This is a genomic window from Nocardia concava NBRC 100430, assembly GCF_000308815.1.
Classification (GTDB): domain Bacteria; phylum Actinomycetota; class Actinomycetes; order Mycobacteriales; family Mycobacteriaceae; genus Nocardia; species Nocardia concava.
In genome coordinates this window covers 1-54,937 of the sequence record NZ_BAFX01000047.1, presented here as the reverse complement: position 1 = coordinate 54,937, position 54,937 = coordinate 1, and the positions used below count along the sequence as shown (strand labels likewise).

62 protein-coding genes, 1 tRNA gene and 2 pseudogenes (1 of these 65 cut by a window edge) are annotated in these 54,937 nt (G+C 67.6%); 33 read left to right on the top strand and 32 right to left on the bottom strand.

The window, feature by feature from the left end; all coding sequences use genetic code 11:
* Positions 1-3: the 5' end (the start) of a helicase HerA-like domain-containing protein gene (locus tag ON43_RS09330; protein ID WP_040805814.1), read on the bottom strand. 1,713 nt of this gene lie to the left of the window's left edge; 3 of the gene's 1,716 nt are visible here — the first part of the coding sequence; its start codon is at positions 1-3; the stop codon falls past the left edge of the window.
* 188 nt (positions 4-191) lie between these two features.
* On the opposite strand from ON43_RS09330, the gene orn reads away from it, so the two are divergent.
* From orn to ON43_RS09310, 4 genes are all read left to right on the top strand, one after another.
* On the top strand, positions 192-818 hold the full coding sequence (gene orn, locus ON43_RS09325) for an oligoribonuclease (protein WP_040805812.1): 627 nt from the start codon (positions 192-194) through the stop codon (positions 816-818).
* A 77-nt stretch (positions 819-895) separates the two neighbouring features.
* Positions 896-968, top strand: a tRNA-His gene (locus ON43_RS09320).
* Positions 969-1,113: 145 nt separating this feature from the next.
* Positions 1,114-1,353, top strand: a complete 240-nt coding sequence (locus tag ON43_RS09315; RefSeq protein ID WP_040805854.1) for a YlcI/YnfO family protein — start codon at positions 1,114-1,116, stop codon at positions 1,351-1,353.
* Positions 1,350-1,652 carry a type II toxin-antitoxin system PemK/MazF family toxin gene (locus ON43_RS09310; protein WP_040805810.1) on the top strand — a complete coding sequence of 101 codons (303 nt, stop codon included), beginning with the start codon at positions 1,350-1,352 and terminating at the stop codon, positions 1,650-1,652. The genes ON43_RS09315 and ON43_RS09310 overlap by 4 nt, the downstream gene beginning before the upstream one ends.
* Positions 1,653-1,692: 40 nt before the next feature.
* Here ON43_RS09310 and ON43_RS09305 read toward each other — a convergent pair whose 3' ends face one another.
* Positions 1,693-3,420, bottom strand: coding sequence for a hypothetical protein (locus tag ON43_RS09305; protein ID WP_157513970.1), 1,728 nt, complete (start codon positions 3,418-3,420; stop codon positions 1,693-1,695).
* Positions 3,421-3,545: 125 nt separating this feature from the next.
* Here ON43_RS09305 and ON43_RS09300 point away from each other — a divergent pair, with 125 nt between their 5' ends.
* Positions 3,546-4,808 carry an FG-GAP repeat domain-containing protein gene (locus ON43_RS09300; RefSeq protein WP_040805807.1) on the top strand — a complete coding sequence of 421 codons (1,263 nt, stop codon included), beginning with the start codon at positions 3,546-3,548 and terminating at the stop codon, positions 4,806-4,808.
* 73 nt (positions 4,809-4,881) lie between these two features.
* On the opposite strand, the gene ON43_RS09295 is transcribed toward ON43_RS09300, so the two are convergent.
* The 5 genes from ON43_RS09295 to ON43_RS09275 all read right to left on the bottom strand — a co-directional run bounded on the left by ON43_RS09295 (position 4,882) and on the right by ON43_RS09275 (position 8,726).
* Positions 4,882-5,415 carry an epoxide hydrolase N-terminal domain-containing protein gene (locus tag ON43_RS09295; RefSeq protein WP_218003228.1) on the bottom strand — a complete coding sequence of 178 codons (534 nt, stop codon included), beginning with the start codon at positions 5,413-5,415 and terminating at the stop codon, positions 4,882-4,884.
* Between the two features lie 150 nt (positions 5,416-5,565).
* Positions 5,566-6,075 carry a hypothetical protein gene (locus ON43_RS09290; protein WP_051178196.1) on the bottom strand — a complete coding sequence of 170 codons (510 nt, stop codon included), beginning with the start codon at positions 6,073-6,075 and terminating at the stop codon, positions 5,566-5,568.
* Between the two features lie 152 nt (positions 6,076-6,227).
* Positions 6,228-6,941: a response regulator gene (locus ON43_RS09285; protein WP_245568523.1), complete on the bottom strand. Its 714-nt coding sequence runs from the start codon at positions 6,939-6,941 to the stop codon at positions 6,228-6,230.
* A gap of 49 nt (positions 6,942-6,990) precedes the next feature.
* Positions 6,991-8,187 (bottom strand): sensor histidine kinase, encoded by a 1,197-nt coding sequence (locus ON43_RS09280; protein WP_063712515.1) that lies wholly within the window; start codon positions 8,185-8,187, stop codon positions 6,991-6,993.
* Positions 8,188-8,195: 8 nt separating this feature from the next.
* Positions 8,196-8,726 carry a hypothetical protein gene (locus ON43_RS09275; RefSeq protein ID WP_157513969.1) on the bottom strand — a complete coding sequence of 177 codons (531 nt, stop codon included), beginning with the start codon at positions 8,724-8,726 and terminating at the stop codon, positions 8,196-8,198.
* 18 nt (positions 8,727-8,744) lie between these two features.
* Between ON43_RS09275 and ON43_RS46105 the strand changes: the two genes are divergently transcribed.
* The 4 genes and pseudogenes from ON43_RS46105 to ON43_RS47135 form a co-directional block, all read left to right on the top strand.
* Positions 8,745-9,077, top strand: a complete 333-nt coding sequence (locus tag ON43_RS46105) for a hypothetical protein (protein ID WP_245568522.1) — start codon at positions 8,745-8,747, stop codon at positions 9,075-9,077.
* A complete protein-coding gene (locus ON43_RS09270; RefSeq protein ID WP_306304959.1) occupies positions 8,960-9,688 on the top strand; it encodes an epoxide hydrolase N-terminal domain-containing protein in 729 nt (242 codons plus the stop codon). The genes ON43_RS46105 and ON43_RS09270 overlap by 118 nt, the downstream gene beginning before the upstream one ends.
* Positions 9,689-9,742: 54 nt before the next feature.
* A complete protein-coding gene (locus ON43_RS46745) occupies positions 9,743-9,871 on the top strand; it encodes a hypothetical protein (protein ID WP_281033309.1) in 129 nt (42 codons plus the stop codon).
* A gap of 262 nt (positions 9,872-10,133) precedes the next feature.
* A pseudogene (locus ON43_RS47135) lies at positions 10,134-10,472 on the top strand (hypothetical protein); the annotation flags it as partial.
* Between the two features lie 42 nt (positions 10,473-10,514).
* Here ON43_RS47135 and ON43_RS09260 read toward each other — a convergent pair.
* Both ON43_RS09260 and ON43_RS09255 read right to left on the bottom strand, forming a co-directional pair.
* Entirely contained in the window at positions 10,515-10,721 is a 207-nt protein-coding gene (locus ON43_RS09260) for a DUF397 domain-containing protein (protein WP_040805802.1), read from the bottom strand.
* On the bottom strand, positions 10,718-11,746 hold the full coding sequence (locus tag ON43_RS09255) for a helix-turn-helix domain-containing protein (protein ID WP_245568521.1): 1,029 nt from the start codon (positions 11,744-11,746) through the stop codon (positions 10,718-10,720). The genes ON43_RS09260 and ON43_RS09255 overlap by 4 nt, the downstream gene beginning before the upstream one ends.
* A 41-nt stretch (positions 11,747-11,787) precedes the next feature.
* On the opposite strand from ON43_RS09255, the gene ON43_RS09250 reads away from it, so the two are divergent.
* Positions 11,788-12,000, top strand: a complete 213-nt coding sequence (locus ON43_RS09250) for a hypothetical protein (protein WP_157513968.1) — start codon at positions 11,788-11,790, stop codon at positions 11,998-12,000.
* Positions 11,987-12,289 (top strand): hypothetical protein, encoded by a 303-nt coding sequence (locus tag ON43_RS09245; RefSeq protein WP_040805798.1) that lies wholly within the window; start codon positions 11,987-11,989, stop codon positions 12,287-12,289. The genes ON43_RS09250 and ON43_RS09245 overlap by 14 nt, the downstream gene beginning before the upstream one ends.
* 38 nt (positions 12,290-12,327) lie before the next feature.
* Here the strand turns inward: ON43_RS09245 and ON43_RS09240 are convergent.
* Positions 12,328-12,501, bottom strand: a pseudogene (locus tag ON43_RS09240) (DUF779 domain-containing protein); the annotation flags it as partial.
* Positions 12,502-12,640: 139 nt separating this feature from the next.
* On the opposite strand from ON43_RS09240, the gene ON43_RS09235 reads away from it, so the two are divergent.
* Positions 12,641-13,384, top strand: a complete 744-nt coding sequence (locus ON43_RS09235) for an AAA family ATPase (RefSeq protein ID WP_040805794.1) — start codon at positions 12,641-12,643, stop codon at positions 13,382-13,384.
* Between the two features lie 68 nt (positions 13,385-13,452).
* Here the strand turns inward: ON43_RS09235 and ON43_RS46740 are convergent, their stop codons facing one another.
* The 4 genes from ON43_RS46740 to ON43_RS09220 all read right to left on the bottom strand — a co-directional run bounded on the left by ON43_RS46740 (position 13,453) and on the right by ON43_RS09220 (position 15,730).
* Positions 13,453-13,581: an ANTAR domain-containing protein gene (locus tag ON43_RS46740; RefSeq protein ID WP_174416460.1), complete on the bottom strand. Its 129-nt coding sequence runs from the start codon at positions 13,579-13,581 to the stop codon at positions 13,453-13,455.
* Positions 13,582-13,593: 12 nt separating this feature from the next.
* Entirely contained in the window at positions 13,594-14,319 is a 726-nt protein-coding gene (locus ON43_RS09230) for a GAF and ANTAR domain-containing protein (protein ID WP_051178194.1), read from the bottom strand.
* A gap of 144 nt (positions 14,320-14,463) precedes the next feature.
* Positions 14,464-14,886, bottom strand: a complete 423-nt coding sequence (locus tag ON43_RS09225; protein ID WP_157513967.1) for a DUF5994 family protein — start codon at positions 14,884-14,886, stop codon at positions 14,464-14,466.
* Between the two features lie 115 nt (positions 14,887-15,001).
* Positions 15,002-15,730, bottom strand: coding sequence for a TetR/AcrR family transcriptional regulator C-terminal domain-containing protein (locus ON43_RS09220; protein ID WP_040805792.1), 729 nt, complete (start codon positions 15,728-15,730; stop codon positions 15,002-15,004).
* 218 nt (positions 15,731-15,948) lie between these two features.
* On the opposite strand from ON43_RS09220, the gene ON43_RS09215 reads away from it, so the two are divergent.
* Positions 15,949-16,488 carry a DUF5994 family protein gene (locus ON43_RS09215; RefSeq protein WP_157513966.1) on the top strand — a complete coding sequence of 180 codons (540 nt, stop codon included), beginning with the start codon at positions 15,949-15,951 and terminating at the stop codon, positions 16,486-16,488.
* Between the two features lies 1 nt (position 16,489).
* Here ON43_RS09215 and ON43_RS09210 read toward each other — a convergent pair whose 3' ends face one another.
* The gene (locus ON43_RS09210; RefSeq protein WP_245568520.1) at positions 16,490-16,876 is read right to left on the bottom strand and encodes a DUF5994 family protein; all 387 of its coding nucleotides are present in this window, start codon (positions 16,874-16,876) and stop codon (positions 16,490-16,492) included.
* Positions 16,877-16,943: 67 nt separating this feature from the next.
* On the opposite strand from ON43_RS09210, the gene ON43_RS09205 reads away from it, so the two are divergent.
* Positions 16,944-17,747 carry a transglutaminase-like domain-containing protein gene (locus ON43_RS09205; protein ID WP_040805790.1) on the top strand — a complete coding sequence of 268 codons (804 nt, stop codon included), beginning with the start codon at positions 16,944-16,946 and terminating at the stop codon, positions 17,745-17,747.
* Positions 17,748-17,794: 47 nt separating this feature from the next.
* Positions 17,795-18,190: a hypothetical protein gene (locus ON43_RS09200; protein ID WP_040805788.1), complete on the top strand. Its 396-nt coding sequence runs from the start codon at positions 17,795-17,797 to the stop codon at positions 18,188-18,190.
* A 25-nt stretch (positions 18,191-18,215) separates the two neighbouring features.
* On the opposite strand, the gene ON43_RS09195 is transcribed toward ON43_RS09200, so the two are convergent.
* Positions 18,216-18,923, bottom strand: a complete 708-nt coding sequence (locus ON43_RS09195) for a GNAT family N-acetyltransferase (RefSeq protein WP_040805787.1) — start codon at positions 18,921-18,923, stop codon at positions 18,216-18,218.
* A 423-nt stretch (positions 18,924-19,346) separates the two neighbouring features.
* On the opposite strand from ON43_RS09195, the gene ON43_RS44705 reads away from it, so the two are divergent.
* Complete coding sequence (locus ON43_RS44705) at positions 19,347-19,640, top strand: hypothetical protein (RefSeq protein WP_157513965.1); 294 nt, start codon at positions 19,347-19,349, stop codon at positions 19,638-19,640.
* 260 nt (positions 19,641-19,900) lie between these two features.
* Here the strand turns inward: ON43_RS44705 and ON43_RS09185 are convergent, their stop codons facing one another.
* The 4 genes from ON43_RS09185 to ON43_RS09170 form a co-directional block, all read right to left on the bottom strand.
* Positions 19,901-20,134 carry a hypothetical protein gene (locus ON43_RS09185; RefSeq protein ID WP_040805784.1) on the bottom strand — a complete coding sequence of 78 codons (234 nt, stop codon included), beginning with the start codon at positions 20,132-20,134 and terminating at the stop codon, positions 19,901-19,903.
* 128 nt (positions 20,135-20,262) lie between these two features.
* Positions 20,263-21,960 (bottom strand): hypothetical protein, encoded by a 1,698-nt coding sequence (locus ON43_RS09180; RefSeq protein WP_040805783.1) that lies wholly within the window; start codon positions 21,958-21,960, stop codon positions 20,263-20,265.
* 16 nt (positions 21,961-21,976) lie between these two features.
* Positions 21,977-23,716 (bottom strand): hypothetical protein, encoded by a 1,740-nt coding sequence (locus ON43_RS09175; RefSeq protein ID WP_040805782.1) that lies wholly within the window; start codon positions 23,714-23,716, stop codon positions 21,977-21,979.
* Positions 23,717-23,733: 17 nt separating this feature from the next.
* Positions 23,734-25,578 carry a hypothetical protein gene (locus tag ON43_RS09170; protein WP_157513964.1) on the bottom strand — a complete coding sequence of 615 codons (1,845 nt, stop codon included), beginning with the start codon at positions 25,576-25,578 and terminating at the stop codon, positions 23,734-23,736.
* A 217-nt stretch (positions 25,579-25,795) separates the two neighbouring features.
* Between ON43_RS09170 and ON43_RS09165 the strand changes: the two genes are divergently transcribed.
* Positions 25,796-27,034, top strand: a complete 1,239-nt coding sequence (locus ON43_RS09165; protein WP_040805779.1) for a thiolase family protein — start codon at positions 25,796-25,798, stop codon at positions 27,032-27,034.
* 207 nt (positions 27,035-27,241) lie between these two features.
* Entirely contained in the window at positions 27,242-28,153 is a 912-nt protein-coding gene (locus ON43_RS09160) for a helix-turn-helix domain-containing protein (protein ID WP_218003227.1), read from the top strand.
* A gap of 83 nt (positions 28,154-28,236) precedes the next feature.
* Here the strand turns inward: ON43_RS09160 and ON43_RS09155 are convergent, their stop codons facing one another.
* Both ON43_RS09155 and ON43_RS09150 read right to left on the bottom strand, forming a co-directional pair.
* Positions 28,237-28,458: a DUF397 domain-containing protein gene (locus tag ON43_RS09155; RefSeq protein WP_245568518.1), complete on the bottom strand. Its 222-nt coding sequence runs from the start codon at positions 28,456-28,458 to the stop codon at positions 28,237-28,239.
* 222 nt (positions 28,459-28,680) lie between these two features.
* Positions 28,681-29,703 (bottom strand): hypothetical protein, encoded by a 1,023-nt coding sequence (locus ON43_RS09150; protein WP_040805778.1) that lies wholly within the window; start codon positions 29,701-29,703, stop codon positions 28,681-28,683.
* 245 nt (positions 29,704-29,948) lie between these two features.
* On the opposite strand from ON43_RS09150, the gene ON43_RS09145 reads away from it, so the two are divergent.
* The 3 genes from ON43_RS09145 to ON43_RS09135 are packed head-to-tail and all read left to right on the top strand — an operon-like array spanning position 29,949 to position 33,576.
* On the top strand, positions 29,949-30,944 hold the full coding sequence (locus ON43_RS09145) for an SGNH/GDSL hydrolase family protein (protein WP_051178191.1): 996 nt from the start codon (positions 29,949-29,951) through the stop codon (positions 30,942-30,944).
* 41 nt (positions 30,945-30,985) lie between these two features.
* Positions 30,986-32,539: an ArnT family glycosyltransferase gene (locus tag ON43_RS09140; protein ID WP_051178190.1), complete on the top strand. Its 1,554-nt coding sequence runs from the start codon at positions 30,986-30,988 to the stop codon at positions 32,537-32,539.
* Between the two features lie 29 nt (positions 32,540-32,568).
* A complete protein-coding gene (locus tag ON43_RS09135; protein WP_040805777.1) occupies positions 32,569-33,576 on the top strand; it encodes an SGNH/GDSL hydrolase family protein in 1,008 nt (335 codons plus the stop codon).
* Here the strand turns inward: ON43_RS09135 and ON43_RS09130 are convergent.
* The 3 genes from ON43_RS09130 to ON43_RS09120 all read right to left on the bottom strand — a co-directional run bounded on the left by ON43_RS09130 (position 33,549) and on the right by ON43_RS09120 (position 35,593).
* Complete coding sequence (locus ON43_RS09130; protein WP_040805775.1) at positions 33,549-34,004, bottom strand: ABA4-like family protein; 456 nt, start codon at positions 34,002-34,004, stop codon at positions 33,549-33,551. The genes ON43_RS09135 and ON43_RS09130 overlap by 28 nt on opposite strands.
* The gene (locus tag ON43_RS09125; RefSeq protein ID WP_051178189.1) at positions 34,001-34,927 is read right to left on the bottom strand and encodes a hypothetical protein; all 927 of its coding nucleotides are present in this window, start codon (positions 34,925-34,927) and stop codon (positions 34,001-34,003) included. The genes ON43_RS09130 and ON43_RS09125 overlap by 4 nt, the downstream gene beginning before the upstream one ends.
* Before the next feature lie 93 nt (positions 34,928-35,020).
* Positions 35,021-35,593 (bottom strand): LppP/LprE family lipoprotein, encoded by a 573-nt coding sequence (locus ON43_RS09120; RefSeq protein ID WP_157513963.1) that lies wholly within the window; start codon positions 35,591-35,593, stop codon positions 35,021-35,023.
* 68 nt (positions 35,594-35,661) lie between these two features.
* On the opposite strand from ON43_RS09120, the gene ON43_RS09115 reads away from it, so the two are divergent.
* The 5 genes from ON43_RS09115 (at position 35,662) to ON43_RS09095 (ending at position 43,489) form a co-directional block, all read left to right on the top strand.
* Positions 35,662-36,138, top strand: coding sequence for an Lrp/AsnC family transcriptional regulator (locus ON43_RS09115; protein WP_040805771.1), 477 nt, complete (start codon positions 35,662-35,664; stop codon positions 36,136-36,138).
* Positions 36,139-36,299: 161 nt separating this feature from the next.
* Positions 36,300-39,785: an indolepyruvate ferredoxin oxidoreductase family protein gene (locus ON43_RS09110; RefSeq protein WP_040805770.1), complete on the top strand. Its 3,486-nt coding sequence runs from the start codon at positions 36,300-36,302 to the stop codon at positions 39,783-39,785.
* 185 nt (positions 39,786-39,970) lie between these two features.
* Entirely contained in the window at positions 39,971-41,041 is a 1,071-nt protein-coding gene (locus ON43_RS09105) for a Glu/Leu/Phe/Val family dehydrogenase (protein ID WP_086007911.1), read from the top strand.
* Positions 41,042-41,071: 30 nt separating this feature from the next.
* The gene (locus tag ON43_RS09100) at positions 41,072-42,586 is read left to right on the top strand and encodes an amino acid permease (protein ID WP_040805768.1); all 1,515 of its coding nucleotides are present in this window, start codon (positions 41,072-41,074) and stop codon (positions 42,584-42,586) included.
* Positions 42,587-42,646: 60 nt separating this feature from the next.
* The gene (locus tag ON43_RS09095; protein WP_040805766.1) at positions 42,647-43,489 is read left to right on the top strand and encodes a formate/nitrite transporter family protein; all 843 of its coding nucleotides are present in this window, start codon (positions 42,647-42,649) and stop codon (positions 43,487-43,489) included.
* Here ON43_RS09095 and ON43_RS09090 read toward each other — a convergent pair.
* Entirely contained in the window at positions 43,453-43,836 is a 384-nt protein-coding gene (locus ON43_RS09090; RefSeq protein ID WP_040805764.1) for an Rv0313 family protein, read from the bottom strand. The two genes, ON43_RS09095 and ON43_RS09090, sit on opposite strands and share 37 nt — an antisense overlap.
* A 438-nt stretch (positions 43,837-44,274) precedes the next feature.
* Here ON43_RS09090 and ON43_RS44700 point away from each other — a divergent pair, with 438 nt between their 5' ends.
* A complete protein-coding gene (locus tag ON43_RS44700; RefSeq protein WP_157513962.1) occupies positions 44,275-44,415 on the top strand; it encodes a hypothetical protein in 141 nt (46 codons plus the stop codon).
* An 83-nt stretch (positions 44,416-44,498) separates the two neighbouring features.
* Here the strand turns inward: ON43_RS44700 and ON43_RS09085 are convergent, their stop codons facing one another.
* Positions 44,499-44,726 (bottom strand): hypothetical protein, encoded by a 228-nt coding sequence (locus ON43_RS09085; RefSeq protein ID WP_040805762.1) that lies wholly within the window; start codon positions 44,724-44,726, stop codon positions 44,499-44,501.
* A gap of 294 nt (positions 44,727-45,020) precedes the next feature.
* Here ON43_RS09085 and ON43_RS09080 point away from each other — a divergent pair, with 294 nt between their 5' ends.
* Positions 45,021-45,860, top strand: coding sequence for a thioesterase family protein (locus tag ON43_RS09080; RefSeq protein ID WP_051178199.1), 840 nt, complete (start codon positions 45,021-45,023; stop codon positions 45,858-45,860).
* A 42-nt stretch (positions 45,861-45,902) separates the two neighbouring features.
* Entirely contained in the window at positions 45,903-46,856 is a 954-nt protein-coding gene (locus ON43_RS09075; protein ID WP_040805760.1) for a LysR family transcriptional regulator, read from the top strand.
* Here the strand turns inward: ON43_RS09075 and ON43_RS09070 are convergent.
* Positions 46,805-47,710, bottom strand: a complete 906-nt coding sequence (locus ON43_RS09070) for a serine hydrolase (protein ID WP_040805756.1) — start codon at positions 47,708-47,710, stop codon at positions 46,805-46,807. The two genes, ON43_RS09075 and ON43_RS09070, sit on opposite strands and share 52 nt — an antisense overlap.
* Positions 47,711-47,794: 84 nt before the next feature.
* On the opposite strand from ON43_RS09070, the gene ON43_RS09065 reads away from it, so the two are divergent.
* Complete coding sequence (locus ON43_RS09065; protein ID WP_040805754.1) at positions 47,795-49,573, top strand: penicillin-binding transpeptidase domain-containing protein; 1,779 nt, start codon at positions 47,795-47,797, stop codon at positions 49,571-49,573.
* Positions 49,574-49,631: 58 nt separating this feature from the next.
* Positions 49,632-50,543 carry a class A beta-lactamase gene (bla, locus tag ON43_RS09060; protein WP_063712514.1) on the top strand — a complete coding sequence of 304 codons (912 nt, stop codon included), beginning with the start codon at positions 49,632-49,634 and terminating at the stop codon, positions 50,541-50,543.
* Between the two features lie 83 nt (positions 50,544-50,626).
* Here bla and ON43_RS09055 read toward each other — a convergent pair whose 3' ends face one another.
* Together ON43_RS09055 and ON43_RS09050 are read right to left on the bottom strand one after the other, a co-directional pair.
* A complete protein-coding gene (locus ON43_RS09055; RefSeq protein ID WP_040805750.1) occupies positions 50,627-51,391 on the bottom strand; it encodes an SDR family NAD(P)-dependent oxidoreductase in 765 nt (254 codons plus the stop codon).
* A 33-nt stretch (positions 51,392-51,424) separates the two neighbouring features.
* Positions 51,425-52,048 (bottom strand): hypothetical protein, encoded by a 624-nt coding sequence (locus ON43_RS09050; RefSeq protein ID WP_040805748.1) that lies wholly within the window; start codon positions 52,046-52,048, stop codon positions 51,425-51,427.
* 104 nt (positions 52,049-52,152) lie between these two features.
* On the opposite strand from ON43_RS09050, the gene ON43_RS09045 reads away from it, so the two are divergent.
* Complete coding sequence (locus ON43_RS09045) at positions 52,153-52,635, top strand: MarR family winged helix-turn-helix transcriptional regulator (protein ID WP_051178186.1); 483 nt, start codon at positions 52,153-52,155, stop codon at positions 52,633-52,635.
* 43 nt (positions 52,636-52,678) lie between these two features.
* Here ON43_RS09045 and ON43_RS09040 read toward each other — a convergent pair whose 3' ends face one another.
* Entirely contained in the window at positions 52,679-53,101 is a 423-nt protein-coding gene (locus ON43_RS09040) for a helix-turn-helix domain-containing protein (protein ID WP_040805746.1), read from the bottom strand.
* 87 nt (positions 53,102-53,188) lie between these two features.
* On the opposite strand from ON43_RS09040, the gene ON43_RS09035 reads away from it, so the two are divergent.
* A complete protein-coding gene (locus ON43_RS09035; RefSeq protein ID WP_040805744.1) occupies positions 53,189-54,031 on the top strand; it encodes a class I SAM-dependent methyltransferase in 843 nt (280 codons plus the stop codon).
* Between the two features lie 24 nt (positions 54,032-54,055).
* On the opposite strand, the gene ON43_RS09030 is transcribed toward ON43_RS09035, so the two are convergent.
* A partial coding sequence (locus tag ON43_RS09030; protein ID WP_051178185.1) for a glycosyltransferase occupies positions 54,056-54,937 on the bottom strand: 882 nt, incomplete at its 5' end.

Sequence of the window (54,937 nt, the reverse complement as noted above, 5' to 3'; positions counted from 1 at the left end):
CATCGCGCTTCCTCCGTCTGCTCTGCCAACTGCGACTGCCCTGCGAACTGCTCGGAACTGCCCAACCAACATGCCGACCGCTCGTTATGCGCGGATCTGGAGAGAACGATACTGCCCGGTCGCGCAGGTGAGCGCCCTCGACGCGGCCGGGTACCGGGGGCGAAACACGCGAAAGGTCTAAGGTTTGGCGAGTGTCCGACAAATACGTGGTGTGGATGGATTGCGAGATGACGGGCCTACGGCTCGACAGCGACAAGCTGATCGAGGTGGCCGCGCTCGTGACCGACAGTGACCTCAATATCCTCGGCGAGGGCGTGGACATCGTGATCCACGCCGACGACGCCGCGCTGGCCGCCATGCCGCCGGTGGTGACCGAGATGCACGCCCGCTCCGGGCTCACCGATGAGGTCCGCCGCTCCACCGTGTCGGTCGAGGAAGCCGAGCAGCAGATCCTGGACTACATCAAGCAGTACGTCCCCACCCCGCGCACGGTCCCCCTCGCCGGCAACTCCATCGCCACCGACCGCGGCTTCATCGCCCGCGACATGCCCACCCTCGACGGGCACCTGCACTACCGCATGATCGACGTCAGCTCCATCAAGGAACTGGCCCGCCGCTGGTACCCCCGCATCTACTTCGGCCAGCCGGAAAAGGGCCTCGCCCACCGCGCCCTCGCCGACATCCAAGAATCCATCCGCGAACTCCAGTACTACCGCCGCACCGCCTTCGTCGCTCCCCCCGGCCCCTCCACCGCCGAAATCGCCGCGGTAGCCGCCGACCTCTCCACCCCCGCCGCAACCCCGCCCGAGGCGGGCTAAACCCCACCTGAACAGCCGATTAGGTACTCGACCGGGGAACAAGTTAAGCTCTACCGCGCCGGAAGTTACCGGCAATGGTGGCTGTAGTTCAGCTGGTAGAGCACCAGGTTGTGATCCTGGGTGTCGCGGGTTCGAGTCCCGTCAGCCACCCCGACACGAGGCCCTGATTCCTATGAATCGGGGCCTCGACGCATTCCACCCAAAGGTGCGCTGTCAACGAATCCCCAGTCGTTCCGGCGCCGGGCAAATCCAAATGAATCCCGACGATAATACCAAACTCGGTATGCTTGTCGGTATGAGTAAGCAGATCACCATCCGCCTGCCCGACGAGCTAGTCGACTTCGTCGACGCCGAGGTAGCCGCCCAACACTGCGCCAGCCGCGCCGCCCTGGTCGCCGCCGCCCTCGAGCACTACCGCGAACGCGCCATCGGAGAAGCCATCGTCGCCGGGTACACCGCCATCCCCGACGGCAAAGACGAGGACCTGGACGAATTCCTGGGCGCGGCGAACAAGGCCGTATGGGGTGATGAGTGAGACCGATTCACATAGCCGAACTGGGCACCAAACCGCGGCCCGTTCTGGTGCTGACCCGTGAGATCGCCCGGCCGGTGCTGAACACGGTCACCGTCGCCCCGATCACGAGCACCATCCGCGATATACCCACCGAGGTCCGGCTCGGCGCTGGCAACGGGCTCGATCACGACTGTGTGGCGCTGTTGGACAAAGTCACCACCATCCCCGCCGACGCGCTCGGCCGCCGCGTCGGTTACCTGCAGCCCGGGCAAGAGCAGAGCCTGACCGACGCCATTCATGCAGCCTTCGAACTGAAGTAGCGAGTAAAGCCCGGGGGCCGTGCGCGGATCGTGTGCAGCGCTATGACGGTTCGAGCACTCCTTCGACGAAGGTGGCGATGGTGGTGCCGACCAGTTCGGGGCGGCCGTTGTTCTGCCGTTCGGCGGCGGCGAGCATGTCGAGGTGGCTGTAGTGCTCGGCGTAGTGGGCCGAGGCCGGCTGGCCGAATTCGATCCAGGGCAGGCCGAGGTTGGGGCCCAGCATTTGATAGGGCCGCCAGATGTCGCCGATGATCACCGTTGTCGGGGTGTGGGCTTGATAGTCGGGGTAGCGCAGGAGCGCGAGATCGCCTCCGCGGTAGCCGGTTTCGGCGAAGCCGAGATCGGCGAGCTGGCGGTTGGAGTCGAAGGCGGTGGTGTAGCCGAGGGCGCCCGCGCCGACATCGGTGGCCACGTCGGCCAGTGCCGCGACCTGTTCGGCCGGGGTGGTGAACGGCGCACCCCCGTCCTGCGCCCGGTCGAGTTGGTCGTAGTCGAGCCATCCGGTGAGTCGCCCGGTCGGGTCGGCGGGGCGCATCAGTCGTTCGGCGGAGACCACCTTGAACATGCCGCCGATGACCGGCAGCTGGGTCAGTTCGGGCGGGACGATGACGTGCTTCTCGACCACCGGCCCCTCGAAAACGCCGAAGCCGGACTGCAATCCGACCGAGGGCATCGAGTTCTTTCCGATCAACGCGCCCAGTACCGCGGCATTGGTCAGTCGCCACTGCCGGAAATCCGGTGCGCCGGGAAACAAGGTGCCGAGCACGATATCCCAGAACGGGGTGTGCGGAATCGACTGCGGGATCTCACTTTCGACGTCGGGCATGAACCGTGCCGCGATTCCGGCGATATTGATCAGGTTGAACAGGTCGCCGGTATTGGCGAAGCCGAGTTGGGTTGCCTGCGGCAGGATTCCGGTGCCGAGCAGGGCGGTGGACAGTGGCAGTCCGATCATGCCGTACACGTCGGCCACTGGCTGCAAGGCAAGCTGCCGCAGCAGGAACGGATCCGACCGGATCGGGCCGTCGATGCCGATGACTCCCGCGACCTGTGTGAAGCCGGGTCCGTCGGGGAAGTCGAACTGCGCGTAGAACGAGGACAGCGGGCCGCCCAGCGAGTGCCCGCCGATGAACATCTTCGCCTTGCGCACAACCGGATCGGGGAGTTCGAGCGCATTGATCAGATGCCAGTCCGCCATCGTCTGCCGCAGCCCGTAGTCGGCGAGCCAGCGCTGCTCGGTGTCGCTGGCCCAGCCCGGCCAGGTGTGGCCATCGACCGCAGCGCCCCGGAAGTAATAGTTCAGCGCGGTGCGATAGTCCCGGTCGCGCACCGCCGCGATCATTCCGGCGCGGTCCTCCAAACAGACGGGACGGCGCGCCATCGCCCAGTACTCGGCGGTCTTTCCGGTCGCCCGCAGCTGATGCAGCGTCGAAACCGCCAGTGTCCCCAGCGAACTGGGACCGCCGATATTGCCCGCCTGCACGCTGATCACCGCATCGGCCTCGTTCGGATCCGCGGGCCCGTCGGCGAACCGGTAGCGCAGGAACGACAATCGGTCGCACTCGGGCGCGTGCGGGGCCGAGCCCGCGGGCAGCGGCGCGTCCCAGGTGACCTGGCTGACCAGGATGTCGCCGCGGGTTTCTATCGGTGTCTCGCTACGACCCGGCTGCTCCGCGTGCGCCACCGGCACGGGGTACCAGCTCACGCCGATCGCCATGAGCACCACCGCGATCGCGTAGCGTGCCCCGTTCAACCCGCCCTGCCGCATGCGCGGAACGCTATTCGCGCTGTCCAGGTTCGTGATTGACGGTGTGCGCCACACCATTGACCGTGCTCGACATCTGAACGGATGCGGCGGCCGCCACTCGATCCCCACCGCAAAGTATGGGGTCTGTGTCGTCCAATCCAGACTCGTACCGACGCGTCGCCGCGCTGGCGGTGTTCATCACCGCCCTTACCGTCTCCGCCTCCCTCACCCCCACGGCCGCGGAGCAACCGGCCATATCCTTCCTGCCACAAGGCCGCGTCCCGGGTGGGCTCTTCGCGCCGGACTCGGTGTACGGCGGCAATCCCGTTGCCGCTGCGGACTTCTCGGGAACCGGACGCCGAGATCTGGTGCTCGCCAACTGCCTCGGGTCCGGCCCGTTGATCGCACACGGCAACGGGGACGGCACCTTCGGGCCGCCCACGCTGATCGACATCGGACGCGACGCCTGCACGGTGACCGCCGCCGACGTCAACGGCGATGGGATACCCGATATCCTCACCGGCAGCTGGGCCACCGATCAGGTCAGCGTAATATTGAGCCGACCGGACGGAACCTTCACGCCACCAAGCAATTTCACCATCAACGGGTATCCGCCGATGAAGATCTCGGTCGCCGATTTCGACTGCGACGGCCGCGCCGACTTCGCCGTCCACGGCAACTTGCCCGGCACGGTCACCATCTTCCGCGGCACCGGGGACGGCGCGTTCGCACCCGCCGGAGCACCGCTTTACGCGGTCGGCTTCGGTATCGCGATGTCGATGGCCGTGGCGGATCTCAACCACGACGGCTTCCCCGATCTGGTGGTGGGCGAGGCGCATCCGCTCGGCCCGATCCAGGGTGACTACCTCAGAGTGTTCCTCAACAACGGCGACGCCACCTTCCGCTTCGCCGATGCCTACCGCGTCGGCTGGTCACCGGAACAGATCCAGATCACCGACCTGGACGGCAACGGTCGTCCGGACATCATCGTGGGCGACGCCAACAGCAATGACGTCACCATCCTCTACGGCACCGGCGACGGCGCCTTCTCCGCCGCGACCACCAAGATCCACGGCCCCGGCCTGATCGACGGCAACCCCGCCGTCCAGGTCGCGGACTTCGACAACGACGGCCGACCCGACCTCGCCATCGTGGAAACAGTCACCAGCCGCGTACTCCTGTACCACAACGAGGGCAACCGCAATTTCGTTGCGGCGGGCGAAGTTCCGATCGGAGACCCGGTCCCCCTGCTCAACCTGCCGCTGACCCTGCCCCAGGAATTCCTCGCCACCGACCTCACCGGCGACGGCTACCCCGACCTGGCCGTCCCCACCTGGCTCCCCTCCGGCTCCCCCACCAACATCGCCATCCATATCTTCCGCAACACCGCCCCGGGATCCCGGCCCTGACACGTTCACAGCCGTCGATCGCGTCAACGCGCTCGGCATCGGCACGACGCCCCTCAGCTGAGGTGCTTTGGTGTCAGCTCCGGAGTTGGCGGAAGAAGGCGCGGATGTCGTCGGCGAACAGATCGGGGACCTCGAAAGCGGGGAAATGGCCGCCCTCGGCGTGTTGGCTCGAGAAGACGAACCCGGGTAGTGACGGGATGACCAGATGAAACGCATCGGCCGGGTCGCCGCCGTGGGCGCGCGGATCGGTCAAAGGCCCACTCGCAGCGAGGAACTCGACGAACGAAGTCGGATAGCTGTGGTTGAGCAACAGCGGAGTCGCGTTCGGCTCGGGCGAGCGCAAATGCAGAAAATGAATCCGCTGCCCATCGATCTCGGTGACGAACTGCGGGTAGCGATTCAGCTCGGCTTCCTGAGCGCGCCAATCGAAACCGTCGGCCCAATAGGCAGCCAGCTCACGCAGGTAGTCCGGGGAAATGCCACGCTCCCAATCCGAACCGGCCCCGGAAACCGGGAACGGTGCTCGGGTGCGGGCCAAGCGCTCACGCAGATCATCGAGCTCGACCTGCGGAATTTCGATCCGGAAGGGAATGATGTCAGCGTTCATATCGACCAATCTACGAACCCTGCAGGACAGAATCTGTCCTATTTCACCAGCGCACGATCGTGTCGCCCACCACACCCCCGACTCGGGATAACAGGGCGGAGGGTCCGCCCGCTGTGCGGACGGACCCTCCTACCATTCGAGGTCGCGGATTCAGGGGACGAGGTTGGGCACCGCGCTCGGGTCGATCGCTCCTGCCGCCGCCCCGCCGACTGCGCCGAGGGCGGCGCCCATACCGGCTCCGGTGGCGATCGGGAGGGTCTCACACGCGGCTACGCCGAGTCCCGCACCGGCCAGGCCGCCGAGGACGGCTCCGGCCGGAAGGGTGACGGGCAGGGCCAGTCCGGCGGTGGCCAGGCCCACGGCGGTACCCGCGGCCGCTCCGGCCGCCGCACCCGCCAGCCCACCGGCCGCGCCGGCGGCCACGCTGCACGGCAACCCGGCGAGCGCACCGCTGGCCGCTCCCGTCGCAGCACCGATACCCGCTCCTTCGAGGGCACCGCTGGCGACGGGATTGGACGCGGGAACCGAGTCCACCGGCTGGACCGTGTCGGCGGGGTCGGGCGCGTCGGCGTTGGCCGTGCCCGCGCTGCCCAGGGCTACGAAGGCAGGGATCGCGGCGACAACGATTCCCGCGCACACCTTTGTGATCGCATTCCGCATCATCGGACTGTCCCTTTCCTGAACTTGCTCGGGTATTGGTGCTGCTGTACCCGACCATCGTCGGCCAGTGACAGGTGCCGGGATATCGACCGTTCAGCCGAAATACCGCGGCACGTATCGGCCGAAAGTCCGAGAGGACGGAACGACACGATTCAGGGCTGGGTTCGATGCCCGTTCCGCCAGGCCCACGCCGCGATTTCGACGCGATTGCGTAGACCGAGTTTGGTCTGCACATTGCCCAGATGGGTTTTGACCGTGCCGAGCGAGAGATGCAGAGTCGCGCCGATCTCCTGATTGGTGCATCCTTGCGCGACAAGCCCGACGACCTCCCCCTCCCGCTCAGTGAGAGTGGCTGTCGCACAGGATGTTTCAGACTCGGCGGCGGCCGGGGTGGCGAGTCGTTGAAGCAGTCGGACGGTCACCGACGGGGAGACCAGCGCGTCACCGCGGACCGCGGACCGGACCGCTTCCACGAGCAGGGCGGGGCCCGCGTCCTTGAGCAGGAACCCGCAGGCCCCGCCCCGCAGCGCACCGTAGACGTAGTCGTCCTGGTCGAAGGTGGTTACGACGACGACTTTCATCGGGTCGACGACACCGGGCCCGGCGAGAGCACGGGTCACCTCGAGACCGTCGAGTTTGGGCATGCGGATATCCACCAAGCAGACGTCCGGGCGCAGCCGCCGGGCGGTCTCCACACAGGACAGGCCATCGCCGACCTCGGCGATGACCTCGATGTCGGGTTGGGCCTGCAGGATCAGCCGGAAACCGCCGCGCACCAGTTCCTGATCATCGGCCAGCAACACCCGGATCGGCGATCCGGAGTCGCCGTCACGGCTCTCGGGGAGGCGTGCGCCGGGGGTGGTCACGAGACCCGATCGTGCCACATGGACAGCAGGTTCCCGACGCGCGACGCAGCTACCCCTCGATCGTGTCGAGGACCGGAAAACACGCCAGCACACGCCAGCCGCCGCCGGTCACCGTGCCCGCGGTGAACACCCCGCCGACGGCCTCGACGCGTTCGGCCAGACCGACCAGACCCAGTCCGCCGAGACCGCCGACCGGCACCGCCCCCCGCTCGGCAGGCGCGCTGTTGCACACCTCCACTGCCAGTTGCGCATTCGAGACGTCGACGCCGACGGTGACCAACGCCGCGCCGGGTGCGTGCCGGCGAACATTGGTCAGCGATTCCTGCACCACTCGATGCACCGAGATCTCCGCCTCCGGAGCCAGCCGGACATTCCTGGCCGCACCCGTGACGTGGACCGTGGGCTCGGGACCACCGCCGCGCGCGAAATCGGCCACCAGATCAGCCAATTCGGTGTACAGCTCACCGGGTCGAACTGTGCGCGAATCTTGTTCGCGCAGCACCCGCACCAATCGGCGCATCGAATCGAGAGTCTCGGTCCCAGCGGTCTCGATCGCATTCAGGATGCCCTCGACCTCGTTCGGCGCCGTCGCCAGGATGGTGCGTGCGGCCTGCGCCTGCACGATAATGCCCGTTACGTGATGGGCGACGAAATCATGCAGTTCCCTTGCGAGTTCGAGCCGCTCGGCCTGCTGCACCCGCGCCACCGTCTGCACCCGGCGCATATCCACCGACCGCACATACCCGCCCAGAATCAGCGCGATCGCCACACACCAGGCCATCACGATCGTGTAGATGACCGCGTCGACCACGTGATGAGCGACGCGCAGCGGCAACGCGACAATCGCCAAGCCGAGCACGCTACACAGCACGACCGCCAGGCTCAGCGGCTGGACGCGACGAGCGGTGACACCCAACAGGATCAGCAGCGCACCGGTTTCCAGGAACCCCCACAGCGACAACGCGTCGTGGGACGGAAACACCGCCAACGCCACCGTCAAGAGCCAGGAACCGGCCGCCGCCAGACCCGCCCGCCACGCCACCGTCAGCCCTCGGCCGGGCACGACAACCAAGGCCGCGAACACTGGTCCGCACACCACCAGCAGCCAGTCCCACACGCTGTGTCGACCCGTGATCGGTGGCCACACACTGATCCAATCGACCAGCCACAGCAGCACCAGGACCAGCCACAGCACGCCGATAGCCACCCCGCGGGTCCGCCGCACCTCGGGAACTCGATACGTCACGCGGCGGGTCAGAAGATGACGGCGCGGTCGACCCGGATCTTGCCCAGACCACCCCACGCGGAGCCGGGATCGCTGATCACGGTCGACTCGATGGTCAGGCCGAACTGGGTGGTACCTGGCCGTCCGACCGTGAGGGTGGTGGAAGTGGGTACACCGACCGGGGACTCGACCCAGACACCGGAGATATCGGTGGAGTTCTGGTAGGGGTCGGTAGGGGCATTGCCGACGGCGAGCGGGTCGTGCATCGTGAGGGTTCCCGACGAGATCGGCTGCGGTCCAGGTTCGGTGGGGATGACGGGGTATTTCAGGTCCACGGAGGGATATTGAATGCCGTCGCAGGTGCCGAGGTCCCCGTACACGGAGGTACCCGGGCCCGCACTCCCCGAGGCCGGGTAGCGGTAGATCGTGAGGGTTCCCCCGGTGCACGCGGTAGGCCCGCTGAGTGGAGTATCCGCGGCGGCGATACCGCCGCCCAGCGCCGTCATCGACGCAACGGACCCCATCGACAGCGCGAGAGTGAGTAGCGTGGCAATCCGCATTTTCGGCCCTTCCGACGAGTGGATACCGAGATTTCCCTGCTTACGCCATCATCAGAGTTCGACGGAGCCGACGACATCGGCCATCCGGCCGATAATCACAGCATTCCATCAACCGAACGGCCGATGCCGTCCAGGTCGGCAAATCGGAAATCAGCGGTGGCCCGAGGCGTAGCCACGGCTCCAGTCGATCGCTGGCGCGCCGCGTTCAGCCTGGTCGACAGCACCCCGCCGCAATTCCGCCGCCGCGTCGAGCGGCAGCGAAAAGCCCTGATCGAAATCTTCGAGGACTACCTGCGCCACGCCCCTATTGGGCGGACGGGTTCGATTGGCGCGCACACGAAGCCGAGCTGAACGAGCTGCCACACTTCGTGACCGAGATCGACGGGCAGACCATTCATTTCCTGCACCTGCGCTCACCCGAGCCCGACGCCACCCCGCTGTTGCTCAACCACAGCTACCCGACCTCGTTCGTCGAATTCCTCGCTGCGAGTAGGCCGTTGAGCGATCCCCGCGCTCACGGTGGCGACCCGGCGGATGCGTTCCATCTGGTGATCCCGTCGCTGCCCGGGTTCGTGTTCTCGAGCCCGCTTCGCGTCATCGGCGCACACACCCACGGCGACCGTCTCCAGCTCGGCATGGTCGGCGAAGACCTTCCCGTGCCGAACGGCCTCGATGCCGATGAGCTCGAGCAACTCGAAGCCGCGCAACGTGATTGGGCACAGCGGAAGGGCTACCGCGTGCTGCACTCGACACAGCCCAACGCCTTGTCGGCGGGCCTGGCCGACTCCCCGATCCTGCAACTGGCCTGGATCGCGGAGAAATTCGTCGAGTGGGCCAATCCCGCGACCCCGATCTGTCGCGACAACGTCCTGCTCACCGCGAGCCTGTACTGGTTCACCCGCACCGGGCCCGACGCGGCCAACTTCCATCGGGAGATGGCCCGTGCCGAGAATAGTTGCTGAGAGTTGACTGAGCCGGTGAGAAGCTCATCCGGAAGACGAAAGTTGGAGATCGACATGCGCAAATTGCTCGCCACCGCCGCCATCGTCTCCTATCCCCTGGTCTTTCCGATCGAAGCCACCGGCGGCGCCTCCAGTCCGCTGCTCCCGCTGGCCAACTCCATCCAGGCCGCGGTCTGCTCCTGACCCCCGGCGGAAGCGCCGGCCCCGCGGCAGGTCCGCTCCCCACATCGACTCCGAAAGGTGTTCTCCGATGAAGCGTTTGCTGATCGCGTTCGCGGGCCTGGCCCTGATCGCGGGCGCGGCCGCCTGCTCGCACGATTCGACGCCGGAACCCAAACCCAGCACCACCACCGCAGCGCCCGCGACCTCGACCACCGCCCCGACGACGTCGACCACGGCACCCGCCAGCACCGCGCCCGCCCAACCCACCACGACCATCGCGCAACGCGGCGCGGATGGCTCGACCGGCAACGGGCTCTCGGCCGAATACTGCGCGAAGAACCAGGATCCGGGATGCCCGCTGGGCAGCTACATCGGACCCAACGCCATCCCCAACCCCAATGGCGACGGCACCTGGGTACCGTGCGAGGGCACCATCTGCACCAACCCCAACCACGGCGCGGGCCCGGAGACCACCACCGCCCCGCCGGTCGTACCGACCACGACCACCCAACCCGCCAGCGACCGCGTCGAAGGCGGCCCCTGCGAGGGCGACGGCCATTGGGTACACCTCGAAGGCGGAAACGCCGGCCACTACGGCACCGACTGGCTCTGCCGGCACTGACTCGCGCGCACAGGCACCTTCACACGGATGCGTCTCCCTTGATCATGTGCGGTCGAAGGCTCCGAGCACCACGCCGGAGGTGAACGAATCCCACGCCTCCGGCGCGAAAGTCAGCGCCGGGCCGCTGGGATCCTTCGAATCACGCACGCCGACAACACCATCCGCCAGCCACGCCACCTCGACACAATCGGTTTGGCCGCCGCTGCGGGTGCTCTTGAACCAGGTCGCTCCGGTGAGGTCGGCACTCATGTCTGATAGCTCCTTGCCACCTGCCGAAGCAGGTCTCGCGTACGCGTTTCGTCCAGGGCGGTTCGGCGCACCGCCGAGGCAATGTCAATGTAGCGCTGCACGTCGTCGGCGTGTTCGAGGTAGAGATCGGGTTTGCCGTTGCCCTCGCAGTACACCAGCGGTGGTTCGACGCGGTGACCCCGCGCGGCGGTGCCGAAATCCAGAATCACGAACGGGCCGTGCAGAATTCCCCATGCGTAGCCGCTGGCGAACGGCTGGATTCGCACCGAGACGTTCGGCAGCGTACTGACCTCGGCCAGATGCTTGAGTTGGGCGGCCATGATCCGGGGGCTGCCGACGACCCGATGCAATGTGGATTCGTGCAGCAGAAATTCGAGCTGCACCGGATCCACCTTGCGAGTAATGATCGTCTGCCGTTTCAAACGCAGCTCGACTCGGCGATCGATGTCTTCGGCACTGCCGTCCCGATAGAAGGCGCTGATGAGAGTCCTGGCGTAGTCGGCGGTCTGCACCAATCCCAAGACCATCTCGTGGTAGGCGATCAGCCGCCGCGCGGACGCCGCCAGCCCGACATACATATTGAAGGTCGCATCGCTGTAGAGCCCGCTGAAAGCGGTGTACCAGGACGGGTTTCGCGCCTGCTCGGCCAACTCGACCGCACGCGCCGTGTCTGCCTCGTTCACCTCGTACAACTCACACAGGGCGCGGATATCGCGGACGCGCATCTTCTTCACCCCGCCGGTCTCGATCCGGTGCAACGCTGTTTTGCTCAGCTCCACCAGGCTCGCGGCACGATCCATCGAGAATCCGCGTCCTTCACGGGCTTCCCGGAGAAAGCGGCCGAGCTGTCGCCGCGGCAGCGTCGAGGGCTCGTCATCGTCGGCCATGTCTGCATCCTCGGAATTTTCGGAACGGGAACACACGCCATCGCGGAACAGACGGTACGCCGCTGTCGGACCGCACCCTGGTGAATCGGACCAATTCTGTTCGGAACGTCCGATTTCGCTTAGACCTGCGCGTTTCACTGGTGTGCTGGTGGCGCAGCGACGACAGGGAGGAGATCGCGATGTCCGACGGCAATCAGTGGTCGGTCCAGTCCATCATCGAACGGGTCGAGGCGGAGCGGCGGAAGGGCGGGAGTGGCCGGCACGCGCGGCGATACCCGGCGGCGCATCGGAGACAGCAGCGGCGCGTGTGGCGTTACGGACTCGCACTGCTCGAGGTGGCGTTGTTCGGCGACGGCGTGCTGCGATGGGCGGGCCGTCATGCCGCGCGATGACACCGCGATCGAATTGCAGGTGATCCAGGATGTTCTCGACACCGTGGAGGCGCGAATCCGCGCGGCGGAGCAATGCGGGTTGCGGCTGACGGTGCCGCGTTCACGCGTGTACGCCGCGGTGCTGCTCGCGGTCGTCGTGAGCGCCAGGGAAACGCATCGCATTCCGGCGACACTCGATCGCGCACCCGTCTTGGACGAGATCCTCAACGGTGCGGAACCATCCGGTGCCGCGGACGCGAATCAGCCTGTGGAGCAAGCCATCCGCAGCCACGTGGCACCGGTGAACTGAACGTCCACGCCATCCGCGCCGAGCGCTGGTATCGGCGGTCAGGTCCGCCCGGGGATCGGGCAGGCATCGACGGCATGGGCGACAACCTGCGGTTCGGTGAAGGTGGTGGTGGTGGGGCGGCGGCCTTGTTCCCACGCCGCGCCGGTGATGGGCTGCTCCGCCTCGAGGCTGAAGCCCGCGCCGCGGCCGGGAACCGCGTCGAGGACCAGCTGTCCGGTCACACCGCATCGGACCGGGGCCGTCCTCCGAGGTTGAACAGAGAATGGGTGAGAACCCCGAGGCGAACACAGCTATTTCCGGGCACACTGTCCGGGTGGATACGGCGCGACTGATAGACGAGGCGGGGCGCGGGTGAGCGCGCCCTACGTTCGGCGAGCCGTGCTGGATCGGGCGAGGGTGCCGTCCTTCGACGAGTATCCGTTTTCGCTGCCGGTGGTGCGCGGATTCTCGGAACTGGAATTGCATCCGCGGGTGACGTTCGTCGTGGGCGAGAACGGGAGCGGGAAGTCGACGCTGCTGGAGGCCATTGCCACGGATTGGGGCTTCAATCCGGAAGGCGGGACGCGGAATTTCAACTTCGCGACGCGCAGTTCGCACTCGCGGCTCAATGAGCATCTGCGGCTGGTGAAGTCGGTGCACAAGCCGCGGGACGGGTTCTTCCTGCGGGCGGAGAGCTTCTTCAATGTGGCCACGAATATCGAGGATCTGGACCGCGAACCCGCGCCCGGACCGCCGGTGATCGCCTCCTACGGCGGGGTGTCGCTGCACGAACAATCGCACGGGGAGTCATTCTTCGCGCTGCTGATGCATCGCTTCGGCGGGCACGGTTTCTATGTGCTCGACGAGCCGGAAGCGGCCCTGTCCCCGAGCCGCCAACTGGCCATGATCGCCCGCATTCACGAACTCGTCCGCGCCCGTTCCCAATTCCTGATCGCCACCCACTCCCCGATCCTGATGTCCTACCCCGACGCCTGGATCTACCAAATCGGCGACGACGGCTTCGAACTCGTCGAATACGAGGACACCGAGCACTACCGCATCACCCGCACCTTCCTCGACAACCCCGCCAAATACCTCGACGAACTCCTCGACTGACCTGTTGCCCCGGGGTGCGAACCCGGTGCCGGCGATACGGCCTGCGCTACGACGCCGGCCCGCCGAGGTCAGGGAGCGGATCCGTCGAGGAGGGGTCCGATCTCGGAGGTCCCCTCCACGACGGCACGGGCGAGGGCGGTCAGGCGCAGGTTGTGGGCGCGGGCGTAGCCGCGCAATTGTCCGAAGGCGGATTCCATCTCCGTTGTGTGTCAGGACATCTCGGGACCGCGACCGAAGCGCAAGCGGCGGGCCACCACATCGGCGGCGACCTCGGCCAGGGTGAACCCGTGGGCGAATGCGTGGGCCTGCAGGCGGGAGTAGGCATCGCGGACCGGAATCCCCAGCTGCACGGCGACCATCCCACTGGCCTGATGGATCTCTCGGGTGCGAGGCGCGGAACTCCACCACTGCCCCAACACCATTTCGGCGCTCTCGGCGTCGGCGCTCTGATCCGACAGCAGGATCATCGTCACCATCATGGCGACCGAGGACGCCGCCGCCCACTGGATGCCATCCAGGAGCCCCGGTTTCTCATTGAACAGATCCAGCACACCCAGCCGGGCGGCACCGGCTTGCAGCGGAATCGAATACACCGCACCGGTTTCGCCGGGGGTCATCGCGGCGGCCAGGAGCGGCCACCGATGCTGGATCAGGGCCAGATCCTCGACCACGACCGCCTCGCCGCGCACGACCGCGTCGATCCCGGGGCCCTGCCCGGCGGTGGCCTGCAACGCCTCGAACCGATCGGCGACCGAATCGCTGGCGCACAATACCTCCCAGCCGGTCTCGGTGACGCCCACCGCGATCGCGGCGCGCTGCACGGCCAGCACGTCCACACACGCCATCGCGATGCGCGACGGACCGACGACCGAACGCGGCACGGCCGACAGCGCGGCGAGGAAGCGCTCCGAACCCACCGGATCGAAGCCGCTCACGATGATCGACCACTCGCCATGAGCCGACGGAGATTTCGAACATCAGCCTGGCCGGCCTTCATATCCGACGCCCGTCTGTTCTTGCGGAGCCGACCCCGGAGATGGAGCCGCGCCTCCACGCCAACGGTAGTTCGGGACGGGCGATCAGGCGTCTCGGTCCATCAGGGTCGCGCAGGCCGCGGCGTAGTCGTCGGCCGTGGTGACCACGCGCAGCACGATCATGCCGCCGGCGCTGCCGAAGATGTACAAGGTATTGCCCAGCTCGAATCGGTGGGCATCGAGCTCTACCGCGCGACCGCCGAGAACCACCCGCCGCGGCACCCTCGACCAACTGACCCGGTCGTAGACCACACGCCGGGCAGGCCCGAGCCGAACCGCGAGCGCCGCCAATAGATTCGGCAGCTCGGCACAGAGATCAGTGGAACGGGGCCACCACTCGCCGTCGATATAGCCGTCGTCCTGGCCCCGTGCCTTCAATCGCAGACGAGGCCTGCCGTCGTGGGACTCATGACGCCCGGCGGATCGGTCGTGTCTGCCCAGCCGGAGAACGTCGCCGAAGGTGATCATGAGCATGCCTGCTTTCGAAGTAGCGGAGCCGCGCCCTCAACCACAACGATAGTCTACATCGTAGATTAACGCCGTAGACAACCGTGACCCCGAGGTCGAGGCACGAAAAGGGTGGTCATTTCCCCAGGTCGGGCAGGGTCGCCGCCAAACCCGTGAGCAGGATGTCGAGACCGCGCTCGAGTTCGGCCGCGCCGTCGTAGGCCGCCAGCTCCGGCGCCAGCTCGCGCACCAGCGGGAACTCCTCGATGGAGAGTCGATACAACCCCAGGCGCAGCACCTCGTCGGTTTCCTCGGGACGCTCCACGATCTCTTGCAGCTCGTTGAGCACGTGCCCGTAGAGAAACCCGAACAGCGCACGGTAGACATGCAGCGCATCGACACCGGAAAACCCTGCGCGAGTGAGCAATTCCAGGATCCCCTCCAGCGGGCGAACCACCGCAGGCGGCCGCTGTCCCAACGGCGTCGCCAGCGGCCGCGTCACCAACAGCGGCACCACCCGGGGATGCTCGAGCGCCAGCCGGCGGAATTCGCGGGCGACCACCCGCAGTTGTCCGGCCCAGTCCGAATCGGTGGTGTCGACCGACAGCTGGTCGAACACGATCTCGGCCACTCCGTCCAGCACCGCCGCCTTGTTGGGCACATGCCGATAGATCACCATCGGATCCCGCCCGACCGCCTCGGCCAGCCGCCGCATCGACAACCCGTCGACCCCGTCCCGATCGACGATCTCGAGGGCGGCGTTCAACACCACCGCCCGGGTGATCGGCGCGTCCCGCCGCGCGCCGGGCGCCGACCGCGGGTTCGCCGATCGCGAATTCCTGTGATTGACAGGCTGTTCGGCCATTCAGGATGCCCTCCGTCCGATCGGAATCTGCACTGCTCGGCCGAGTGTAGAGCTACAGCGTTGACGGGCGGCCACGCCATCAGCCATTTGCGCGCCCGTTCGCCACGCGGCGTGGGTAGAATGTCAACAGTGTAGGCCTACGTCTCATTCGACCAGCGTAGGCGCAACATGCCCGGAGAACCAGCCGCTCACGGCCGAGACAGGACAATCCGCACACCATGACGACGCATCCGATTCACCCGCCACGGCCGGCCCGCCCCGATATCGACGCCCAATCCGGTCGGGGGGTGCCGATGCCGCGTGTGCTGATGAAGCGGTGGGCTCCGAAAACCGGTTACGTGGACGGCGGCTGGTGGCCCTATACCAATGACCTCGTGGCCGAGCTCCCCGGCCTGATCACGGCCGTCGCGGCGAACTTCGGTCCGGTCCTGAGGGTCGCGTACTACCTGACCGACTGGGATACGCCCACCCGTGCGCTGAGTGTGGCCGGAAAGCCGGTGCGGCTCGATTGGCACGGTTACTCCCCCGCGCACACCGTCGAACTGATCGGGTTGCGCGACCGCAGACTCGTGCTCCTGGTGGTGCCGCCCGACACCGCGCCGACCGACGCGTGCTCGGCGATGACCGCCGCCGCCACAGCGAACGGCACACCGACGGTGCACGACCTGTTGCGAACCGGTAATCGGTGCCGGCGCGAACGCACCGTGCGGCGGACGGCTGCTCGCCGCTGGGCCGAACGCACGTCGACGCCCAACTGACTCAATCCGGGCGTGGACCCATCGGGCTCGTGGTGGACACCGCGCACGCCATTCGGTCGTCGGGCAGCGGTTGCCCCGCAGCCCAACGCATCTGGATCGCGGCAAGGGCGGGCGCGGTATCCGCCGGAACCACCAGCAGAGCCAGCCGCGCGTCGCGCGATCCGAGCAGGTGCATGATGCCGCCGACGCACCCGCCGCGATCAGGGTGCGCACCGGCGGCGGCATCGAAGACCGATCCCGCTGCGGCCCAATCGAATCGGACGCGAACCAGCTGCCCCAGCACCGGGCCGATCGCCTCGATCACCTGGTGCAGCTCGGTCATCGGGTCCGCGGTTCGCGGCCACCAGGCCCCATCGATGGGTCCGGCACCGGCATCGTTCGCACGCAACAGCAGCCGTGGCGGGCCGGATCTCCGGGATACCCCGAACTCCTGCGCATCCTGCGAGGATCAGGGAATGAAGCGTGACGTCTCCGCCCATCTCGACGTCGCGGTCCTTTCCCCCGCGACGCTCGAACTGCAGATCGCCGTCGCCCGGCAGCCGGGGCTCGACCTGACCGAATCGATGGTCCTCACGCTCGACGGCCAGACGATCGTGCCCCGCGAGGTCAACGGCCCCCACGGCAGCCGAATTCACGTATTCGATTCCGGCGCAGGCAATCTGCAGGTCGACTATCGCGCCACTACCCTGGGCACGGCACTGCCGCAGGACGCCTCCGACTACGATCACACCCTGTATCTGCGGCCGAGCCGATTCGCCGAGTCGGACCGGCTGCTCGGCTTCGCCGCTTCCGAATTCGGCAGCGGCACAAACGATCCCGATATGCCTGCCCGGATCTCGTCCTGGGTCGGCCGCCGCATCCGCTATGTCGCGGGCAGCAGCACCCCCGTCGACGGCGCCGTCGAGACGCTGTTGTCCGGCACCGGGGTGTGCCGCGACTACTCGCATCTGGTGGTCGCACTCGTGCGGGCCATCGGGATACCGGCCCGCGTCGCATCGGTCTACGCACCCGGCTGCTTCCCCATGGACTTCCACTCGGTGACCGAGGCGTGGGTGAACGAAACCTGGCAGGCGCTGGATCCGACCATGCTCGCTCCGCGCTCGACCCTGGTCCGCATCGCCACCGGCCGCGACGCCTCCGACATCGCCTTCCTCTCCCACCGCGGCGGCGACATCAACCTCAACGCGGTATGGGTCAGCGCAACCGTGGACGGCCCCCTGCCGATCGACGACATCGAGCAATCGGCCACGATCAACTGAGCAACAGCCGCAGCGACATCCGATGGACACCGATAGGGAGAACGAGCATGGGCAGCACCAGCAAGGTCGTCAGCATGTCAGCCCTCGTCGGCGGCTTGGCGACGATGATCTCGATCGCGGCCGGTTCGGCGGCGGCGGAACCGCAGGACTGCGTAGTGAACCAAGGGCCGACCGGTGCGACGGCGCATTGCGGTGGCGATGGCAGCTACATCCTGGAGGTGGACTGCTTCGGCATGAGTCTCGCCTCAGGCCAGCTGTTCGGCCCATATTTCAAGGCGGACACCGGATTCGCCGACCAGCCCGGCATCCAGGCGGGCCGGGAGTGCATGATGCCGACCACGCTCGGACAGATCGGGATCGCGACCGGCGCGCGGATTACCCAGGTACCGACCCGCCCCGCCCTGCCGAACAACGCATACGAATACGACCGAGGCCGACGCTGATCGCGCCCCCGCATTCCACCGGCGGTTACGGCGCTTGCACGAATGTGAGCCGGGAGCGCTTGCGCAGGGTGAATCCCAAAGTCTCGTAGAGGCTTATCGCGGTGGTGTTGTGGGCGACCGCGTGCAGGAACGGGGTGTCGCCGCGGTCGCGGATGCCGGCGCCCACCGCGCGGATCAGGCGGGTGGCGAGGCCGCGGCCGCGGAAGGCGGCGTCGGTGCAGACGGCGCTGATTTCGGTCCAGCCCTGTGGGCGCAGGCGTTCGCCGGCCATGGCGATCAGTCTGCCCTCGGATCGAAGGCCCAGGTAGGTGCCCATTTCGATGGTTCGGGGTGCGAACGGGCCCGGCTCGGTGCGGCCGATCAGTTCGAGGATCTCGGGGACGTCGGCCGGGGTGAGTACCTCGAGGTCGGGGTCGTGGGCGACGCGTAGGCCCGAACCGTCCATCTGCACCGATTCGATGGTGTCGAGTGTTTTCCAGCCGTCGGGCGGTACGTGTCCGTGGCCGCGCAGTGCGGTGACGCCGCCCGGTCCGAGCAGGGTGGCCAAGTCAGCCCAGTCCTGTTCCTCCAGGACGGGTGGATGCCCGAAGAACCGGGCGACCTCGGGGTCGTAGCGCCCGATCCGGCCCTCCCATGCGGCGAACCGCCGGTGTACACCGCGCAGTGACGACCGCACCGGGTCATCCAGCGGGTGCAGCGAGGTTTCGACATCTACGACCGACTCCGTGGTCAAGGCACACTCCTCCGCATCAGGCGTCCGACCACAAGACGTTAGCGGGGCGTACTACTACCCGAACCGGTTGCACTCATCCGGATTCCGATACCCGGTACCCGATCAGGGATGTGCCGGGGAGATTCCGGAGGCGGGGTTGGGGGTGGCGACCGGATGTGTGTGATCGAGGCCGGCGAGACGATTGACTGCATGCGGAAGCCTTCTTTGAAGTATCAAATGCCCTGGGGGATCGCGGTTCTGGTGACAGCGGCCAGTGCCTTCGGGTTGGTCGGGGTGGCCGAGGGGACGGCTGCGGCGAGTCCCGGCGACTGTCTGTGGGCGGGAACGGCCCATGCACAGGGCGCGACGGTGGTGGCCGGGGGCTGGAATTTCAGCTGTGGGACAGGGGCTTCCGGTGTGCCGCGGTGGTCTCGGGGAGCAGCCGTGAGCGGGGCGAGCACGGTGGCGAATCCCGGCGCCCTCACGAACCCGGCGGGGTTGTTCAGTGTCGGAGCCATACAGCCGGGGACCGAGTACAACGACTACTGTGTCGGCGCTCAACTGGTCGACGGCAATGAGGCCATGTACGAGGCCGTATCCGATGGCGGGCAACTGTTCTGGAAGGCCGCGGGCCCGATTTCGCAGTGGACCTTCGACGCCGGTAGCGGACCGGCGCGGCGGTCACAGCCCGCGCAGGTCTGCGATCCCGGACCTACTCTCTGGCCCGAGACGAAATAGCCACCGGAATCCGCCGATGCGGCCGGTGACGATTCTTGCCGGGTCGCTGATCGGGTCTGCCGCCGTCATCGATCTCGGCCGCGGCCTGCCGTTCACTGTCGGTTATCGCGGCGAGTCCCTCACCTGTAGGGGTTCGCTGCGGAAATTCGAGAACTACCGATGGTGATGGAGGCGTTGACCACCTTGGCGCTGGCGATCGGCCAGGTCACCTTCTATAGTCGCCCGCCGAACAGTGGTCGCAGGAGTCCACGGAGTAACGGTCAGGCGGGTCCGCGGCGTCGGTGGCGGCCGACCGTGACCGGTGCCGCCAGGGCCGCGGCAGGGAGCTGGTCGGTGGGGGAATCGAGCAGGCTGCGCAGGTAGTCGCAGAATGCTTCGACCGACCCGTAGCGGGCCAGTACCTCATTGATGAGTTGCCGGACGCTCGCCGCGGTTATCGCCTCGACCGGCTCGCTACCCCTGACCTCGCCGCTGTCGCGGCCCGACAGTGTCACCCTGGGCATTCTGCAGGACCGGGCGCGATCCCTCTCCGAGCCACGGGGACCGATTGCGCCAAACACGGCCGGCACGCGCCAAACACGGCCATACGCGCCCCGATTCGGCAAACCGCTGCAGACCCAGGTCAGGTGAGGTTGCGGAGGATGAAGTCGGCGATGGTGGTGCTGACTTGTTCGGGGTGGTCGGCGGGCTGGTGGGTGGCTGCGATGTTGACGTCGGTGTGGGTGTAGTTGTCGAGGTAGATGGTGTCGGCGGGGAAGAGGGGTTTGGCTACGGCGATCCAGGATTTGGTGCCGACGGTGGTGAGGACGGGGCGTTGGCGGATGCGGTCGTTGAAGCGGATGGGGGCGAGGTCGGCGGTTCGGGTTCCGGTGAAGGCGGATTGGATGTCTATGAGGAAGCGGGGGGAGAAGTAGGGGTCGAGGAAGCCTAGGGATTCGCCGGGGGCGGTGGAGAGGGCGGTGGACAGGTCGTGGATGCTGACGACCTCGGATCCGGGTGGGGCGTAGTCGATTCCGTCCAGTTGGTCGTAGTCGCGCCAGGTGTAGAGGGCGGTTTTGTCGGTGGGGATCATGCGCGGGCCGCGGCCGGTGACGGCGCTCAGCGGTGAGGCCGGGTTGTCGGGCCAGGGTACGGTCTTCGCGGTCACCGGGCCGCCGTCGAGAGCGCCGATGCCGAACTGCATGGGGCCGACGTTGAGGGTGTGGTCGCCCAGCAGCATGCCGAGCAGGGCGGTGTTGGTGAAGCGGAAGTCGCGCAACGTATTACCTCCACCGAAAAGGTCGGCGTAGGTTCCCGCGAAGGCGAGGCGGGTGGAGATCTCGTCGATCCAGTCCGCGGGCAGGCGGCGGTGCAGGTCGGTTTCCTCGTCCGGGGCGTAGTGGGCGGCGGCTCCCAGTGCGGCGAGCAGGGTGTAGAAACGCGGTTCCACATAAGGGATTCCGGTGAAACTCACCGGAAGAATCCCGGCGTGCAAGGCCGCGACCTGAGCCTGATACGACAGGCCACTGCCCAATCCAGCGGTCTCGCGCAGCAACGGAATCGACTGCAAGGCAAGCGGGTCGGTGGAGATCAGTGAATCTATGCCCAGGAACGCCGCACACTGGTTGTATCCGGCGTTCTCTTCGCCACCGCCGAAATCCCATGCTGCGAAGGCCCCTGCGACCAGGCCGCCGTCGGAGGTGCCGCCGCAGAATGCTTTGGCGCGCCGGATATCCGGGTCGGGCAGCTCGCGGGTGAGCACGGTGTGCATGTCCTCGACGTAGCGGGCGAGGCCGATGTCGGCGAGCCAGCCCAGCTCGGCATTCGAATGGAATCCGGCGAAGCGGTGTCCTTCGACGGCCTTGTCCCCGTAGTAGTAATCGAAGGCGACCCGGCCATCGTGCGCATCGGCGGCCGCGTGCAGGCCGGTGTCGTCGAACAGACAGGTGGTGCGGCGCGGCTGCGACCACCATTCGATCCGCTTGCCCCGTGCGCCGAGTGCGTGAATCGTGTTGCGTGCCAACAGGCCCATCGAGGTCGCCCCCAGCCAAGCACCGACCTGGGACAGCACCACCGCGTCCGCCTGCTGCGGATCGGCCGGGCCGGAAGCGGGCCGGTAGCGCAGGTATTCGACCCAATCACAGGCGGCCGGATGCGGCAGAGCACCGGCGGGCAGCGGATCGAACAGCCGTACATGGCTGACGGTGATATCCCCGTCCGCCTCCACGATCGTCTCGGTGCGCACCTCGTCGGGCACCGGTGCGGCCAAGGCGTGAATCGGTACCAGCGCCGCACACAGAGCCGGTATCACCCAGCGCGCGAACCTCTTTCGCGTGACCATTGTTCCTTCCCGGTAGTCAGCGACGGGTCAGTTCGACCAGCGCATCGGCGGCGGTGGGACTCCCGTCGTTCGACGGCGCGCCGCTGAACGGGAAGTCGAGATGCCGCAGGTTGGTGAGATAGGTGGTCGGTTCGGCGTCGATACCGAAGATCGAGGCCAGCTGCCACAGTCCGCTGGCCAGCCGGACGTACGGCACGCGGGACAGATAGTCGGGATGCCGCAGCGCCGCGAGATCACCGGACTTGGCGCCGAGCACGCCGTACACGATGTCCATCGCCGTGCGGACCGTGTCGTACGGCGAACCCACCGCGAGCTCGCCGCCACCGAAGTAGTAGGCGAATTGCTCCATGTCGCAGACCTTTTCCTGCGGCGTCGCGAACGGCTGTCCGCCCGCATCCGGGGCCGCCGGTTCGTCGGCGAGGGTGTCGTAGTTGCGCCAGCCGTTGAGCCGCCCGGCCGGATCCGCGGGCACCACCTGGGGTCGCACGATCGTCCTGAGCTGCGGGCCGACCATCGGCAGATCGGTGAACCAGGACAGCGGCACCGGCATGTTCCGCTCCACGACCGGTCCGTCGTAACTTCCGAGCCCCGCCGAGAACGGCGTGGGATTGGTATTGCTGTCGATCAGCGAGGCGAGCATGGCCTGGTTGGTCAGCCGCCAGTCGCGGAAGTCGGGACGGACGGGCTGGAACAGATCCCGGGAATACAAGGCGGACAACCCGATATCCCAGGCCGGTGCCCGCGGCAGGTTGCGCGGCAGTTCGCTCTCCGCGGTCGGCTCGAACCGGGTGGCGATGCCCGCGATGCTCACCAGCTGGAACAGCGTATTGGTCTCGATCCCGCTCAGCCCGAGCAGCGCCTGCGCGATACCGGTGAGCGCGGGATCGACCAAGCCGAGATTCACCGCATACGGCAACAGACCGGAGCCCAGTAGATCCGTGGCGGCCTGATACGTCAGCCCGGTCAGGTGATCGACGACCCACTTCAGCGCGGGCACCCGCCCCAGGTCCGCGGGGTCGAGCTGCATCGGCGCGTCCAGCACCCACAGGCCCGCGACCTCGTCGTATCCGGCGTGCCCGGCGAAATCCCAGGCGGCGAAGTAGGCGGTGAGCGGACCGCCCAGGGAATGACCGCCCAGATAGATCTTCTGTTTGCGCACAGCGGGATCCGGGATCTCCCGCGAGTTGATGTACTGCCAGTCCTCGACGATGGATCTGACGCCCAGGTCCTTCAGGAACGCCTGCTGACCGACCGGGACGACGCCACCGTAGGTGCGCCCGTCCACGGTGCCGCCGTGGAAGTAGTAGTCCATGGCGACCCGATAGTCGTGCTGTTCGACGGCGGCGACCATCCCGGTCCGATCGTCGAGGCAGCTCGGCCGCCGCTGCATCGCCCAGAACTCCCCGTGCTTGCCGGTCCGGGCCAGGGCATGCAGGGTGTTCTCCGCGATCGGCCCCAAAGACCTTGGCCCGCCGATGAATCCGGGCTGGCCGGAGTAGATGACATCGGCGTCGGCCGGGTCGTCGGGACCGTCGGCCATGCGCAGGCGCAGATACGACAGGGTGTCGCAGCGTGCGGGATGCGGTCCGGCCGAGGCCGGAAGCGGTGCGGCCCAGGTGACTTCACTGACGATGAGGTCACCGCGCCGATCCAGGACCGTCTCCCGACGCTCCGGCTCCGCGTGTGCCGCGGCCGTGCACAGCGCGGTGGTCGTCATGGTCGCCGCGAAAAGCGCGATCGCGATGGTCGCTCGCATCCGAACCCCCTGGCCTCTCAGTGCCCGCCCGAACCTGTGCCGCGCCCGTCATCGGCGCTGCCGGTGACGCCGAGCGGCAACAGATTCGGCGGATTCGAGCTGCCGAAGGCCGGCGGCGTACCCGTCGCCTGCGCTTGTCCGGGCGGCGTGTTCACCAGATCCGTGATGAAGCTCGTGATCCGGGAGCTGTACGGATCGGGCCCGCCATTGTTCTGCACCGGTGCGGCACTGCCGATGTCGTAATGCACCGGCCCCTCGACGAATTCGGTGTTGTTGGGGAACAACGGCGAAACCAGCGCCCCTTCGAGGCTGTCCTTCGACCAGATCGTCAGCGACGGCAGCGCATTGGCCTCGTCGACATGCCGAACGCCCGACAGATCCTGGTTCCGCGCCCCGAACCAGATCATGATCTGGTCCGCCACCGTCCATTTCAGCGCCATGTACGGATTCGCCCAGCCGAGCGGGCTGCCGACCTGCCGGGCGAAGTAATCGATGTCCACGAAATGCTTGGACGGATCGGCATACGGCAACCCATCCAATTGATCGAACCTGCGCCAGGTGTACAGCACGGAATGATCGGTTGGGCCGACACGATTGGTGGTGCCGGTGATGGTCGCCAGGTATTTACCGAGAATAGGGATATTCGGCAGAATATTGCCCGGCAAGGGCGCTTCTTTGAGAACCACCGGCCCGCCGTCGAGCACCCCGACGCTGTACGGCGGGTAGGGGATGTTCACGGCGGTATTGCCCACCAACTCACCGAGGAAGGCCCGGTTGGTGAACCGGAAGGTGTCGATTCCATTGGTGCCCAACAGAATATCGGCCCAGTTGTTGGGGAAATTCACCCGCAGACTGATGTTCAGGAATATGTCCCGCATGGCCAGCCTGTTGAGATCGGTTTCGTCATCCGGCTGGTAGGTGGCCGCGATTCCGGCAATCGAAACGAGCGTCCACCAGCGCGGGCTGAACATGAACCCCAGCGTCGGGGTCGTCGGGAACAGCGCCAGCCGATCGCCGCCGGGCAGATTCACGCCGAGATGGAACAACGCCAGATAGATGCTGTAGACCACGGAGGCGACCGCGCCGAAAATGTCGCCAGCCACCGGAATACGTTGCAGCCCAGCCGGATCGACGGCCGGGACGGCCTCGGGAGTGATCAGCGCCCGGCACTGCCGGTACCCGGGATCACCGTTGAAATCCCAAGCGGCGAACGCGGCCTCCCACAGCCCGCCGTCCGAGGTGCCCAGGCAGAACGTGCGGTCCTGGCGGAAAACGGGATCCGGCAGATCCCGGCTCATGATCGTGTACTGGTCCCGAACGGTCTGCGCGAGCGCCATATCGGAGACCTCGGGCATATCCCAGTCGGCCTTGAATCCGCCGAACCTCTTGCCGTCGATCTCCTTGCCCTCGAAGTAGTAATCCCACGCGACGTGGTAATCCCGCGCGTCATTGGCGGCCTGCAGCCCGGTCCGATCGAACATGCAGATATTGCGCGGATGAACGGCCCAGAACTCGGCTTTCTCGCCGGTATCCCGCAATTGGTGCTCCAGGTTGCGGGCCAATCCGTCCAGGCTGTATCCGGCCATCAGCGCCGCGGGCTGACCGATGATCACGGCATCGGCCTGCTGTGGATCCTCCGGTCCGTCCGCCAGTCGATACCGCAGGTAGGTGAGGTAGTCGCAAGCCGGGGCATGCCGGGCCGCGCTCGGCGGCAGCGGCGCGTACCTGGTCACCTCGCTGACGATCAGACCATCGCCCGTCTGCACGACCCGCTCGGTGCGCTCCGGCGGATCCGCTTCCGCGGGTGCCACGGTGATCGGAAGCAGCAGGGCTGCGAGCACCAGAATGGAGAGTCTTCTCACCGATTCCTCCGGAGCGACAACGCGATTGGATCCACGACCCACACGACCCGTGGCGTCAAACCGTAATCCCGCGGCCGGACCCGCCGGTTGGCCCGGACCGCCACAGCTTTGACCCGAGCGGACAACGGCGGCGGCCCGGATGAGGGCCGACGAATCGGAGCGGCGGTACGCTCGCGTCGAAATCAAAGGGAATTGGCCAAATCGAGGGAGAGCGTTGATGACTGAGGCGTTTGTGCTCGGTGGTGTCCGGACACCGTTTGCCCGGTACGGAGGTTCGCTATCGCATTTGCGGACCGATGACCTGCTCGGGATGACCATGAAAGGCGCGTGCGAACGGGTCGGGGTCGAGCTCGATCAAATCGAGGACATTGTCGCGGGGTGCGTGAATCCCGCGCACGAAGGCATGGGCGATGTCGCGCGGTGGGGCGCACTGGCGGCCGGGTTCCCGGACAGCGTGGCCGGGGTGACGATCAACCGGTTCTGCGGATCGTCGTTGAGTGCCACCGTCAATGTGGCGCATGCGATCAAGGCCGGAGACCTGGGAGTCGGAATCGCGTGCGGCGTCGAATCGATGTCACGGTCGGGATGGGCATTCATGAAGGGGGACTCGCCGTTCGGGCCGCGCGGGCCCGTCATCCTGCTCGACACCATGTGGGCCGGAGCGGGCGGCCCCGCGAACCCGGCCCTCCTGGCGCGCAATGCCTACATCGGCATGATCGAGACCGCGCAGAACGTGGCCGACCGCTACGGGCTGACGCGCGAGGAGATCGACGCGTTCGCGCTGCGCACGCAGCGGAATGCCAAGGCCGCCAGGGATTCCGGGCGACTGGCCAAGGAGATCATGCCGGTCGAGATCGCGGCCACCAGGAAGACCCCGGCGCGGCTGTTCGAGCACGACGAGTTCATCCGCGACACCACCGCGGAGCAGCTCGCGGCCCTGCCCGCGCAGCCGGGCACCACGCAGATGACCGCCGGGAACTCCACACCGCTGACCGACGGGGCCAGCGCCCTGATCCTCGCCTCGGGCGAACGTGCCGCGCAGCTCGGCGTCGAACCGCTGGCCCGGATCGTGTCCTCCGCGGTCTACGGCATCGACCCGCTGTACATGGGCCTGGCGCCGGCCTGGGCACTGCCGCTGGCGATCCAGCGGGCGGGCCTGACACCCGAGCAGATCGACGTGTGGGAAGTGCACGAGGCCTTCAGCGCCCAGGCCCTCGGCGTGCTGCGCGAGTTGCCCAACCAGCTCGGCGGTTTCACCATCCCCGACGAAAAACTCACCCCCAACGGCGGCGCGGTCGCCATCGGACACCCCTTCGGCGCCACTGGCGCCCGCTACGTCCTGACCCTGGCCACCGAACTCCGCGAGCGCAATGCCCGCTACGGCGCCATCGGCGTCTGCATCGGCTCCGGCCAGGGCGTCGCCATCGTCCTCGAAAACCCCTCCGCCACAGCCTGACACCATCGGCGAGCCGAATCGGATCGGCCGGTAGCTCGGGACGCCTCCGCGAGAGGCTCCCGAGCTGCCGGCCGATCGGCTTTCGGTCGAGTCTTGCACTGCGCAAGCTCTCACCGTGGCGTGATTCGAGGGCTGATTCAGGGTGTGACCGGGCGACGCTTGACTCTTGTGAATCAAGATGATTCGATCTGAATCATCATGGTTCCAGTGAATCGACCCGCAGGGGGCGCGAGCATCGCGGCGGTTAACGCCGCGAGTTCGGTTGCGCGCCAATCGCGCCCGGCCCAGCAGTTGGGCACGGAGCTGCGACGGTTGCGGGACATTGCCGGAATCTCGGGGCGGGAGTTGGCGAAACGGGTCGGGATCAGTCAGTCGACTTTGTCCCGGATCGAAGCGGGCACCGTGGTGCCGCCACTACCCCAGGTGCTCGACTGGGCCAAAGCGGTTGGGGCGGAGGCGGATTCTCAGAGTTCGCTACGCACGCTCACCGAGGCGGCGCACTCGCCCGAGGTGCGCGACTGGACGACCTCGCTGGCCGGCCGCCCGCACCTGCAGGACGATGTCCGGGCCTTCGAGGAAGACGCGCACGTGGTGCGGAACTTCCAGCCCGCGCTGGTGCCCGGCCTACTACAGACCGCCGAGTACGCCCGCCGGGTGTTCGCGACCTTCGATCCGCCCTATTCGCCCGATGCCGCGGCCGCCGCGCTCGCGGCGCGACTGGATCGCCAGCGGGTGCTGTACGACCCCGCCAAGCACTTCGAATTCCTGATTACCGAAGCGGCCCTGCGCTTTCGGCCCGGCCCGCATCGCGTGCTGCTGGCCCAGCTGGACCGGATCATCTCGATCGAGACCCTCGATACCGTCACCATCGGGGTGATTCCTCAGGACATCGAGGCCAGTACCACCATTCCGCACGGTTTCGTGATCTACGAGAACGAGGATCACGCCCTCGCCTCCGCCGAACCGATCCCCGGCAGCATGGTGACCCGCGGCCCCGAACTCGTCGACGCCCATCGCCGCCGCTGGGACGCCTTGACCCGAATGGCGGTCTTCGACGCCGAAGCCCGTTCATTTCTCAGCGACCTCCGGGACGAAATCCACCGTGTCGCAACCGATTGACCATTTTCCAGCGGCCGTCGAGGGGTCGGCCGCACGTGGGGGTGGTGGTGTCGCAGTAAACCCGCTGCGACACCACCTTCACGTCAGTCCCCGAAGTCGAACTCACCGGCCCGGACACCCGACGTGAACGCCCGCCACTCGGAGCGCGTGAACCACAGCGTCGGGCTGTGGCGATCCTTCGAGTCGCGCACCGCGATCTGTCCTTCGTGGTACGCGACCTCGACGCAATCGCCGCCGCCGTAGCTGAAACTGCTCTTCGCGAACCTGGGGCCGCAGTGGCCCCCGCGAATCATATTGCGGTTCATGGCATTCATTCCTTCCCCCCGAGGGTCACTCCCCATGACCCATTCGGTGTATCGTTTACGACTGACACAGTGCTATCCGAACCACCGGTAGCGCAACCGAATTCGTGTGGTCCTGCGCGCCGGCACATCGAAATGCTCATGAGCGCAACACTACGGCGACCCACCGACAACTTCCGTTGCCCGGATCGCACGTACGAGTCGCACCTGCGATATGTAATTTTGCTATGCCTCGGCCCAGCCTTTCAGTAGGAACAGCGGTAGGAACTCGGACGGGACGAACAGGCGGTCCTCCGGCAGCGGGATCTCGATATACCGATGCGGCGCAAGCAGTTTGCCGTCCGTAGCGTTCAGGTCGATGACCCAGCGATCGGGACCCGTGCGGACCGTTTGCCCGCCCCGCTCGGCCACCCGGCCCAGATAGCGGAGTTCGAACGGCAGCAGGCGCAGCGGATCGGCGGTCTCGAAGACGCCGTCGTGGGCGGCACGGGCGGCCTTGACCGATTGCCGGGCCGCATCCAGCCGCGGATCGCTGATCGGTTGCCCCGGAACGGGAACGGCGTCGGTCAGCACGGGTTGCCTGCGGAACGGATCGATATTGGGCCAGATGAAGTACGGCGTGACGAACCCGCCCGCCAGCAGCCGCTCGTTGTAGGTCAGCGGATGCGATTGCCCCTTGGGGACATCGACATTGAGGTAGCAGAGGAAGCGGCCGTACCGGTCGATCACATCGGTGGCGAAGGCCAGGAAGAAACGAAAGTCCTCCAGGGTCGCGCCCTTGTCGGTGCGATCCTTGTCGACCAGCCCCTCCAGCACCTTCGTCGCCACCCCGGCATGCTTGGCGTGATTGGCCGCGCAGCCGGCGCCGAGCCGGGCCCGCAGATCGGCCAGCAGCGGCGCGGCCAGCGGCGGATCGAACGGCGGCGTCCCCGCGGCGAACGGATCGTTCAGGAAGTCCGCCCACTGCGGTGACCCGATGGAGCGGAAGGTCTTCGGCGCGTCCGGCAGGGTGAAACTCACCTCCGGGGCGTCCATGCCGAGCAGGCGGGTGCTCACATTGCCCGCGGGATCGATGGAGACGGTGTCGCCGTCGTGCACCGCCCGGGCGACGGAATCGACGGTCCCATCGGGTGCGCGCCCGAGCCCGGCGTGCGCGACGGTGAGTCCGCTCCGGGTCTGTTCGACTGCCTTGGACATGATGGTCTTCTTTCGAGCGGGAGTCTTGCCCGCCGCTCCGAGGAGCGGCATGACCTCATCATTGCCCCGCGCGCAACGCCGATAACGCGTAGCCAACTACCCGAATCGACGCGTAGCCGGGGCCGCGCACCGAGTAAGGCGAACCGAGTAGCGAGTGCTGCGCGCCCCGGCGGCAAGTGCTGTGTGCCCCAGTAATTCGGGGCTTCCTGTCCGAATCCCGCCCACCGAGCAACTGCTTGCCCATAAAGTGAAACAGCATTATTTTGCTTGACCTGTAGGCGCGACGAGGATGTGCATTGACCAGTTCCTGGACCCCGGGCAGGGCGTTTCACCTGCTGCGCGTGGCCGCCGTGGGCGTCCTCGCCGCGGCGGCTTCGGTGGGTACGGCCGATGCCGAGCCCGCTCCGGCCCCGGGCCGCACGCTGGTCGTGCTGGGTGATTCCTACACGGCGAACCCGCCGTGCGATGCGATATTCGTGAAATGCGTGGACCCGGACACTACGGGTCTGCGTGCCTGCCTGCACGGGCCGACCTCGTGGCCGGTCCAGCTCGGCGCGCTGATGGGCCTCGATCCCGAAGACCTCGAGAACAATTCGTGCTCGAGCGCCACGATCGACACCGGGCCGACGACCTCGACCGGCGAAACGGTCCCGGGCCGCGACGGATTCACCCTGGCCCAGGAGGCGCTCGCGGCCGCGAAGAACGGATCGTTCGGTCCGCGCACCCGGGTGGTCGCGATCCAGCTGGGCTTCAACGACGCCTGGCCCAAGGACGGTGCGGTCACCCCCGCGGCCTCGAGCGTGTTCACCTGCGTATTCGACCTCCTGCGGGGCTGTGACGAGAACGCGGTCGCCGAGGACCGGTGGCCCGATCCCGCCGCGGTCACCGGCCCGGCCTACGCCGACCGCGTGCGCAAGGTCGTCGAGTACGTGAAGTACTACGCGCCCAACGCGAAGATCGAACTGGTCGGTTATCCCGAGGTGATGCCCGCGGGCTCCGGGCAGTGGTGCGCCGACTTCCTCGGCACCGCCCGCTGGGTCCAGCCGCGGGCCCGCGCCATGGTCGAGTACTGGAATCGCCTGCAGGATGCCGAGCGCTATGCTGCCGGTTCGCTGGGCATCGATTTCGTCGATGTGAAGCCGCCGACCGCCGGTCACGACCTCTGCTCCCCCGATCCGTGGTTCAACGGATTCCTGGATCCGCAACACGGCGGTCTGCCCTTCCACCCCTCGGCCCGCGGGGACGCCGCCGTGGCCGCCGCCGTCTACGGCCATGTCGCACAGACCAACTGACCCGGCCCCAACCCAGGTCGAGCACCGCCACCGGAGAAGTAATGACGCTGACCTACACCCCCGAGTCCGAATCGACCTCCGCGCCGCCGCTTTTCGCGTGGCGCGGCGTCCTGCTGGTCTCGGGCCTGATCACGCTGGTCTGGTCGGTCTCCGCGGCGCGGTTCCAGCTGGCCGGTGACGAGCTGTACTACCTGGCGTGCGGGCGGCGGCTGGCGGTCAGCTACGTCGACAACGGTCCGGCGATCCCGCTGATCGCCCGGCTGTGCGATCTGATCGCGCCCGGATCGGTGATCGCGTTGCGCATTCCCGGACTGCTGTTCCTCATCGTGGTATCGGTCCTGACCGCCGCGGTGGCCTTCGAATGCGGTGCGCGGCCGCGGTATCAGCTGCTGGCCGCGGCGGGCTACGCCGCCTCGCCGTTCATCTTCGCCTACACCGTGCTGGACAGCGTCGCCTTCGATGTGGCCTGCCAGGCGTTGATCATCTGGCTGCTGGTCCGCTGGGTGCGCACCCGCCGGGACCGGTTGCTCATCGCGGCAGGCGTCGCCGCTGCGATCGACGTACAGGACAAATGGCTGGTGCTCATGCTGGGCGCGTGCGTCGCCTTCGGCATCCTCGTCGCCGGACCCCGGGAGATCCTGCGCCGCCCCGCCCTGTGGCTCGGACTGCTGATCCTCGCTGCCGCGATGACTCCCGCCCTGCTCTGGCAGGCGTCCCACGACTGGCCGCAGCTGGCGACCAACCACGCCATCGCCCAGGAGACCTCGGGCAGCGACGGCGGCCAGCTCGGCACCGTCATCGCGATCATGGTGGTCACCGGCTTCCTCGGCGGCGGTCTGGGCGTGCTCGGCTTGTACGGCCTGGCCCGCTCGCCGAAACTGCGGCCGTATCGATTCGTACTGATCGCGGCCTTGCTCATGGTGGTCCTGGTGGTCGCGTCGCACGGCCGGTCCTACTACGTCGCCGGAATCGTGCCCGCGATCCTCGGCGCCGGCGCGGCGGTGCTGTCCGGGCTGCTCGACACCCCCGGCGCCCGCTCCCCGCTGCGGCGGCTGTTCACCGGATTGACCGTGCTCACCGCGATACTGGCCGCGTTGCTGGCGATGCTGCCCTATCCGAAGAGCTGGATCCACGCGACCACCATTGGTTACTGGGGATTCCTGCAGCACTACGGCAATGACGACTGGGCCGACCTGGCCGACGCGGTGCACACGGTGGCCATCGGCCTGCCGCCCGCCGAGCGATCGAACGCCGTGGTCGTCGCGGCGGCCTACAACCAAGCCGGCGCCCTCGACCAGTACGGCCGGTTCCAATGGCTCCCGCCGGCGTACAGCCCCAATCGCGGCTTCGCGCAATGGGGTCCACCGCCGGACTCGGCCACCACCGTGCTGTGGGTCGGCCCCAACGACGGACCCGAGAAGCGTGCCTTCCTGGCCAATTTCGCCCGGACCACGCCCGCGCTGCGGATGGACAACCCACTCGGCATCGCCGGCGAGAACCACAACATGACGGTCTGGATCTGCCGCGATCCACTGGTACCCATGTCGGTTGCCTGGCCGAAGTTGACCTATATGGTTGTCCCACCGGCGACTTGAGATAGCCGACACATTCATAGAGGATTTGCATGATCAATTTCAGGACCCGCGGCCGAGCCGTGTTCCCGCTACGGCTGGCCGCCGCCGTCGCCATGCTCGCCGCGACCGGCTCGATAGGCACCGCCGCCGCCGACGAACCGACCCCGGCGGCAGGCAAAACACTGGTGGTGCTGGGTGATTCGTTCGCCGCGAACCCCGCCTGCGACGGTGTCCTGGTCAGATGCGACGGCAACAACGACCCCGCGTCCCACGAGTGCCTGCACCGCGACACCTCCTGGCCCGTCCAGCTGAGCGCGCTGATGGGTGTCGCCCCAGCCGATTTCGAGAACGCCACCTGCACCAACGCCTCGATCGACAGCGGCCCGGTGACCTCCTCCGGGCAGAAGGTCCCCGGCCGCGACGGATACACCCTGTCGCAGCTGGCGATCAAGGCCACCAAGAACGGCGCGTTCGGTCCGCGCACCAAGGTGGTGGCGATCCAGTTGGGCGCCAACGACGAATGGCCCCGCGACACCGCGACCGCCGCCGACGCCCCCACCCAGCTGGCCTGCGCGTTCAACACCACCCAGGGCTGCGATCCGGACGCGGTGGCCCAGGGCCGCTGGCTCGACCTGAACGCGGTCACCGGGCCCGCCTACGCGGACCGCATCCGCAAGGTCGTCGAGTACATCAAGTACTACGCCCCGAACGCCACCATCCAGCTGGTCGGCTATCCCGAACTGGCGCCGGAGAGTTCGGCCACCTGGTGCCTCGACATCATGGGCGTCTACCGCTACGTGCAGCCGCGCGGCGGCGCCATCACCGCCTACTGGAACCGCATCAACGACGCCGAACGCGAAGCCGCCCAGATCCTTTCGATCGATTTCGTCGACTCCCGGATCCCCACCGCCGGCCACGGCCTGTGCTCCCCCGACCCTTGGCTGCTCGCCGTCATGGATCCCCGGGTCAGCCTGGTCGGCCTGCCGTTCCATCCGACCCCGCGCAACGACACCGCTGTCGCCGCCGAGGTCTACAGCCACCTGGCGCCGACCCGCTGATCCCGCACCTCCGGAGTCTTCTTCACCTCGCGGACAACGAGATACGACAGCAGTCCGATCGGAGAGAAGAAGATGGTGAGGAACAGGATCGGCGAGGTCAGGAACGCGGAGATCCGGCGGTCGCGGCTGTCCAGGTAGATCCAGCGGCCGATGAACAGATCGAAGCCGATGAGGTGTGACCAGGTGGCGGCGGATCCCGGTGCGCTGCCCAGCAATTCGGTCAGCGTGGTGAGATCGGGGCGCGTCATCGCGGTGAAGAACTGGGAGAAGTGCGGCAGCATGATCACCAGGTAGATCAGCAGCGGTGGGACCGCGATCAGCGGCGAGGCAACGAGTTTCGCGGTCCACCGATGCCCCGGGGCGAAGATCATGGCGGCCCAGAACGGGGCGGCCAGCCAGAAGACGAGGTTGAACAGGGTGGTGGTCATCGACGCACCGCCCAGACGGTGGCGGCGGCGGTCGCGGCGGCGATGACGGCCAGCGCGATGAGGGTCGGCGCTTGTGGATGCACTATCGACTCCCCGCGTAGCGCCTGCCAGGTCACCAATCCCAGCAGTGCGGTGTACGCGCCGGTCGCGACGGTGACGAGGGTTGCTCGCGTACGTACCTCGCCGAACGACCGCGAGCGGTGCGCCAGCAGTTCGAACGCGATGACGATCAGCGGAATCACCTGCAGGGCATGGATTCCCACGAAATGCGGAATCCGCAAATCCCCGCCGACGGTGCTCCATCCGAGCAGCGGCAGTCCCGGCCCGCCGTCGGCCAGGCCCACGGTGTGCGCGCCCGAGATGGTGCGCGGAACGTCGTGCTGGCCCGCCTTGGGCCCGACCATCAACAGCCCCAACCCCATTCCGATCAGGGACAGCACGGTCCCGTAGCGGAACGCGAGGTTGCGCGCCCGGTCCGGGCCGGGGTTGCGGAACAGCACCACCGCGATCACCGCGGTGGCCAGCCACAGCGCGCCGATCGACGCGGCCATCACGTACCAGATCGTGCTGTTCAGGGGCGAGCTCACATTGAAATGGCTGGTGGTTCCGCGCACCACCTGGATCACGATGGCGACCATCTCCACGCCCAGCATGACCGCGGCCACGGTCCCGGCCCGTTCGGCGAGGCGCCGCCCCCTGGGTAGCTGCGGAATGAGCCAGGCCCAGGTCACCGCGTAAATCAGCACGGAGAGAGCGAATTTCGCCGGTTTGTCCCAGGCGGGCAGGCCGGTGATGACCCGATGGTCGATCACCATCCCGCCCACGGAGAACACCACCAGCGCGAACATGGCCGCCGCCAGCCACAGCAGCGGGAGATGCCAACGCGATCGAAGGGGAACAGGGGTGACAGCCGCGATACTCATAATGGATAGCGTAATTATCGATAGTGACACTGTCCATAATGAGTTCGCGGCAAATACCCGGTCCGACCGGTCAGTTTGCTCAGGCGGGCTCGGTCAGCCGTGCGGCGGGAACTGCCCGTTCGCGGTGACCTTGGTGCCGTTCAAGGTGAAGGTGACGACGCTCGGCCCGCCCTTCGGGCAGCACATGGCGTCATTGTCATTGAGCCAGTGATAGGTCAGCGACAGGCTCGTCCGCGTCTTGCCGGTGATCATCGTGTACATGTACGGATCCGAGGTCGCGGTCCCGAGGTAAGTGCCATTGGTGAAGAACAGCACGTGGGTATAAGGGTGGTTGACGTTCGAGCTGACCTCCAGCCACGACAGCACCCCGTCGCAGCCCGAGGAGATCTTGTCCTCACTGGCTTGCCCGGTCTGCCACTTCCCCACCGGCGGCGGGGACAGCTTGGCGATCGCGTCTTGCGCGAGACCGGAATTCAGGTCGAAACACAGTCCGTGCCCACTCCCGTTCGGCGCGGCCTGTTGCTGGGCCGCCGCGGGCACCGTCGTCGTGGAGCCCCCCGCCGAGGACGTGTCCTGACAACCGCTGACGCCGAACACCGCCCCGGCCGCCATCGCGACCACCGCTATTGACCTGGCCTTCATGAATCCCCTCCGGTCTCGCTTCACGCCCTGATCATCGAGCAGGCCGGAACGCACGTTATCGGGAGGGTCGGGGCCGGGTGCGAGAATGCGGTATGAGCATCAAGATCGACCGGCTCGATTCCGCGCTTTTGGCGGAGCTGGCGACCGATCCGCGCGTGCCGATCCTGGAGTTGGCGCAGCGGCTCGGGATCGCCCGGAACACGGTGCAGGCCAGGATGAAACGGCTGGAGACGGCCGGGGCGGTGCGCGGCTATCCGCCCGATGTGGATCTGGAGGCGATCGGGTTCGCGGTGCACGCGTTCCTGGGCATCGAGCTGAATCAGAACAAGATGAACGACATCGTCGAGGCGCTGCGGGCCTTCCCGAACGTCCTCGAGGTGCACGCCACCACCGGCCGCAACGATCTGCTGGTGCGGATCGCGGCGCGGTCGCAGCCGGATCTGCTGGCGATCATCCAGCGCGTGCACGCCATCCCCGGCGTCAAGCACACCGAGACCATGCTGGCGCTGGCGACGCCGATCGAATACCGCTCGCTGCCCCTGGTGGAGCATCTGACTCGAGCAGAATGACGCGTACGTCACAGTGTTGTAGATCACTTTTGAGCAGTCTGATCAACTTTTCGCGCGTCTGTTGACACAGATCACTCCCCACGGCAGATTTCGCTGCACCGACCGCTGGTCCCTTCCATTGCGGCTCACGATCTGGGCCGTGGAGAGTGTGGTGACTGTTCATGACCGACGTTGCCTGTGCGCCTGTACGACAGGCCGAGCCGGCTACGCCCTACGACCTCGCCGACCGTTACCGGTCCGGTGCGGGTCCGGTCCTGCTGACCGGTGTGCAAGCCATCGCGAGACTGCTCGTCGAGCAGCATGTGCGCGATATGCGTAGCGGCCACCGCGTGGCCACCTTCGTTTCCGGGTACCAGGGCAGCCCGCTGGGCGGCGTCGACAAGATGCTGCTGGGCATGCCGAATGTGCTGGCCGAGCACGACATCGCGTTCGTGCCGGGCTTCAACGAGGAACTCGCCGCCACCTCGGTGTGGGGCAGCCAGGCGGATCTGCCCGCCGGGACCGCGACACACGATGGCGTGGTGGGTGTTTGGTACGGCAAGGGGCCGGGCGTGGACCGGGCCACCGATGCCATCCGGCACGCGAACATGTACGGGGTGAATCCGCGCGGCGGCGTGCTGCTGCTGGTGGGCGATGATCCGGCGTCGAAGTCCTCGACCGTGCCCGCGGTGAGCGAGCGGTCGCTGGCGGCTCTCGGGATCCCGGTGCTGTTCCCGCGCAATGCCCGCGAGATCATCACCATGGGCATGCAGGGGGTGGCGCTGTCGCGGGCCTCGGGATGCATCGTGGCCATGAAGATCGTGGCCGATGTCGCCGACGGCGCGTGGACGGTCGATTCCTCGGTGGCCGAGCTGCCCATCGAGGTGCCCGAGATCCAGTGGGAGGGCAAGACTTTCGTCTACCGGCAGCGGCCGATGGCGGCGCCCGCGGACAGTGTGCTGGCCGAGGCCGATCTGTACGGGCCGCGCTGGGCGACGGTGCGCGCGTTCGGGGCGGCCAATGAGCTCGATGTCATCGAGGTGGATCCGATGGGGGCGCGGATCGGTATCGCGGCCACCGGCACCACCTTCGACGCGGTCCGGCAGGCGCTGGTCGATCTCGGCGTCGACGACGCGGCCCTGCACCGGGCCGGAATTCGATTGCTGCGCATCGGGATGCCGTATCCCGTGGGCGCGCACCGGGTGCTGGAGTTCGCGCACGGGCTGGAGCAGGTGATCGTGGTCGAGGACAAGACCGCGTTCATCGAGACGCAGATCCGCGAAATCCTGTACGGGACAACGGATGCGCCGCGCATCATCGGCAAGCTGGATGCCAACGGCATGCCGCTCATGCCCTTCGACGGCGAGCTCACCGCCGGTCGGCTGCTGGCACCGCTGCGGCGGGTGCTGCGCGATCACGTCGAGTTGAAGAAGGCTCCCCCGCCTCAGCTTTCGCTGGAGGTGCTGTCGGCGAAGCGGACGCCCTACTTCTGCAGCGGCTGCCCGCACAACCGCTCCACCGCGATCCCGGAGGGCTCGATCGGCGGTGGCGGCATCGGCTGCCACACCCTGGTGACACTGTCGGGGCGTAGTGACAGCGCGGTGACCGGGTTGACCCAGATGGGCGGCGAGGGCAGTCAGTGGATCGGGCAGGCCCCGTTCACCGATGTGCCGCATCTGTTCCAGAACATCGGCGACGGCACCTTCTTTCACTCCGGGCAGCTGGCCGTGCAGGCGTGCGTGGCCGCCGGGGTGAACATCACCTACAAGCTGCTCTACAACGAAGTCGTCGCCATGACCGGCGCGCAGGACGTCGAGGGCGGGCTGACGGTCGCGAAGCTGACCCACAAGCTGACCACCGAGGGCGTCAAGCAGATCATCATCTGCGCCGATGAACCCAAGCGGCACAACAAGAAAGCGCTCGCCAAGGGCACCCTGCTGTGGCATCGCGACCGACTCGACGAGGCGCAGAAGCTGCTGCGCGAGGTCAAGGGCGTGACCGTGCTGATCTACGACCAGCATTGCGCGGCCGACGCCCGGCGGCAGCGCAAGCGGGGGACACTGCCGGTGCGCAATACCCGCGTGGTGATCAACGAGGCGGTGTGCGAGGGCTGCGGTGATTGCGGCACCAAGTCGAACTGTCTGTCGGTGCAGCCGGTGGAGACCGAGTTCGGGCGCAAGACGCGCATCGACCAGACCTCGTGCAATACCGACTACAGCTGCCTCGACGGCGACTGCCCGTCGTTCGTGACGGTGGAGGTGAACCCGGAGGCCAAGGGGCGCAAGGGTGCCAAGCCCGCCAAGCGCAAGACCGCCGAACCGCCGACCGTGGCCGATCCGGGTCTCGGTGCACCGCTGGGCACGCAGAACGTGCTGATCGCGGGCATCGGCGGCACCGGCATCGTGACGGTCAACCAGGTGCTGGCCACCGCCGCGCTGCGCGCCGGGTACGCGGTGGAGAGCCTGGACCAGATCGGGCTGAGCCAGAAGGCCGGGCCGGTGCTGTCCCACCTGCGGTTCGCCACAACGGAATTGGAGCCGTCCAACCGGCTCACCCCGGGCAGCGCGGACTGCATCATGGCCATCGACCTGCTGGGCGCGGCCGACCCCAAGAATCTGCAGTACGGCAATCCGGAGACCACCGTCGTGGTCGCCTCGACCAGTCAGACACCGACCGGTGACATGGTCTACGACAAGTCGGTCGCCTACCCCGAGACCACCTCCTTGCTGGATCGTCTTGCGGCGGTATCGGATTCGATGTTCGACCTGGATGCCCTGGCGGCCGCGCAGCAGCTGTTCGGCAATACCGCCGCGGCCAACTTCCTCATGGTCGGTGCGGCCTTCCAGACCGGTGGCCTGCGGCTGCCCGCCGCGGCGATCGAAGAGGCGATCACCATCAACGGTGTCGCGGTGGCGGCCAATATCGCCGCCTTCCGCTGGGGCCGGGTGGCCATCGCCGACCCGGAGGCCTTCGCGGTGGCGACCGAACCGGCCGCGGCGCGGCGTGCCGCACGCGCGGTTCCCGCGGAACTGCTGGCGGGCACCGGTTTCGAGGGCGAGGTGCGGCGGATCGTCGAGCTGCGCGCCGGTGAACTGATCGGCTATCAGAACGCGAAGGTCGCCCGCCGCTACATCGACACGGTCCAGGCCGCCTGGACCGCCGAGCGCGCGGTCACCGACCGCACCGACTTCAGCGAAGCCGTGGCCCGTGGCCTGTACAAGTTGACCGCCTACAAGGACGAGTACGAGGTCGCCCGCCTGCTGGTCGATCCCGCCTTCCTCGACGAGGTCAAGGCCCAGGTCCCCGGCGGCGAAAACCTCACCTACAAGCTGCATCCCCCCGTGCTGCGGGCGATGGGCCGCAAGAAGAAGATCGGCCTCACCCCCAAATCCCATGTGGCCCTGAAACTCCTCGCCAAGGGCAAGTCCCTGCGCGGCACCAAGCTCGACCCCTTCGGCTACGCCCACGTCCGGAAGGTAGAGCGGGAGCTGCTGTCCCACTACACCGAAATGATCCACCGCCTCGCGGTCGGACTGACGGACCAGACCTATGCCACGGCCACCGAGGCGGCGGGCCTGCCCGACCTGGTCCGCGGCTACGAGGACGTCAAGCTCGGCAACGTCGAGCTCTACCGCACCCGCCTCCGCGAACTCGGCCTCGACGGCTGACCACCCCGTCATTCCGGCGTGCTTTTGGCCGGAATCCACCAAAACCGTATGGGCAATGCAGGTATGGATCCCGGCCAAAAGCATGCCGGGATGACGAAGGCTGCCCACACACCCCGGCCGCCCACCACGTGGCCACCCATCAGCCGCCACAAGCGGCGTCCAGAAAGGAATCGATTGTGACCGCAATGCACACCGACGCAGGGGTTTTCGGACGCTCCCACGAGTTGAGCGGGCGACGCCACGAGCAGGTGGTGTTCTGCGAGGACGACAAGAGCGGGCTCAAGGCGATCATCGCGATTCACTCGACCACGCTGGGTCCGGCGCTGGGCGGGACCCGGATGTACCCGTACGCGAGCGAGTCGGCGGCGCTGGATGATGTGCTGCGCCTGTCGTGGGGCATGACCTACAAGGCCGCGGCGGCGGGGTGCGATCTGGGTGGCGGCAAGGCCGTCATCATCGGCGATCCGGCGGTGGACAAGAGCGAGGAGCTGTTCGCGGCGTACGCGCGGTTCGTGGAATCGCTTGGCGGGCGGTACATCACGGCGGGTGATGTCGGCACCAACACCGACGACCTGGACACCATCGGCCGCTACACCGGCTACGTGACCGGCCGCAGCACCGCGGCGGGCGGCTCCGGCGACAGCGCCCGGCTGACGGCGCTCGGCGTCTTCAACGCCATGCGCGCCGGCGCCGAATCCGTCTGGGGCGCACCGACCCTGGCGGGCCGCACGGTCGGCGTCGAGGGCGTCGGCAAGGTCGGCAACGAGCTCATCCAGCTGCTGCTCGCCGACGGCGCGGAGGTCTGCGCGACCGACGTGAACCAGGCGGCGCTGGAACGCATTTCGAAGAGCAATCCCTCGGTTCGACTGTTGAGCAATGTCTCCACCGCTCCGGTCGACGTCTACGCCCCCTGCGCCCTCGGCGGCACGCTCACCGCGTCCTCGGCCGAGGCCATCGAGGCGAAACTCGTCTGCGGCGCCGCCAACAACCAGTTGGCCACGCCCGCAGTGGAATACGCCCTGAACGAGCGCGGCATCACCTGGGTCCCGGATTTCGTGGCCAATGCCGGTGGGCTCATTCAGGTGGCCGGTGAGCTGCGCAAGGCGGCGCCGGCCGAGGTCGAAGACGCGGTGAGGGGCATCTTCGACCGTTGCCGCGACATCATCGCGGAAAGCAAGGCCGAGGGTATCGGCACCGGCGCGGCGGCCAACAGGTTCGCGGAGCGGCGTCTCGACGCCATTCCGCGGGCCCTCTGATCGCCGTAGTTTTCAGAGAGGAGACGCAAAGTGGCGTTCGCGAGCGGAGTGTTCCGCACCAAGTCCGTCGAGCAATCGATCAGGGATACCGATGAGCCGGATTCCAAGCTACGCAAGGATCTGACGGCGAGGGATCTCACCATCTTCGGTGTCGCCGTGGTCATCGGGGCGGGCATCTTCACCCTCACCGCCCGGACCGCGGGCACGGTCGCGGGGCCCTCGGTCTCGCTGGCCTTCGTGTTCGCGGCCATCGCCTGCGGATTGACGGCGTTGTGCTACGCCGAATTCGCCTCGACGGTGCCGGTGGCGGGCAGTGCGTACACCTTCGCGTACGCCACTTTCGGCGAGGTCATCGCCTGGATCATCGGGTGGGACCTGATTCTCGAGTTCGCCCTTGCCGTTTCGGTGGTCGCCAAGGGGTGGTCGCAGTATCTCGGCGAGGTGCTGGGCAATGTGGTGAACCCGGTCGCGCACGTCGGGTCCATCTCCTTCGACTGGGGCGCGGTGCTGATCATCGCGATCGTCGGCGTGCTGCTGGCCACCGGAACCAAGCTGTCCTCGCGGGTCTCGGCCGTCGCGGTCGCCATCAAGCTGGCCGTGATCGCGCTGGTGCTGGTGGTCGGCGCGACCTACTTCAAGGCCTCCAACCTGAGCCCCTACATTCCGCCGTCGCAGCCCTCGAAGCAGGCGGGTGGCGTGCACCAGTCGCTGTTCTCCTTCCTGACCGGTTCGGGCGGAACGACTTTCGGCTGGTTCGGCCTGCTGTCCGCGGCCTCGCTGGTGTTCTTCGCCTTCGTCGGCTTCGACGTGGTCGCCACCACCGCCGAGGAGACCCGCAACCCGCAGCGTGACGTGCCGCGCGGCATCTTCGGCTCGCTGGCCATCGTGACCGTGCTGTACGTGGCGGTGTCGCTGGTGCTCACCGGCATGGTGCCCTACACCGACCTGGCCAATGGAAACGCCACCCTGGCAACGGCTTTCGCCCTGCACGGCGCGACCTGGGTGAAGAACATCATCTCCATCGGCGCGCTCGCGGGCCTGTCGACGGTGGTCATGGTCATGTTCCTGGGCCAGACCCGCGTGCTGTTCGCCATGGCCCGCGACGGCCTGCTCCCCCGCGGCCTCGCCCACACCGGCAAGCACGGCACCCCGGTCCGGCTGACCGTCATCGTCGGCGTCGTCTGCGCGCTGCTGGCCGGCTTCGTGGACTTCGGCACGCTCGAGGAGATGGTGAACATCGGCACCCTGGTGGCGTTCGTCCTGGTCTCCCTGGGTGTCCCGATCCTGCGCCGCATGCGCCCGGACCTGAAGCGCGGCTTCCGCGTCCCACTGGTCCCGCTGGTCCCGATCCTCGCCGCCCTGGCCTGCCTGTGGCTGATGCTCAACCTGTCCATCGAGACCTGGCTGCGCTTCGTGATCTGGATGGCCCTCGGCATCGTCATCTACTTCGCCTACAGCCGACGGCATTCCGTGCTGGGCAAGCGCACCGAATCCGCGCCCGCTCAGGAATCCATCCCAGCCCCGTCACCTGACCCCGTCCCCTGAGACAGAACTCGGGACATTGGTCAGTGTCGGAGAAACGGGACGAGTTCTAACGTGAAATGAGTGAATACCCTCGCCGAGAATGTCGCCAGCACCGTTGACCAGGCCGTTCACAAGGCCGGCGACATGCGCAGCCCGGGACGGTTCCTGGTGTCGGCGATCTTGGCGGGGGCGTTCATCGCGGTGGGTGAGGTGCTGCTGCTGGTGGCGGTGTCGCCGTTCGTGGCCGAGCACGCCGCGGGGGTGAAGCTGCTCGAAGGCGCGGTCTTCCCTATCGCTTTGACCCTGGTGATGTTCGCCGGGGCGCAGCTGTTCACCTCGACGGTCATGATCATGCTGGTCGGGGCGCTGTCCGGCCGCACCGGCGTCAAGGACATGCTCCTCGCCTGGGCCGCCACCCTCGTCGGCAATTTCGCGGGCACGCTGGTCTTCGCGGCCATGGTGCACGCCTCCGGCGTCACTTCCTCCCCCACCGCCAAAGCCATGCTCACCGAACTGCTTTCGGCGAAGAACTCGCTGGCGGGCGGTCAGCTCTTCTGGCGCGCGGTCTTGTGCAACATGCTGGTCTGCCTCGCCGTCTGGATGTTCTCCCGGGTGCGGAGCTCCGGCGCGAAGATCGCCCTGCTGTGGATGCCGGTGCTGGTCTTCGTGGCCGTCGGCTTCGAGCACTGCGTCGCCAATATGTCGCTGTACACCATCGGAATCTTCGAGGGCCAGGCGACATTCGCCGAACTGGGCCGCAATCTCGTCTACACGGTGCCGGGCAATATCGTCGGCGGCGGCCTGCTGGTGGGCGCGGTCTACTGGTACACCTCCGGCGCACGCCGCACCCGGACGTCCACGGTCGCCGTGCCGTCGATGGCTTCGGGTCAGGTCGCGTCGAGGACGCTGACCGCTACGCCGTAGGGCAGGAAGCGGACCTTGCGCTTGGGGTCGGTGTTGTCCCGGTGCGCGCGCAGGGCCTCGAGTTCGGTGGCGAAGACCTGATCGACCGTGGCGCCGCCGTTCTCGTCCACGAAGTAGATGGCCCACACCCCGTCACCGGATTCACCGGTGGTGGGGCCTTCGGCCTTCGGTGGAGTGGCGCGTTCGGGCGGTACGAGCAGGCCGAACAGCGCGCCGAGCGGGTTCGAGGTGCTGCGGTCCAGGTAGTCGGAGGCCTTGCCGAGCAGGTCGCGGACGTCGATGCCCGCCTCGCGCAGGGCGCGCTCGAGGTCTTCCGGGTCGAATCCGAGGGGTCCGTTGGTCGCCATTTCATCAACTCCGCGAGTGGAATTCGGCTGTCCGTTCCCAGTGTGCTCCCGGAATCCGGGCTTCGCCACCACGGATCCACCCGCCGCGACAACGGTGGTGTCGCAGATCTCATGGTGACGGCGTGCACACTTTTCCACGCCCGCGCGGGGCGAATTCCCTTATCCCTTGGTGTGATTCTCCGAATCCCACCGCGGTTTGCCGGTGGCGGTTTGGCGAGGGTCTACGAAAGGGGCCCCTTACTGGGCATATCCGGGATCACACCGGCCCGGTTGTGGCCCGGAACACCCATGGCCGAAGGGGTCTCGACGTGGTAATACTTAGTGCGTAATTCGCGTTGACGTCCCGAACTCCGAAAACACAGTCGGAGAGGGGCATCGGGTATTTCGACGGTGTGGAACCACCACACCGGGGCGGCCCGAGAAATTGTTGGAGGAACCATGTACGACCAGACACGTGGCTCGGTGAAGAACTTCGGCCTGTTCGCCGTTCAGCAGCCCCGCCCGATCAATTCGAAGATCGCGGCGATCGTCATCGGCGCATTCACGATCGGCGGCTTCGTGGCGGAATTCGTCATGTAAGCGGAACCTCTCAGGTAACCGGAATGGCCGGTCCTCGCAGATTTGCGAGGACCGGCCATTCTTCATATGGTCACCCTCCCGGGTCAGTGATGCTGAAGCTTCCGCTTCATGTCCTTGTTCATCTCTCGCATATCCGATCGCGCCTGCTGGGCTTCGCGCTGCATGCCCGCGCCGAGCCGGTCCATGTCGCGCTTGGCGTCGTCGGCCATGCGATCCATGTTCTGCTCGATACGCTGACCCTGGTCCTTCATGCCCTGCTTGACCTTGGCGGCCATCTGGCCGTGTTTTCGGCCGTGCTTGCGATCAGACATTCCAACCTCCGCATTGGTGGTTTTTCGTCCGAAACTACGAGATGAGACGCGGGATCGATCCGCGTCCTCCGAATCTCCGAGCGCTGCCGACCTTTCTCCGCCCAATTCGCGAAGGCGTCGACAACCGGACCTGCGCGGCAATTGTCGAGAGAACAATTGCGCCTCGTGAAGCCTGCACACTATCGCCGACAACTGTCAAGAGTTTCGAAGAATCGAGCCGTTTGTCGTACACCGTCTAGTGGCTGTTACGTGGGCTGATACGTTGACCGGGTGAGCCGAGTACATGACGTGACACTGGCGACGGAGGCGGCCTCGGGCGATGAGGCCGGGACCAAGGCGTATTACGTCCCGCTGGGTGCGGGCGGGGATGGGTATCAGCGGTATTCGGCCAGCGCTTCGACGGTGAGCGTGTGGGCGGCGACCATGCAGCACGGTGCGCCGCCTTCGGCCTTGCTGGCCCGGGCCGTGGAGAACTGCGAACCGCGCGAGGGGATGCGGGTGACGCGGCTGACCATGGAGATTCTGGGGCCGGTGCCGGTCGGCGAGATCGAGGTGCGGGCCCGGGTGGAGCGGCCGGGGCGGCGGGTCGAGTTGGTGGCGGCGGAGCTGGTGGCGCGACAGGCGGACGGGAGTGCGCGGGCGGTGGCGAAGGCCGCGGCCTGGCGGATCGCCACGTCGGATACCTCGACGGTCGCGTACGCGGCGGATGCGCCGATGCCGCCGGTGCCCGCGGCGTCCGAGATCGGGTGGGGCGTGCCGGACGGGTGGGACGTCGGGTACGTGAAATCCGTGGAGATCCGGGCCGTGGACGGCGACGGCGGCGCGCGGCGGGTGTGGGTGCGGCCGCTGGTCGAGGTGGTCGAGGGCGAGGAGATCTCGCCGCTGGTGCGGGTGTTCTCGGTGGCGGACGTCGCCAATGGCATTGGGGCGCGGCTGGATCCGTACAAGTACACGTTCCTCAACACCGATCTGACCATCGATCTGTTCCGGCTGCCGGTCGGTGCATGGATCGGGTTGGCGGTCGAGACGTCGATCGGGCCCGACGGCGTCGGCATGTGCTCGACCGTGCTGCACGACGAGCAGGGGCCGATCGGGCGGTGCCTGCAGATTCTCGAGGTCCGGGCCCGCGGCTGAACCCCCGCGCCCGGCGATAAGGAAACCGATATCGTCGGACGGATGGATCCGCTGCGTCAGTTGCGCTACTTCATCGCCGTGGCCGAGGAGCTGCACTTCGGGCGGGCGGCGGAGCGCTTGCGGATCGCCCAGCCCGCGCTGAGTCAGCGGATCCGCAAGCTGGAGAGCGAGCTCGGGGCGCGGCTGCTGGAACGGGACAGCCGGCGGGTCGAACTGACCGAGGCGGGGCAGATCCTGCTGGTGGAGGCCCGCGATCTGATCGCGCGGTGGGAGCGGGCCACCTCGCTGGTGGGCAAGGCCCATCGGGGCGAGATCGACGCGCTGCGGGTGGGGGTGCCGCCGGAGCTGGCCGGGCGGGTGCTGGCCGCGCTGGTGACCGCGTTCGAGAGCCGCGAGGTGCGGTTGGATCTGCAGGAGCTGACCACCGCGGAACAGGTTCGGCTGCTGGCGGATCGGGAGTTGGATGCCGGGCTGCTGCAGTATCCGGTGGATGTGGTCGGGCTGGAATCGGGTCCGGCCGTGGAGACGCCGCTGGGTGTGGTGCTACCCCGGGATTCGCCGCTGGCTGCGCGCTCCGCGCTGACCCTGGCCGATCTGGCGGGACACGGGCTGGTGATCTTCCCGCGCGCCGCCGCACCCGGCCTCTACGACGCCACCCTGCGCACCTGCTGGGAGCACGGCTTCCGGCCCACCTCGGTGCAGCACGCCCGCAATCCCGAATTCGTGCTCGGCATGGTGCTTTCCGGCCGCGGCGTCGCCTTCGACCAGGGGCTGGTCGCGCAGAAGGAGCCGCGTGTGGTGTGGCGTCCGCTGCCCGAGGGGACGCTGAGCTGGCGGCTCGCGCTGACCTGGCCCGCCGCAGCGCCGCATCCGCTGGTGCGCGAGCTGGCCGAGCTCATCGTGAGCGTGGTGCAGGGCGACGGCGCGTCCCGCCCGGCTCCGATTCAGCAGGCGACGCAGCGCCGACCGTGGGATGTGGTGTCGGGCAGGCCGTGAGCGAGGCGCTCCACCGCCAGCCGGGCCGCCTCCCCGATGGCCCGGTCCACCGCGGGCTGCCGCCCGGCCAGGCTGTGCGAGACGGTGAAAACCGCTATGGCGTAACGACTTCCGTCCGGATATCCGACCACGCCGATGTCATTGCGGATGCCGGGCAGCGTCCCGGTCTTGGACCAGATATCGACGCCGGGCGGGAATCCGGACGGCAGCCGGTGCCCGAATGCCTGCTGCCGCATGAGATCCCGCACCCAGGCGCACGCCTCGGGCGCCCCGGCCTCGTCCCGGCCGATCAGCCGGAGCAGCCTCGTCATATCGCGCGCGGTGCCGGCGGTGGTCCGCAGCGGATCCACCGCGCGCGTGCCGAACACCTCCGCCGCACTCGATTCCGGGTAGCGCCGGGCGAATTCGTGCAGGTCACGTGCGCCGATATCCTCGGCCATGCTGTAGAGGATGTCGCGGATCGAGCCCTCGACACGGGTCCGGGTGAGCCCGAGTTCGCGCACCAGCGAGCGCACGTTCTCGACCCCGACGCGGTCGAAGAGCAGGTCCGCGGCGGTGTTGTCGCTGATGGTCAGCGCCAGGCACGCGGCATCGCGCAGGCTGTATTCGACATCGTCGAGGCAGCCCGCCGTGCCGACCCCGCCCAGGCGATCGGCCGCCGTGGCCCGCACCCGATCGGTGGCATCGAGTTGCCCGGCCGCCACCTGCCTGGCGAACTCCAGCACCAGCGGCACCTTGACCACCGAGGAGAGCACCACCGGTTCGTCCGCGTTCCAGCCGAATTCGCCGTCGCAGTCGAAGCAGCGGGCATGTACTCGCCCCTCGACACCGGCCGTCCGGAAGATATCGTCCACGCTGGAACGATAGCGAAAGCCTTATCGGTTCTCACTCGTGTTGGTCTTGGACACCGACCGGTCATCCGTGTTGGGGTGGCAGGCATGGCAGAGTTCAGCAGGAGGGCGCTCACGGGTGTCTGGGCCGCGGCAATGCTGGTGACGGCGACGGCATGCTCGGGATCGGATTCCACCTCGGGGCTGTCCAAGACGGTCGATTCCTTCGCCGACGCGCTCACCCGCGACGATGTGCCCGCGGCCGCGAAGGCGACCAGCGATCCGACCACGGCCACCGCCACGCTGGGCACGCTGTACGACAACCTGGGCAAGCAGGTGCGATTCACCGCGAGCAAGGTCGAGAAGACCGATGGCGGCGGCACGTTCACCCTGAACGCCACCTGGAAGCTCGGGAAAGACGACAAGGACGAGTGGACCTACACGACCACCGGGCGGGCGAATCAGTCCGGCGGTGACTGGAAGATCCAGTGGGATCCGGCGACGATCGCGCCCGGATTGAATATCGGGCCGCTGTCGTACGGCATCGCCTACCCGGCTCCCGCCAAGATTCTCGACAGCACGGGCGGGGACCTGCTCACGCAGCAGATCGTGACGCTGGTGAATGTCGCGCCCGGGGCTGATACCGCGGCGGTCGCGGCGGCCTTGCAACCGGTCGCGTCGGATGTCACGGCCGCGAGCCTGAATTCGGATCTGGCGGCGGCCCAGGGCAAGCCGGTCACCGCGGTGATTCTGCGCGAATCCGATTACGCGACAGTCCAGCCCGCGCTGGCCAACCTGGCGAACGTCACCACGTCCCAGCAGACCCGGTTGCTGACCGTCGACAAATCCCTTGCGTCACCGACCTTCTCGGGACTCGCCGACCTGTGGCAGCAGCAGGCCGATGCCGCCGCGGGCTGGGCGGTGCGAGCGCAGGGCACCGATGGCACGCAGCGCGTGGGTGGACCGGATCCCAAGCCGGTCAGCGATATTCACACCACCGTCAATGTCGCGTTGCAGCGGGCGGCGGAGGCCGCGCTGGCACCGATCACCACCCCGGCCGCCATTGTCGCGTTACAGCCGTCGACCGGGAACGTCCTAGCCATGGCCCAGAACGCGGCCGGGGACGCGCAAGGGCCGATCGGCCTCACCGGCCTGTACCCGCCGGGTTCGACCTTCAAGACGGTGACCGTCTCCGCCGCATTGCAGGCCGGTGAGGTGACCCCCGATTCGATGGTCGCCTGCCCGGGGAAGGAGAACATCGAGGGCCGCGTCATCCCCAATGACAACAACTTCGACCTCGGCCAGGTCCCGTTGCACACCGCATTCGCCAAGTCCTGCAACACCACCATGGGCCGGTTGGCCGTGCAGCTGCCGCCGGACGGGCTGACCAATGCCGCCGCGCAGCTCGGGCTCGGCATCGACTATGTGACACCGGGATTGACCACGGTGACCGGCAAGGTCCCGACCGCCGACACACCCGCCTTGCGCGTCGAGGAGGGCATCGGCCAGGGCAAGGTGACCGCCACACCGTTCGGCATGGCGCTGGTGGCCGCCGCGCTCGCGCAGGGTTCGGTCAAACCGCCGATGGTGGCGCAGGGTCAGCCGGGCAAGCCCGACAAGCAGCCGCCCACCCTGCCCGCGGGCATCGCCGAGCAGGTGAAAACCATGATGCGCGAGACGATCACCGGCGGCACCGCCACCGCGCTGCGCGATATCCCCGGCCTGCTCGGCAAGACCGGCACCGCCGAATACATCGACGACAAGCACGCCCACGGCTGGTTCGTCGGCATCGACGGCGATCTCGCGTTCGCCGTATTCATCAGCGACGCGGGCAGTTCCGAACCGGCCGTACAGGCCGCGGGTCGCATGCTGCGCGCCCAGCGTTAGACCAATTCCACACGGCGAGAGCCGAATCCATCCAACGCACTCCGACGAGAGGCTTGTTTTGTCGACCCTGAAATACGGCGCACTGGCATCGCTGCTCCTGCTCGCACCGCTGACCGCGGCCTGCGGCACGGACTCGAAAAGCGAAGCGGCGCAGGCGGAAACCACCACCGCCCAGGCCGTCACCGCCGACCCCGCGTTCCGCACCCTCGAACAGGACCACGGCGCTCGCGTCGGCGTCTTCGCCCTCGACACCGGTACCGGCAAGTCCATCGGCTACCGCCAGAACGAGCGCTTCACCATCAACTCCACCTTCAAGAGCCTCGCCTGCGGCGCCCTGCTACGCGCCCACCCGCTCAACACCGGATACTTCGACCAGGTCGTTCATTTCACCGCCGACGAGATCGTGAGCGCCTCCCCCGTCACCCAGACGCGCGTCGACTCCGGCATGTCGGTGACCGAACTCTGCGAGGCCGCCATCACACGCAGCGACAACACCGCGGGCAATCAGATCCTGAAGCTGCTCGGCGGCCCGCAGGCCGTCACCGACTTCGCCCGCTCACTCGGCGACCAGGTCACCCGCCTGGACCGCTGGGAGCCGGACCTCAATACCGATATCCCCGGCGACGAACGCGACACCACCAGCCCCGCCGCGCTGGCCGCCGACTATCGCGCCCTGGTGCTCGGCGATGTGCTCGCCACGCCCGAACGCAAACAGCTCACGGATTGGTTGCTGGCCAACAAGACCGGCGACGCCCGCATCCGCGCGGGCATCCCCGCCGACTGGAAGACCGGCGACAAGACCGGCAGCGGCGACTACGGCACCGCCAATGACGCCGCCGTCACCTGGCCCGCCGACGGCAAGCCGCCGCTGGTGATCGTGGTGCTCAGCAGCAAGCCGGATCAAGCCGCCCCCGCGGACAATCCGCTGGTCGCAGCGGCCGCCAAAGAGGCCGTCGCCCAGGTGCACTGACACCGGCCGCCCCGGCTTCGGCCGCGCCCGGAAACTCGTGTGGCGGTTGCCCATCGGGCTACCGCCACACGAGTTCCGCGTGGTCAGTTGGTGATTCGGCCGCCGGCGACGTCGATGGTGATGCCGCTCAGGTACGAGGACGCGTCCGAGGCCAGGAACAGGGCGGCCTCCGCGACATCGGTGGTCGATCCCATCCGGCGCAGCGGGTGGATCGCCGCCACCTGCCGCTGGACCGCCTCGGGCATCTGCGCGGCGACCTTCTCGGTCAGAATCGACGACGGCGCAATGGCATTCACGCGGATGCCCTGCGGTCCCAGCTCGGTGGCGAGGTGGCGGGTCAGCATGATGATCCCGGCATTGGCCACCCCGTAGGCGAGATTCGCCTGGCTGGGCTGACGGCCCGCCGCCGAGGACATGGTGATGATGCTGCCCGACCCCTGCGCGAGCAGCATCGGCAGGAATGTCCGCACGGTCAGGAATGCCGAGGTGAGGTTCGCGTCCAGCGACTGCCGCCACAGTTCCTCCGTCAGCTCGGAACTCGGTGCCGGAGAACCGATTCCACCCGCGAATGCGCCGAGGATGTCCACCCGGCCGAACTCGCGCTCGACCAGTTCGCGCACGTCGGCGAGGGCCTCGGCCGAGGTGACATCCGCGACCGCGCCGAGCGCGGTGCCGCCCGCCGCGACGATCTCGGCGACCACCGCGTCGAGGGCTTCCTTGTCGCGCCCGACCACGCACACCTTGACGCCCTGGGTGGCGAGCATGCGGGCGGTCTGCGCGCCGATGCCGCGCGAGCCTCCGGTGAGAACGGCCGTCTTGCCGACTAGGTCGGAGTAGTTGCTGGTCATGGGATCGAGCCTTTCGGTGTGGCGGTTCGGGACTCAGCGGCGGGACAGGATGGCGGCGACGGCGATCAGCCAGAGCAGGCCGCCGAAGCGGACTACCGGCAGCAGGAAGCCGAAGGCGGAGGCGACCAGGGCCAGGGTGGAGAGCGCGGCCACGGCGACGAGGGCGACGCCGGACCAGATCAGCCAGGTCGGCAGGTTCCGTTCCAGCAGTGCGGGAATCACGATGCCTACGGCGAGGAGGCCGAATCCGGCCGCGTAGGCCGGGCCGCCGGAGAGGTATGCGAAATCGGCGATGGTCCGCGCCAGACCGGGGTCGGCCGAATCGCTCAGGCGCGCACCGGCCCAGGCGAACAGGCCGCCGAAGGTGAGCCCGCCCGCGGCCAGCGCCGCACCGATGGTTGTGATGGTCGGGCCGCGCTGGATGCGCTGGATCATTCCGGCGGCGATGGCCAGCGGCGCGGCCGACAACACCAGCAGCAGCGCCCCGGCATCGATGAGCCCGACGTGCGCGGAGGTGTAGGCGAGCACGTCCGAACCGCTGGCATCCGGGTGCGGGGTGCGCGCATTGGTCGCGACGTAGGCGATGGTCAGCGCCGCGAAGGCGGCGGCGGGGGCGAGAACGGACGGGCTGGTGCGAGCGGTCGTGGTGGTGCTCATCGCGGTGATCCTCAATCTCGGAGCGAACCGTACCCCTCCGATAATGATTACAATCTGTAACGATTGTCAAGCGTCTATTATTTCCCCACTGCTACTATCTCTTCATGGATGCGACAGACGAGGTCCAGCCGCAGCGCGCCCTGACGGCCGTCGGATTCCTGCTGGCCCAGGTCGGGGCGTACGCGGCCGGCCGCTTCGCCGAGCGCACGGCCGCCATGGATCTGACCCCGGCCCAGGCCGGACTGCTCCGGCTGCTCATCGCGCAGCCGGGCCGCAGTCAGCGCGAGCTCGCCGACGAATTGGGCATGCCGCCCAGCCGGTTCGTCCAGTTCGCCGACCAGCTCGAGGGGCGCGGGCTCATCGAGCGCAAGCGCAATCCGGAGGATCGGCGGCAGCACGCGCTGTATCTGACCGGGGCCGGGCGGGCCAAACTCGGCGAATTGGCCGCGGTCGCACGTGAAGCCGAGGAACACCTGTGCCGGTCGCTGACACCGGAGGAGCACAAGCAGCTGTCGGAGCTACTGGTCCGGATCGCCGCCGACCAGGGGCTGACGCCGGGCGTGCATCCGGGCTACAAGGCGGTGTGACGCCGAATCGATTGCGCCGCCGACCTGCTCCGGCTGAGGGGCGTCACGGCGTCAACGCCTCGAGGGTGCCGATGCGGCCCTCCATGACCGCGCGCAGCAACTCCCGGAAGGTCGGGCAGTCCGCGTGGCGCTTTGCTGGGCAGGCGGCGGCGTGCCGCAGGCCGTCGCGGACGGCGCTCAATTGCGTGATGGTGCGGTCCAATTCGTCAGCCTTGCCGGTGAGCAGGGCGCGATCGACGCGCAGTTCACCCTGCGGGCCGAAGGCGAGCACGATGTCGTCGAGCGCGAATCCGGCCGTGCGGCCGAGCGCGATGAGCGCCAGCTGCTCCAGCACCGATTCGTCGAATTGGCGGCGCAGTCCGCGGCGACCGGTCGAGACGATCAGGCCGCGTTCCTCGTAGTAGCGCAGGGTGGAGGCCGGGACGCCGGAGCGGCGCACGACTTCCGAGATATCCAGGCTGTTCACGCGATCACCTCGGGCCTTGACCTCAAGTCGACTTGAATTGAAACAGTGTAGTTCTCCGCCCAGTCCACCGAATCGAGGACAGCGCTCATGACTACCCCGCTCGACAAGGACCAATCCGCCCGCTGGAACGGCGCTTCCGGCAATGCCTGGGTCGATGCCCAGGACCTCATCGCCCAGGTGATGCGACCGCTGCAGGACATCCTCGTGGATCTCGCGCGTGACGCCGGGGCGAAGGATGTGCTCGATGTCGGATGCGGCACCGGCGGCACCACGATCGCGATCGCGCGCGCGACCGGTGCGCGCTGCACCGGCGTCGATATCGCCGAACCGATGCTCACCGCCGCGCGCGCCAACGCCGAATCGACCGATCTACCCGTCGATTTCGTGTGCGCCGACGCCCAGACCCACCCGTTCGAACCCGCCGCCTACGACCTCGTCACGTCCCGCTTCGGGGTGATGTTCTTCGCGGATCCGGTCGCCGCCTTCGCCAACCTGCGCCACGCCACCCGCCCCGGCGGGCGGCTCGGCTGTCTGGCCTGGCGCGATATGGACGAGAACCCATACTTCACCCTCGCCGAACGCATCGCCGAACCGCTGCTGCCCAACCTCTCTCCTCGAATCCCCGGCGCGCCCGGGCAATTCGCCTTCGCGGACCGCGACTACGTGACCGGAATCCTGGAGTCCAGCGGCTGGACCGAGATCGAGCTCCGCCCCGTCGACGTCGAATGCGCCATGCCCGAACCGGCACTCATCGGCTACATCTCCCGCCTGGGCCCCGTCGGCCTCGCCCTCGTCGACGCCGACGACGCCACCCGGGAAAAGGTCGTCCACACCGTCCGCGCCGCCATGGAACCCTTCATCCACGGCGACCAGGCCCGCTTCACCGCCGCCTGCTGGATGCTCGACGCGCGGGCGCCGGAGGCGGCCTGACCTCAGCCCGGGGCGGAGAAGTCGTCAGGCCGTCCGCGCGGCGAGTTCCGATGCGAGATCGGCGGCCACCGCATCGGCGTCGGACAGTATCTCGATCTCGGTCCGGATGCGTTGCGCGCCCGCACGATACGTGGGATCGGTCAGGATCGTGGCGACCTCGTCGTGCACGGCGGCCGGGGTCACCCGGTCGGGGGTCAGGATCCGGGCCGCGCCGACTCGGCCGCACGCCGCGGCGGTGGGGAACTGATCGGCGCCGCGCGGAGTGAGGACCAGCGGCAGGCCGTGCGAGAGCGCGGCCAGCGTGGTGCCCGCGCCCGCGTGGCAGACCACGGCATCGCAGCGCGGGAGGATGGCGGCCAGCGAAAGCCATTGGGCGACATGAATATTTCCCGGCTGCGGGCCGAGTGCGGCCGGATCGTTGCCGGGGCCGACCGTGACCACGACATCCACATCATTCCCGCCCAGTCCCTCCAGCAGCGGACCGAAAGCGCTGGGCTGGTTGAAGATCGGCACCGTGCCCAGTGAGACGTACACCGTCGGGCGGTTACCGAGCCGCAGTGCCCAGTCCGGGAGCTCATCGTCGATCTCGCCGGGGACGGCGGGCCGAATCGGCCGTGCGATGGCGGCCGCGGGTCCGAGGTCGGGTTGCAGGCTGCTCGGTACCGGATCCAGGTAGCCACCCCGGTAGAGCCCGGCATGCTCGTCCGGCTCCAGCCCCGCCGAAATCCAGAGCGGTGCGACCCATTCCACCATGGCCGCGACCAGTTCCGGTTCGAGCAGCAGACCCGTGCCGTAGGTGATGGCAGGCACCCCTCGTTGCGCCGCCAGCACCGGAGCGGCCAGATCGACCGGCGCGTGCAGAATCAGATCGGGCTCGAAATCATCTGCCAGGGATTGCAATTCGGG

Excerpts from the sequence above, each read along its gene's own strand:
- ON43_RS09315 (WP_040805854.1), top strand. The coding sequence starts at position 1,114 with ATGAGTAAGCAGATCACCATCCGCCTGCCCGACGAGCTAGTCGACTTC.
- ON43_RS09305 (WP_157513970.1), bottom strand. The coding sequence starts at position 3,420 with ATGCGGCAGGGCGGGTTGAACGGGGCACGCTACGCGATCGCGGTGGTG.
- ON43_RS09295 (WP_218003228.1), bottom strand. The coding sequence starts at position 5,415 with ATGAACGCTGACATCATTCCCTTCCGGATCGAAATTCCGCAGGTCGAG.
- ON43_RS09290 (WP_051178196.1), bottom strand. The coding sequence starts at position 6,075 with ATGCGGAATGCGATCACAAAGGTGTGCGCGGGAATCGTTGTCGCCGCG.
- ON43_RS09275 (WP_157513969.1), bottom strand. The coding sequence starts at position 8,726 with ATGCGGATTGCCACGCTACTCACTCTCGCGCTGTCGATGGGGTCCGTT.
- ON43_RS46745 (WP_281033309.1), top strand. The coding sequence starts at position 9,743 with ATGCGCAAATTGCTCGCCACCGCCGCCATCGTCTCCTATCCCCTGGTC.
- ON43_RS09260 (WP_040805802.1), bottom strand. The coding sequence starts at position 10,721 with ATGAGTGCCGACCTCACCGGAGCGACCTGGTTCAAGAGCACCCGCAGC.
- ON43_RS09250 (WP_157513968.1), top strand. The coding sequence starts at position 11,788 with ATGTCCGACGGCAATCAGTGGTCGGTCCAGTCCATCATCGAACGGGTC.
- ON43_RS09245 (WP_040805798.1), top strand. The coding sequence starts at position 11,987 with ATGCCGCGCGATGACACCGCGATCGAATTGCAGGTGATCCAGGATGTT.
- ON43_RS46740 (WP_174416460.1), bottom strand. The coding sequence starts at position 13,581 with ATGGAATCCGCCTTCGGACAATTGCGCGGCTACGCCCGCGCCCACAAC.
- ON43_RS09225 (WP_157513967.1), bottom strand. The coding sequence starts at position 14,886 with ATGATCACCTTCGGCGACGTTCTCCGGCTGGGCAGACACGACCGATCC.
- ON43_RS09220 (WP_040805792.1), bottom strand. The coding sequence starts at position 15,730 with ATGGCCGAACAGCCTGTCAATCACAGGAATTCGCGATCGGCGAACCCG.
- ON43_RS09215 (WP_157513966.1), top strand. The coding sequence starts at position 15,949 with ATGACGACGCATCCGATTCACCCGCCACGGCCGGCCCGCCCCGATATC.
- ON43_RS09205 (WP_040805790.1), top strand. The coding sequence starts at position 16,944 with ATGAAGCGTGACGTCTCCGCCCATCTCGACGTCGCGGTCCTTTCCCCC.
- ON43_RS09200 (WP_040805788.1), top strand. The coding sequence starts at position 17,795 with ATGGGCAGCACCAGCAAGGTCGTCAGCATGTCAGCCCTCGTCGGCGGC.
- ON43_RS09180 (WP_040805783.1), bottom strand. The coding sequence starts at position 21,960 with ATGGTCACGCGAAAGAGGTTCGCGCGCTGGGTGATACCGGCTCTGTGT.
- ON43_RS09175 (WP_040805782.1), bottom strand. The coding sequence starts at position 23,716 with ATGCGAGCGACCATCGCGATCGCGCTTTTCGCGGCGACCATGACGACC.
- ON43_RS09165 (WP_040805779.1), top strand. The coding sequence starts at position 25,796 with ATGACTGAGGCGTTTGTGCTCGGTGGTGTCCGGACACCGTTTGCCCGG.
- ON43_RS09155 (WP_245568518.1), bottom strand. The coding sequence starts at position 28,458 with ATGAACCGCAATATGATTCGCGGGGGCCACTGCGGCCCCAGGTTCGCG.
- ON43_RS09150 (WP_040805778.1), bottom strand. The coding sequence starts at position 29,703 with ATGCCGCTCCTCGGAGCGGCGGGCAAGACTCCCGCTCGAAAGAAGACC.
- ON43_RS09140 (WP_051178190.1), top strand. The coding sequence starts at position 30,986 with ATGACGCTGACCTACACCCCCGAGTCCGAATCGACCTCCGCGCCGCCG.
- ON43_RS09135 (WP_040805777.1), top strand. The coding sequence starts at position 32,569 with ATGATCAATTTCAGGACCCGCGGCCGAGCCGTGTTCCCGCTACGGCTG.
- ON43_RS09130 (WP_040805775.1), bottom strand. The coding sequence starts at position 34,004 with ATGACCACCACCCTGTTCAACCTCGTCTTCTGGCTGGCCGCCCCGTTC.
- ON43_RS09125 (WP_051178189.1), bottom strand. The coding sequence starts at position 34,927 with ATGAGTATCGCGGCTGTCACCCCTGTTCCCCTTCGATCGCGTTGGCAT.
- ON43_RS09115 (WP_040805771.1), top strand. The coding sequence starts at position 35,662 with ATGAGCATCAAGATCGACCGGCTCGATTCCGCGCTTTTGGCGGAGCTG.
- ON43_RS09110 (WP_040805770.1), top strand. The coding sequence starts at position 36,300 with ATGACCGACGTTGCCTGTGCGCCTGTACGACAGGCCGAGCCGGCTACG.
- ON43_RS09105 (WP_086007911.1), top strand. The coding sequence starts at position 39,971 with ATGCACACCGACGCAGGGGTTTTCGGACGCTCCCACGAGTTGAGCGGG.
- ON43_RS09090 (WP_040805764.1), bottom strand. The coding sequence starts at position 43,836 with ATGGCGACCAACGGACCCCTCGGATTCGACCCGGAAGACCTCGAGCGC.
- ON43_RS44700 (WP_157513962.1), top strand. The coding sequence starts at position 44,275 with ATGTACGACCAGACACGTGGCTCGGTGAAGAACTTCGGCCTGTTCGCC.
- ON43_RS09085 (WP_040805762.1), bottom strand. The coding sequence starts at position 44,726 with ATGTCTGATCGCAAGCACGGCCGAAAACACGGCCAGATGGCCGCCAAG.
- ON43_RS09075 (WP_040805760.1), top strand. The coding sequence starts at position 45,903 with ATGGATCCGCTGCGTCAGTTGCGCTACTTCATCGCCGTGGCCGAGGAG.
- ON43_RS09065 (WP_040805754.1), top strand. The coding sequence starts at position 47,795 with ATGGCAGAGTTCAGCAGGAGGGCGCTCACGGGTGTCTGGGCCGCGGCA.
- ON43_RS09055 (WP_040805750.1), bottom strand. The coding sequence starts at position 51,391 with ATGACCAGCAACTACTCCGACCTAGTCGGCAAGACGGCCGTTCTCACC.
- ON43_RS09050 (WP_040805748.1), bottom strand. The coding sequence starts at position 52,048 with ATGAGCACCACCACGACCGCTCGCACCAGCCCGTCCGTTCTCGCCCCC.
- ON43_RS09045 (WP_051178186.1), top strand. The coding sequence starts at position 52,153 with ATGGATGCGACAGACGAGGTCCAGCCGCAGCGCGCCCTGACGGCCGTC.
- ON43_RS09035 (WP_040805744.1), top strand. The coding sequence starts at position 53,189 with ATGACTACCCCGCTCGACAAGGACCAATCCGCCCGCTGGAACGGCGCT.